Here is a 57,671-nt window from a genome sequence, read left to right as displayed (position 1 = left end):
GTGGTATGTTAGGCGTGGCTCCAAATCTTAACGGTCTCGCCGGCGCTCTGACGAGCTTAAAAACCAGATTATCCTAGCATCGCACTGGGGCTACGGCTGTCAGCAAAAGGATGATTTGCCTGTCAGTGTTTGTCCTACATGTGGGTGCGAGTGGCAAGCGTCCCCAAGAATAGACATCGGGATACGTCATTGCGAGCGTCGCGAAGCAATCCACCCGTTCTTTGCCACTATTTCTCCAAGCTCACGAGGACAGGACAGTGAGATTGCCGCGCACCCTTTGGGTGCTCTCAATGACGGACAAACGAATGGGTTGCATGATCGATCTCCGTTCTCGGGCTTCATTTGCCCTTGACAGGATGGGTAAAAGCTTTCTATGGTGATGCCTTGTTCTCTCTCGGAACCGTCGATGTGGACCGGATGGGAACCGACTGAAGGAGGAGGGCATGCGGATTTTAAATTATGAGCTGTTGGAAAAAATCTCCGAGGCTCCTCAGTCTGCCGTCTTTAAGGCCTGCCACAAGAAAAATCCCGACCGGCTGCTGGTGCTCAAGATCCTCAAGGCCATCAGCCTGTCCGATTACAAACAGGCCCAAGTCACCCAGAAGATCGCCCACCTCAAGGTCCTGGACGATCCGTTGGTAATTACGCCTATCGGCTTCGGTGTCACGGAAGGGATCTGCTTCATCACCCAGAGCTATTTTGACGGGGTGACCCTCAGCCGGCTGATGGAGGCGAAGTCCCCGATTTCTCTGATGGATTTTTTTACGCTGGCAAGCAAGCTCACCCGGGTACTGGAGATCGTCCACGAAGCCGGGATCATCCATGGCGGCGTCAAGCCCAACAATATCCTCGTCAACTTCAGCACGCTGGACGTGCGGCTGATGGACTTCATCAGTGCCGTGGATGTGCGGGATGTCAGCCACTTCATCTATGATCGTTCCTTCATCAGGGGTACGCTCGCCTATACCTCCCCGGAGCAGACCGGACGGATCAACCACCGGGTGGGCTTCTCTTCAGATCTGTATGCGCTCGGGATCATCTTCTATGAACTGTTGACCGGTCAGCTTCCGTTTGTTTCCGATGATCCTCTTGAACTGATCCACTCCCATCTGGCCGAAGAAGCGCTCAAAATCCACGAAGGCCATCCGCACATCCCACTTGTCTTGAGTAAGATCGTGGCCAAACTGATGCACAAGCAACCGGAAAAACGTTACCAAAGCGCCACCGGGCTGCTGGCCGATCTGGTGCGCTGCCGGGATGAATTTTCCGCCATCGGCACTATCCGCGACTTCCCGCTCGAAAAAACGGTATGCACCCAGCGGGTCACATTCATCTCGAAGATGGTAGGCCGCGACCGAGAGGCCGAGCTGATCCTGCGGGAGTATGAGCGAGTGGCCCGGGGGGGATTCCGGTCGCTCTTTATCTCGGGCCTGTCCGGCATCGGCAAGACTCGCCTGATTCAGGAGCTGCAGCGGCCGATCGTGGAGCACCGAGGGTATTTCACCTCGGGAAAGTTCGATGTCTACCAGAAAAATATCCCGTACAGCTCGCTGATCCAGGCGCTCAAGAATCTGGTGCGGACCTTCCTGACCGAAAGCGACGAGCGGGCTGGGCTCTGGGAGACCAAGATAATGCAAGCCGTCGACAGGAACGGCAAGGTCCTGACCGACGTGATCCCGGAACTGGAGCGCTTGATCGGACCGCAACCGGGGGTCAAACCGCTGCCGCCTGTGGAATCCCTCAACCGGTTCCATGATGTCTTCGACCGGTTCTTGACCTGTCTGGCCAGCGAGGAAAACCCGTTGACCCTCTTCATCGACGACCTGCAGTGGTGCGATGTCGCCTCTTTCGACTTTCTGACCAACATCCTGGCCAACCACAAAGACCATCCGTATCTGTTCCTGCTGGGCGCCTATCGCCATAACGAAGTCGATCCGAGTCATCCCCTGTCCAAGTTGATCGGGGCCGCCAGCGAGGGAGGGTGGCCGCTGAAGGAGATCAGGCTCGAGCCGCTGAAGCCGCAGCACTGCCACGAGATGGTCTCCTACATCCTCGACTTCCCCCGCTCGCAGACCAAGGCGCTCGCGGACTTTATCACCACGCTCAGCGAAGGTAACCCCCTGTTTGTGAGCGAAAGCCTGTCATACCTGCATAACGAGAATCTCCTCTTCCTCGACTCCGACGGGCAGTGGCGATGGGACCTCAATAAGATCAGGCAGTCCCGCATGCCCACCACCGTAGTCGCCCTGTTCAGCGCCAAGATCCAGAAGCTGCCGCCGGACCTGATCGAGCTGCTGAAATACTGCGCCTGCATGGGCAACACCTTTTCCTCCACCGAGATCTCCGCGATCAGGGGGACGACGCTGGTGGAGACCTTCGAGTGCTTGAAGCCGGCCCTCAGGCAGGGACTGCTGACCGAGAGCAAGAACAACCTGCAGTTCATCCACGATCGGGTTCAAGAGGCGGTGCTCGCCGCCGTCCCGGCCGAGGTGCGCCGGTCGATCCACCGACAGGTTGGGTACTATCTTCTCGCCACGGTCCCAGAGGGTGCGGAGCTCGAAGCTCTCGAAAACCTCTTTACCATCGTCTCCCATCTCAATCTGGGACGGGAAGAAAATCCGGGCGCCGAGGCGGCTTATTTCCTGTCGGATGTCAACTACCATGCCGGCAACAAGGCGCTCAGTTCGCTGGCCACCAAAGCGGCCAATGAGTACTTCAATCTCGGCAAAGAGCTCTTGCCGGACGACTGCTGGGAGGCGGACCACTATGAGCGCACGTTCCGGATCTACCAGAAGGCGGCCAAGACCGAGCTGATGTGTGGCAACTACGAAAACTCCGAGCGACTGCTTGCCCGCCTCCTTGACCATGCCCAGGCCGATCTGGACAAGGCGGAGTGTCTGGCCGAGCAGACCACCTCGCTCTCATCCGTAGGCAATTTCATCAAGGCGATCGAGACGGCCAACCGGGGCCTGGCCTATTTCGGCAAGGCGATTCCCGATCACGCTGAGGAAGCCGACCGGCGAAGAAGGGCATTGATGACCGAGATCGCCTCACAGGGGATCGATATCTGGAACACCATCCTGAATATGCCCTTTACCACCGACCGGAAGCGCAAGATCGAGCTGGCCTTCTACAGCGAGTTGATCCCCGATCTGTACATGTCCGGCCTGGTGCCGCAACTATACCTTTCGGCCGCCCAGTCGACCCAGCATTGTCTGTCGGGGGGGATGGACGAATCGACCATCTATTCGTTCAGCATTATGGGGCTGCAGCTTGGCGAACAGGAGGAGTTCGAGCAGGCCTTCAAATATGAAGACCTGGCCCGCGACCTCTCGGCACAATACCCCAACACCTTCGGCGCCACGCGGGGGATGAACGGGATCGTCTGGTGCAATATGCACTCGCGAAGCCACCCGCGACAGATCGTGGACTACTGCCTCAAGTCGATCCAGTGCGGGAAAAACTGTGGCGATCTGTATAACGCCGGTCTGTCCTACGGCCCCCTGATGTGGAACCTCCAGGTCCAGGGGGCCGATCTCTCCATTATCGAGGATGCCGCCAAAGAGTGCCTGCAATTCTCCCATCGGTACCACCTCTCCTTCTCCGTTGGGCTGGCCGAGGCGATGCAGGCGGGGTGGATCGAGCCGATGAAGCGGAATGGGTCGCAGATCCCCATTGATGAGAAGCTGCGGCACTGGGAGCGGGAAAATCACGTCGCGTGCGCCGGAAGTTATTATGTTCACATGGGGCTGGCTCATTACTACCTGGGTGACTATGCCGAGGCCGACCGGTATCTGATCGGGGTCCGTCGCTATCTGTCCGGTCTGACGGACAACGTCCTGAAGCGACAATGGCACGTCTTCCTGGTGTTGAATGCGTTGAAACGGTATGAAAAGGGGCTGGGCCTGACCAATCGGGAGGCGCTGCTGGCGGAGATCCGGCCCATCATTAACAAGGTTGAGACGTGGGCGGCCTTGGGTCCGCTGTTGAAGCCGTATCTCGCCCTTCTGTATGCGGAGTTGGAACGGGTCACCGGCGAATTCAGGGAGGCCCGAAGCCGATACCTGGAGGCGATCGAGGTCGCCCATGAACAGCACTATACATTTCTGGAAGGGCATCTCAACGAATGTTTGGGCGAGCTGCTGCTGCAGCAGGGCAAAGGGACCGAGCGGGTCTACTTTATCGAGGCGGTACGCCTATATCGGAAATGCCGGACGGAGCGTAAGGAGACCCAGCTTATCGAAAAATATCCGGAGTATTGTGAGGAAGAGCAATCTTTGTATCCCCACGCGCAAACTGAAGCCGCAGCATCCGCGACGCTACGCGAGCTCGAGATCGACTACATCCTGAAGTCGTCGCTCGCCATTGCGGCCGAAACCGAGCAGGATGCTCTGCTCAGAAGGATCATGAACGCGCTGATCGAAATCTCCGGGGCCCAGCACGGCTATCTGTTGATGGACGAGGAAGGCAAACTGCTGGTCCGCGGAGAGGGCCACGTCAGCCACGGTGGAGCGATCGGCGCACTGAACCAGGAGCTTGGGGAGACCACCGCCATCTGTAAAGCGATCGTCCGCTATGTCTACCGGACCGGGGAGAAGATCAGCCTGCAGAACGCCGCGCAAGACAGCGGGTTCCGGGACGATCCTGAGGCGCAGCGCTTGCAATTGCGCTCTGTCCTGTGTCTGCCGGTGGTCAGGCAATCGAAGATAGTAGGTGCGGTGTACCTGGAAAACCGTCTGGCGGATGCGATGTTTACCCCTGAAAAGACCCAGGCGATAGAACTGGTGACCTCGCAGGCGGTGATTTCGCTGGAGAACGCGCGACTTCAGGCAAGGCTCGTGGCGCTGGGTGCGTAGCCGTCCGAGCCTCCTATTTTTTTCTTGACACTTCTGGCTCTAGCGACTATTGTCTAGCGGTTGTGGGGTGGTACACTAAGAGGAGTCGTGTGCGTTATGTCAAAGACCATACATTGCAATGAGAACGAGATCGATAAGCGTTGGCATCTGATCGATGCGTCGGGACAGGTGCTGGGACGGCTCGCCACAGAGGTGGCGGTACTTTTGCGAGGCAAACACAAGCCGATCTTCAGCCCCCACCTGGACACCGGAGACTTTGTGGTTATTGTGAATGCCGAGCGGGTGGTATTGACGGGCAAGAAGATAAAGGATAAGCAGTATCACCGCCATTCCGGCTATCCGGGTGGGCTAAAGACCACAACGGCTGAACAGATGTTGAAGAGCCACCCCACGCGAGTGTTGGAGGCGGCTATTCGCGGAATGTTGCCGAGAACGAAGCTGGGTGATGCGCTGTTCCGTAAGCTCAAGGTCTACGCCGGGCCCACGCACCCGCACGCGTCGCAGCAGCCGACACCGTTTGTCAAGCAGCCTGCCCTGAGCGGGGTCGAAGGGACAGTGAAGGAGGGATAAATCTCAGCTATGCCAGCAGAGGGTGCGTTGTACGGGACGGGCCGACGAAAGTCGTCGGTAGCAAGGGTATGGTTGGCGCCGGGTGACGGGAAGATGACAGTGAACCGGCGGTCTCTGCAGGACTATTTCAACCGACCGACCCATCAGATCATAGCGGTTCAGCCTCTGAAGGCGGCCGGGATAGAGGGGAAGTTCGATCTGCGCGCCAACGTGGCCGGTGGAGGATTGACCGGTCAGGCCGGCGCCGTTCGACTGGGCATCGCCCGAGCCCTCCTGGTTGTCGATGCCTCCTTGCGGCCGGCGCTTCGCAAGGCGGGATTCCTGACGCGGGATCCCCGCGTGAAAGAGCGGAAAAAGTACGGTCAAAAGGGAGCACGCGCACGCTTCCAATTCTCAAAGCGCTAATTCTATCTGAAGCGATCGGCGGTCAGCTTTCAGCAGGCAGCTCTTGCTGATGGCTGGCCGTTTCTGTTTTGAGGGATCGGTGTAGGGGCAAGGCTTGCCCTGCCCAACAGGGGCGCAGCAAGCAGCGCCCCTACGTCGCTGAAAAACCTGACGGCGATTGTTATGAACAAAAAGATGAACGATACAGGACACAAGATCCGGGTGGCGGTTGTCGGAGCGAGCGGATATACGGGCGTAGAGCTTCTCCGGCTTCTCATCAACCATCCCGCCGTGGAGATTACCGCCCTGACCTCAGAGAGTTATGCGGACACGCCGATCGATACGATATTCCCGAGCCTCTATGGCATGGTCACGTTGACCTGCAATAAATTGGACGCACGGGAGGTGGCGCGGCATACCGACCTGATCTTTCTGGCGGTTCCTCACAAGACGGCCATGGCTGCAGCCGTCGAGTTGCGTCCTTTCGGCAAAAAGATTGTCGATCTGAGCGCCGATTTCCGTCTCCGCGATGCGGCCCTCTATCGCCAGTGGTATGGCACGGAGCACGTCGCGCCGGAACTGCTGAAAGAGGCGGTCTATGCCCTTCCGGAACTTTATCGTCAGCAGCTTGCCACGACGCGATTGGCGGCGGCGCCGGGCTGTTATCCTACTGCGGTCCTGCTGGGACTGCTCCCCCTGGTCACACGGGAGATCATTGATCCGGACTCCCTGGTGATCGACGCCATCTCCGGCGCCTCCGGCGCCGGGCGGAAGCCGGACCTGCCGCTCCATTTCAGCGAGTTGGACGGGAATTGCAAAGCATATGGGATCGCGTGCCATCGACATACGCCGGAGATTGAGCAGGAGCTGGGTCGCTGCATCGGCCGGGAGGTCTCGGTGACGTTTACCCCGCACCTGGTCGGAACCGTCCGAGGGATCCTGGCGACGATGACCGCCACGCTCGTGACCTCCAAGGATGCAGACCAGCTCCGCGCACTCTACCGGGACTGGTATCGCAACGAGCCGTTCGTGCGGATCCTGCCCGAGGGTCGGCTGCCCGAAACGAAACAGGTGCGCGGTTCCAACTTCTGCGACATCGGCCTCGCCGTCGATGGCAGGACACGGCGGGTGATCGTCGTGACGGCGATCGACAATCTGGTAAAGGGCGCCTCGGGACAGGCGATCCAGGCCATGAATGTGATGATGGGGTTCGACGAGCGGACGGGGCTGCAACTCGCTCCGCTCTATCCTTAACCTCTGACGAGCGATCCGCTTTCAGCGCGATGCTGGTACGGACATCTGACCGCTGCACTTGAGTGAAACAGTCAACGATACGGGATATCTCGGGTGGGATTACGGCGGCCAAGGGGATCAGGGCTGCCGGCATCTTCTGCGGGATCAAAAAGAGCGCGCTTGACCTTGCGCTGATTGTGTCGGATCGACCGGCTACTGTCGCCGGGGTCACGACACGCAATCGGTCCAAGGCCGCGCCGGTGCTGCTGTGTGAGCGTCAACTGAAGGGTAGCCGCTTGACCGCCATTGTGGCGAACAGCGGCAACGCCAACGCCTGCACCGGACCCCAAGGTGAACGCGACGCACTGCGGATGCGGGATCGGCTCGCCCGACTCCTCGACTGTCCTGCAGGCGAGGTATTCGTCGCCTCTACCGGGGTGATCGGCAAACGCCTGCCGATGGCCAAGATTCTATCCGGCATTCGGAATGGCATCGACCGCTTGTCGGTGGACGGCGGCGAGACGGCCGCCCGGGCGATCATGACGACCGATACCCGTCCCAAGGAGGCGGCGGTCAGGGTGGAGCTGGACGGCCAACCCGTCGTTATCGGCGGCATAGCCAAGGGATCCGGGATGATCGCGCCGGATCTTGCGACGATGCTGTGCTTCGTTGGGACCGACGCCAGGATCTCCGCCCCGCTGTTGCGCCGGGTGCTGAGGCGGACGGTCGACCGTTCGTTTAATGCCATTACGGTAGACGGCTGTATGAGCACGAACGACACCGTCTTACTGTTTGCCAATGGGGTGAGTGATGCGCCGCCCCTGAAGGCCGGCACCCCCCAGTTGGTCCTGTTTGAAGAGGCGATGCTTCAGGTCCTCTCTCGCCTGGCCAGGATGATCGTACAGGATGGCGAGGGGGCGACCAAACTGATTCGGATAGCGGTCATCGGCGCGCAGACGGTCGATGATGCCAAGGCGGCGGCCAAGGCGGTCGCCAACTCCCCGCTTGTGAAGACGGCCTTCTTCGGGGAGGATTGTAACTGGGGGCGGATCGTGTCGGCCATCGGCGCGTCCGGGATCCGATTTGATCCCGATCGTGTGGAGATCAGTGTGGACCGGATTCCAGTGGTCCGTCATGGGCTTGGTCTGGGGGCGGCGGCAGAGCGACGGGCGGCCGTACGGATGCGCCGACCGGAATTCGGCGTAACCATTAACCTGCACGGCGGGGCCGCAGAAGCCGTGGTCCTGACCACCGATCTGACCGAGGCGTATGTCAGGATCAATGCCGGCTATCGGAGCTGACCCCCCTCACCCCCGCCCTCTCCCCCAAAGGGGGCGAGGGGAACATAACAAGAAACTGCCCTCTGGCTTGAAGAGTGAGGGGAACCAAAAAAGACCTCCTCTCCCACAAGTGGGGGAGAGGATTGAGGTGAGGAGGGTTTCGATATACGTCCGGTTTTCGCTTGTTTCGATCTATTCGCACGTGGTATAAATGCAACCGTTGACGAATAAAGAACGCGTATCAATTTCACACGCCCGCTGATTTCTGCACGGGTGCCCCAACCGATCATGGTGGGGCCGTGCAGAAAGGTGACGAGGGCGGAGGACACAACCCAGGTGGCCGTACAACACGGTCAGCCGAACGGAGGAACGATGTGGCAACGGTAACAATCAAGGAGCTACTGGAGGCCGGGGTTCACTTTGGTCATCAGACCAAGCGGTGGAACCCGAAGATGAAGAAATATCTCTTTGGGGAGCAGAACGGGATCTACATCATCGACCTGCAAAAAACCCTGAAGAAATTTCACGAGGCGGTCGGGTTTGTGCAGGATGTGGCCGCCGAAGGTCTGCCGGTCGTGTTTGTCGGCACAAAGAAGCAGGCTGCCGACGTGATGGAGCAGGAGGCCAATCGCTGTGAGCAGTTCTTTGTGAACCATCGCTGGTTGGGCGGGACCCTCACCAACTTTCAGACGATCAGGAAGAGCGTGAGCCGGCTGCGCCACATTGACGAGATGGAGGCCAAGGGCGACTGGGAGCGTTTGACGAAGAAGGAGGTCGCCAAGCTGCAGCGTGAGCGGGAGAAGCTTGAGTACGCCCTGGGCGGGATCAAGGGGATGGAACGCCTGCCCGGCGCAATCTTTGTCATTGACACCAAGAAGGAGCGGATTGCCGTATCTGAGGCTCGGCGTCTTGGAATCCCGATTGTCGCCGTTGTGGACACCAACTGCGACCCTGACGAGGTCGATTACCCGATTCCTGGAAATGACGACGCGATTCGGGCCATTCGACTGATGGCCTCGCGGATGGCCGATGTCATCCAGGAGGGCCGAGCAATACGGCTGAAGACGGCCGAGGATGCCGCCACCCAGGAGGTGGCTGCAGCACAGGTCGAGTCGGCCCCCGCAACAGCAGAGGTAGAACCAGCAGCAGCAGAAGAGGTGAGCGCTTCTGAAGAGGCACTGGAGGCCCTTCAGGAGATCTGAGACGCGACGACTTCATGAAATAAGGAACGAGGATAGAGGATAAGGATGTCAGCGACAATTCCGGCGACATTGGTAAGAGAGTTACGGGAAAAGACAGGTGTCGGCTTTATGGAGTGTAAGACCGCGTTAGCCGAAGCGGCAGGAGACCTGGAGAAGGCGACGACCCTCCTTCGCGAAAAGGGGCTGGCGTCGGCGTCGAAGAAGATGGGGCGAACGGCCTCCGACGGCCTGGTGATCTCGTACATTCATGGCGGTGGGAAGATCGGCGTCCTGTTGGAGCTGAATTGTGAAACCGATTTTGTCGCCCGGACCGAGGAGTTCGGGACACTTGCCAGAGACCTGGCGATGCAGGTGGCGGCGGCGAACCCGCAGTATGTGCGGCGGGAAGAGGTGTCTGGCGATCTGCTTGAAAAGGAGCGGGCGATCCTCCTGGCCCAGGTGAAGGGATCCGGCAAGCCCGAAAAGGTGATCGAGCAGATCGTCCAGGGTCGGCTGGCCAAGTTCTTCGGCGAGGTCTGCCTCCTGGAGCAGCCCTTTATCAAGACGCCCGAGGTAAAGGTTGAGGACCGGATCAAGGAAGTGATCGCCAAGGTCGGCGAGAACGTGGTCGTTCGACGCTTTTGCAGATACCAACTGGGCGAGAAGGTGGAGTGCGGCGCATAAGTTATAAGTCTAGCATCAGGTGGTTACGTTAATTCCGAAGCCGTCATTCCCGCGAAAGCGGGAATCCAGGACAGAACGACTGGATTCCGGGTCAAGCCCGGAATGACGTCCAAGTAGATATACTTCTGGGACAGACACCAGCCATGGCGACGCTGAAGTACAAGCGGATCATGTTGAAGATCAGCGGAGAGGCGCTGGCCGGCGACGAGCGGTTCGGCATCAGCCCCACGGTGTTGGGGTTTCTGGCCGATGAGATTCGGGCGGTTCACGACCTTGGGGTGCAGGTGGCGGTCGTCGTCGGCGGGGGTAACATTTTTCGAGGGGTGGCCGCCAGCGCCGAAGGGATGGATCGTTCCTCCGGTGACTACATCGGGATGCTGGCCACTGTGATCAACGGTCTCGCCTTGCAGGATGTGCTGGAGCGCAAGGGGGTTGCGACCAGGGTGCAGACCGCCATTGAGATGCGGCAGTTGGCGGAGCCGTTTATCCGCAGACGGGCCGTCCGGCATCTGGAAAAGGGTCGGATCGTGATTTTTGTCGGCGGGACCGGCAATCCGTATTTCAGCACCGATACGGCGGCGGCGTTGCGCGCGATGGAGGTGGGGGCCGAGGTGGTCTTCAAGGCGACACGGGTCGACGGCGTCTATACGGCGGATCCCCTGCTGGACCCCAGCGCCAAGAAGTTCGATGAGCTTTCCTATATCGAGGTGCTGAACCGCCGGCTGCAGGTGATGGACTCGACGGCGATCTCATTGTGTATGGACAATCTCTTTCCAATCGTGGTCTTCAACCTTCGTCAGCCGGGGATCCTCAGGCAGTTGGTCTTCGGCGAAAAGGTCGGGACGATTGTTCGCGGGGGTCAGACGTGCTGAAGGAGATCCAGGCCAAGGCCGAAAAGGAGATGCGAAAGGCGATCGAGGCGACGCTGAAGGGCTTTAACGGCGTTCGAACCGGACGGGCCTCGCTCACGCTGCTGGACGGGCTGATGGTCGAGGCCTACGGATCGGCCGTTCCGGTCAATCAGGTAGCGACCATGGCGGTGCCTGAGACCAGGCTGATCACGGTGCAGCCGTGGGATCCTTCACTGTTGCCGGCTATCGAGCGGGCGATACGGAAGTCGGACCTCGGGATTACCCCGACCAACGATGGCAAGATTGTCAGGATTGCGATTCCGCCGTTGACCGAGGAGCGTCGCAAAGAGCTGGTGAAGGTGGTCCGAAAGATGGCCGAGGAGGGTCGGGTTGCGGTTCGCAACGCTCGTCGTGAGGCCAACGACGCGCTCAAACGGGAAGAGCGAGAAAAGGAGGCATCAGAGGATGATGCCAAGCATGGCGTCGACGCGATCCAGGAGCTGACCAACCGATTGATCCACGAGATCGACGGGTTGCTGGCCAAGAAGGAAAAGGAAATCATGGAGTTTTAGGGCCGGATCAGCGAACCCGGCCCACTGAATTGAGTGATGAGCGGCTAGTGGCCAGTGATCGTACGTTCGGTCATAGCTGCCGATCACTATCCACTATCTACTATCCACTAACCACTCATCACTATACCGATATGCCCGCCAGGGCGGCGCGACGATCCAGAGAGCGAACACAGGCGTTCAAGGTCGGTGGATGCATCTGAAAAGGATCCTCAGCGCTGCCGTCCTCCTTCCGGCTTTTCTTCTGCTGGTCCAGTTCGGAACCGCCCTGCACTTCTTTGTCCTGGTGGTGTGTGCGATCCTGGTTGGACTGTATGAGTTCTACGGGATGGCCAGGGCCGGCGGTTGGCAGCCGTTCACGGTCCTCGGGATGGGATGCGGTGTTGCGCTGAGTTGCCTGCAGTTTTTCGGAGCGCCGGCGCCCTGGTTGATCGCGGCCTTCGCGGGGATGATTGTTCTGCTGCTCATCGGACTCCTGGGCGGGGCGGACCAGAAGCAGGCCGTGTCGCGGGGGGCCATCACGCTGTTCGGCCTGATGTATGTCGCGGGGCTCCTGAGCTTTCCGGCGCTCCTGCGGAGCATGGAACTGGGACGAATCTATATCTTCTATCTCGTGTTCGTCACCTGGGCGGGGGACACGGGGGCGTTCTATGTCGGTTCAATGATGGGCAAGCGGCTGCTTTGCCCCTCGATCAGCCCGCGCAAGACCGTAGAGGGGGGCGTAGGCGGACTGCTCTGTTCGGTATTGGCCTCCGGTCTGGTCGCGTTCTGGTTCTGGGAGGGGTTGGGAATTGTTGAGGTGGTGGGAATGGGCGTAGGGCTGGGGGTTATGGGTCAGCTCGGTGATCTGTGCGAATCGATGCTGAAGCGAAGTTTCGGGGTGAAGGATACCGGCGCGCTGATCCCTGGTCATGGCGGTCTGTTGGATCGAATCGACAGCCTCCTCTTTACCGCGCCGATCCTCTATGTGGCGGCCCTTGCAGGGTGGGTATGATATCGATCTTGCTGGCCGCACTGTCCGGAGGATTCCTCATCCTTGCGTTTCCCACGCCGGATCTCGGATGGCTGGCGTTCGTCGCCCTGGTCCCATTACTGTGGGCTGTTCGAGGCCGGCCGCCGGCTCGAGCCTTCTATCTGGGGACGCTAACGGGGTTACTCTTTTATCTGATCAGCATTTCCTGGGTAACGAATTCGATGATGGCATATGGTGGTGTGCCGTTTGCGATCAGTATGCTCGCGCTGGTTCTACTGGCGGCCTACCTTGCCCTGTACCTTGGCGTATTCGCGATGGGTGCCGCCTGGTTGTCGAGGGCACCGTGGCCCCTGTACCTGCTGGTTCTGCCGGCCTTCTGGGTCGGTTTGGAATACCTGCGGACCTACGCGCTGACGGGTGTTCCCTGGATCCTTCTTGGCTACACGCAATACCGGCACGGTGTACTCTTGCCGATTGCCACGGTTGCAGGCGTATACGGCCTGTCGTTTATTGTCGCGCTTATCAACACCCTGTTGACCCAGACGGTTGGAGGCGCATCACACCGTCTGCAAGCCATCGGCGTGGCCGGTATCGTTGTCCTGGCCCTGTGGGGATCCCCCAGACTCCTTTCGCCGGCTTCGACGGCGCTCGGCACAGGACGTTCCGCGCCGGACAATGTCGAGCCGACACTTGATGTTGCCGTCGTTCAAGGGAATATCGACCAGGCGCTGAAATGGGATCCGGCGATGCAGGCCGCCACCATCGAGCAGTATCGTCGTCTCAGTCAGGAGGCGGCAAAGGCCGCCCCAACCCTCATTGTATGGCCCGAAACCGCCGTTCCATTCTTTCTTCGATACGAACCGGTATTGCTGAACCGCGTCATGGATATCGCGGCTGAAACCGGAAGTTATCTCCTGGTGGGCAGCCCGGACGCAGAGCCCTCTACGGCCGCCGACGGAGGGACACGATATCGCAACAGCGCGTTTCTGATCTCGCCACGTCGGGAACTCCTCGGTAGATACGATAAGATACATATGGTACCCTTTGGGGAGTATGTCCCCCTCAAATCGCTTCTGTTTTTTGTCAACAAACTGGCGTATGGAATCGGTGACTTCGAAGGGGGTCGGTCCTACACCGTGTTTGACATTCCGGGCGGCCGGTTCGGAACGACGATCTGTTATGAGGTGATCTTTCCGGATCAGGTTCGACGATACGTCGTTGAGGGGGCGGAGTTTCTCGTCAACATTACCAACGATGCGTGGTTCGGTCGATCGGCTGCCCCGGTCCAGCACCTGGCGATGGCCGTCCTTCGAGCCGTCGAGAACCGTCGCTATCTGGTTCGAGCGGCCAATACGGGCATTTCCGCTATTGTGGATCCGAACGGTCGGATCGTGCGCGCCTCGGATATCTTTGCGCCTGCCGTCATTGCAGAGCAGATTCGCGCAGAGCGGGCGCAAACGTTTTACACTCGCTATGGCGATCTCTTTGCGTGGATCTGTATCATCTTTGTTGCGGCCGTATTCCTGGTCGCGTGGACCAGAAACACCGTCGGGATCGCTTCGATCTCGGCTGTCACTTCACAGAGGAGGATACGATGATTGCGGAGTTCGCGCGTACGCTTGATGGTCTGAAGGACAAGTTGCACAATCTTCGAGACTATCTTTGACGTGACGGGAAAACAGTCGCGCCTGGCCGCGATCGAAGAGATGCTCCATTCGCAGGAATTCTGGGCCGATGCCTCACGGGCCCGGGAGATCATGAAGGAGCAACGCGCGCTCAAGGATACGGTCGACCAACTGGAGACGATAGGGGGCGAACTCGACGAGCTGACGGTCTTGCTAGGACTGCTGCGGGAGGAAGAAGACCCGGAGGCGATGAAGGAGCTCGGAAGTTCGCTCGAGAATCTTGAACGCCGGATTGCCGGGCTCGAACTCACGACCTTTATGGCCGGAGAATACGACGCCGGCAATGCGATCCTCTCGATCAATCCCGGCGCCGGCGGGACCGAGTCGCAGGATTGGGCGCAGATGCTGCTGCGGATGTACCTGCGCTGGGCGGAGGCCGGCGGCTACAAGACCGAGATCATCGACCTGCTCCCTGCAGAAGAGGCGGGGATCAAGAGCGCCACGGTGACGGTGACGGGCCGGTATGCTTACGGCCGTCTGAAAGCGGAGATCGGGGTTCACCGTCTGGTGCGGATCTCGCCGTTCGATGCCAGCCATCGGCGTCACACTTCCTTTGCGTCGGTGTTCGTGTTTCCCGAGATTGATGACACCATCGAGGTGGCGATCGACGACAAGGACTTGCGCATCGACACCTACCGCTCCAGCGGGGCCGGCGGGCAGCATGTGAATGTCACCGACTCGGCGGTGCGGATCACGCACCTGCCGACGGGGATCGTCGTCTCCTGTCAGAATGAGCGGTCGCAGCACAAGAACAAGGCGATGGCGATGAAGGTCCTCCGCGCGCGGCTGTACGACCATTATCGACGGGAGCAGGAAAAGGACCTGGCCAAGCTTGAAGGCGAAAAGAAAGAGATTGCCTGGGGTAGTCAGATCCGATCCTACGTCCTCGCGCCGTACCAACTCATTAAGGACCATCGGACAGGGCTGGAGACCTCCAATGTCGATAAGGTCCTGGACGGCGAGATCGAGCCGTTCATCGATGCCTTTCTCATGAAAGGCCGAACCTCGACCGGCGCCGCGAAGTGAGCGTTGATCGGAGGCGGCGCTGTGTACTATCTGACGAAACTGATCGTGACCTGCGCGTTGGTCGTCGCCATCTCCGAAGTGGCCAAGCGAAGTTCCTTGGCTGCGGCGGTGTTGGCCTCGGTCCCGCTGGTGTCGGTCTTGGCCATGGTCTGGCTGTACCTGGATACCCGAGATGTCGACAAGGTGGCAGGGCTTGTGCACAGCATCTTCTGGCTGGTTATCCCCTCGATGTTGCTGTTTGTCACTCTCCCGATTCTGCTGCGAAGCGGCATCAACTTCTTTGTCGGCCTGTCTGTTTCCATCGGTTTGACGGTGGCCGGCTATCTCCTGATGGTGCTGGCGTTGCAAAAACTGGGGGTCCAGCTTTAGGGCGGCTTGCGTGGTATAATTCCGAGACTGTGAGCTGCCATCAACCGAGGAAACCATGCGTAAGCTCAACCCTGTGACGCCCGGAGAGTTGCTGCGCGAGGAGTTCCTATGACACGGAGGTCGCCGAAGAAGCCGACGCTCACCGATGACCAGTCGGCTCGCGCTTTTATTAGGCATGAGATGGCCCAATAACAATATGATTAAATTGGAGCAGAGGTAGGGATGAGAACTTTTACGGCAATTGTGGAAAGGTGTCCCGACACGGGCTTGTATGTCGGCTACGTGCCAGGTTTCCCTGGCGCTCATACACAGGCAGAAACCCTCGATGAGTTGCGTCGCGATCTGCGCGAAGTTATCACAATGCTGCTCGAAGACGGCGAGCCGAGGTTGGAGGCGGAGTTTGTCGGCACGCAAGAGGTCGTGATTGCCTGACAAGGGGAAGTCCCCGGTTCTGAAATCCAGAGAAGTGGCCGCAATCTTGGAGCGGCTGGGGTTTGTGGAGGTACGCCAAAGGGGATCGCATAAGCAGTATCGGCACCCGGATGGACGATGTACGACCGTATAATTCCATGCAGGTCGAGACATCTCTCCCATCCTGTTACGGCAAATAGCAAAGGACATCGGTCTCACCGTTGAAGAACTACTTAAACACAGATAGTTCGTCCAGCCACCCCATATACTGGCACCGTACCCATGGTCATAATAGCCTCCCGACTCTATCATTGCGAGTGACCACTGGGAGCGCGGCGATCTCACCGTTGTTGTCCTGAAAGATCATGAGATTGCTTCGACTTCTCCTCGCAATATCCAGGCGTCCGGGATGTGGGGATGAGCATGCCCCCCCTTTTCCCCTCGCCCCCACTTGCGGGAGAGGGTGTGGGTGAGGGGGGCTTTCGGCGCAGTGATACCTGTGCGATGCCTGGCATCCTCACGGACAGCCCGAAGGTGTGAGTAGTAATAGTGCCCTCCTCCCGGAATTCATTACATACCTTTGCCGTCATTCCGGCCAAGCCCGCAAAGCGGGCGCGAGCCGGAATCCAGGAAATATGCCGATAAGCCTCGAAGTGTTTATTTGAGTACGCGTAGTCCATAAATCGCTTGCTAACTGCTGAATACGATTATAGAATCCGCCCATACATGCAAAACTCATTAGCGGGAAGAGGCTAACTAATCTACTCCATAGCTATGCGTAGCTCTCGGAGCCGCGAATCGCTATGAAGCTCGAGTGGGATCCGCATAACGCCGTGATTAATTTTCGCAAGCACGGCGTATCCTTTGACGAAGCTGGCTCGGTATTCCTAGATCGGCTTGCGCTGTCAGGCCCGGACCCTGAACACTCGGTCGGGGAATCGCGGTACATTACGTTTGGAACGTCGAGTCTGGGCCGCCTGCTTGCGGTGTCTCATACGTATCGGCCCGGGGCGATTCGAATCATCACCGCACGCCGCGTAACACGCGGTGAAAGGACACTCTATGAAGAAGGTTAAAGACGAAATGCGTTCCGAGTACAAGCGTTCCGATTTCGCAAGACTGGAACGAGGAAAATTCTACGCGGAAGTTGCCGCAGGAACTTCTGTGGCACTCTTAGAACCGGCCATCGCTAAGGCATTTCCCACGTCGCAAGCAGTAAACGAAGCGCTTGCCGGTCTGCTCGCACTGGCCCAGAAGACATCACGCATAACGCGTCGCTCAACACGGCCGCGCGCAAAAACAGCGCGCGCTGATTAGCTTTGCATTAGCACGCTTGGCAACACAGGGAGGCGTTCGGCGAATCCCGCGCGGGTACGAGAGAGCGAGATCGACAGAGTGGCCTGCATCATGGCGCAGCCCACTCACTCCAACTTACGTGACTCTAGAATGGAACCCCTGACTTCATGTTCTGGATAGCTCCTTCCGAGAAAGACACCGCCGCCGCGACACTCAAAAAGCGCCTCTGGAATTCCGCCGAGCAGTTCCGCGCGAACTCGGGCCTCAAGGCGCAGGAATACTCAGGCCCGATTCTTGGCCTCATCTTCCTGCGCTTTGCCGAAGTCCGGTTCACCGCGCAGCACACCATGTTGGAGAAAGCTGGGACATCGGCCCGGCGCGGCAGCCGAGTGGATGAACCCGCCGCCTACCACGCCGAGGGCATCCTCTACCTGCCCGCCGATGGGGCGAAATTACAAGGCGTCCTTAAAGACTTCGAGTCCCGTCGCAGCTATCGGAAGGTTGGGTCGCTCGGCAGAACCTCAGCTTACCCACGTGTGTTGAGTCTGCGTGAGCTACTGAAGGCAATGCGCTGAGCGGCTTCACTGGCACGCCGCTCAGCGCGGGCGAGGAACATCGGCTGGGCGAAACTTGCCAAGAACCTTAAGGCCGAGATTGACGAAGAGCGGATCAAAACCTACCGGGGAACGGTCTCGCTGCCCTGCGAGGCGGGCGACCACAAGCGCGTGGCCGTCAAGATCGTGGACGACCGGGGCATCGAGAGCCTGAAGGTGCTGGAGCATCCCATGAAGACTCAAAGTGGATCAACACGCTGACGCGCTATACCTGACCCTCAGTGAAGCGCCCGCCAGCCGTTCCGATGAGGTCTCGCCCGGGATCATCGTGGATTACGACGAGCAGGATCGCGTTATCGGAATCGAGATGCTATACCTCTCAAAGCGGGCGCCGGAGATCGACATTTGCCGGCTGCTGTTCGAGTCGGTCCCACAGGCGGCCTGAGGCAGGAAACCGCAACCGCGATGCCTCGGACTATCATCGACACGCCTGATCATTCACTCCCCCTACGAAGGGCCCGCGCGCCACTGGCGCTACGACCGCGAGACAAAGGCTTTTGATCTGGCGGAAGGTCGCCGCTTGGCAGGCTATGTGCTGGCGTCTGGCGGTGGGCGCTGGCGCGTGGCGGTGGTCCAGCGGCCTGGGGACATTCGCGACATCCTTGTGAGTGGCTAGCAGATAATGGTTAGTAACCACCAGTCACTCGCCACTGGTTACTCGTCACTTGCAGGGGGCTCTCAGCTACGACGGCCTCGTGCAGAGCTGGCCCGAGATCGTCCGTCTCGCGCGCGAGGGCGGCAAGCCGAGACCCGAGCAGGCCGGCCTGTTCGGTGAGATGGAGGAGTAGCTCATGGCGACAGTCAAACGCATCGTGTGCCTTGCCAACTCACGCAAGCTCCAGGGCCGCTGCGTTGCTGGTACCGAGCTCGGTGAGTGTTTCTTGACGGTCAGCCTCGGCGAGCCGCACAACGACGCCTGCTACGAGCTCATTGCGGCCATCATCGAGCACGGCGGAGGAACTGCAGCGTGAGCGAAATGCAATATCCGGTGCTCACGATTGGGCACTCCACGCACTCTCTGGAGGCGTTTGTGGCACTGCTGAAGCTGCACGGCGTGACCGCGTTGGCCGACGTACGCTCAGCGCCCTTCAGTCGTTTCAATCCCCAGTACAACAAGGACGCCCTCCAACGCAGCTTGAAGGCGGAAGGTATCATGTACGTGTTCCTGGGTCGCGAACTTGGTGCACGATCGGACGATCCGTCGTGCTACGAGCACGGCCGCGTGCAGTATGAGCGGCTGGCGCGGACGGAGCTGTTTCGCTGCGGCATCGAACGCGTCATCCGCGGGGCGCAGGAGCACCGCATTGCGCTCATGTGCGCCGAGAAGGAACCGTTAGAGTGTCACCGCACACTGCTGGTGGCGCGTACTCTCGACGACCTCGGTGTCCCGGTAGCGCACATACTGGCCGATGGCCGACTGGAAGCGCACGGGGACGCGATGTCGAGGCTGCTGGACTTGGTTGGAGTGCCTCGTCAGGACCTCTTCCGATCAAGACAGCAACTGCTCGCCGAGGCTCTTGCACGCCAGGAAGCGCGGGTTGCGTACGTGGACGAGAAACTGGCTGCCGGAGCTGCGAGAGAAGGGCAATGAGGCTGTTCACCATCGGGTTCACCAAGAAGACGGCCCGGCGCTTCTTCGAGCTGCTGCGTGCGTCGGGAGCCAAGCGCATCGTGGATGTCCGCCTCAACAAGGTGTCGCAGCTTGCCGGCTTCGCGAAGAAGGATGACCTCGCCTATTTCCTGAAGGAGATCTGCGGGATGGACTATGTTCATCTGCCGGAGCTGGCGCCGACCCAGGAGATGCTGGACGCGTACAAGAAGCAGCGTGGCGACTGGAAAACCTATGAGGCGCGCTTCCTTGAGTTGATGACACAGCGGCGCATCGAAGACTCGGTGCCCAAGGACGTGGTTGCGGATGGCTGCCTGCTGTGCAGCGAGGACAAGCCACACCATTGTCATCGCCGGCTCGTGGCGGAGTACCTCAAACAACACTGGGGTGACGTCGATGTCGCCCATCTGGGATAAGGGAGTCGCCCAATGGCCATCACGAACCAGGAACGTGTCGGCAAGGCGATGGAGCTGGTCCGTCAGGGGCTAGCGCCGTTCGCCGAGCGCGAGTTCAAGAACCTGCACACGGCGCAGGCCGTCAACGCGCACGGCGGGTTTGGACGCTGGCGCTGGGCAATGGCCCGTCAGCCGGGGGAGATTCGAGATATTCTGATGCAGAGTACAGTAGAAGAGCTAAGAGAGAATACCTAATTGTGTTAATCATGACTTTGTGGAGGGACAGACTGTATGCCGGTGCTTCTTCGTACGGGGCTGTTACTGGCGCTTTCTAATGTCTTCATGACATTCGCGTGGTACGGCCATCTGAAAAACCTGCACGATCGTCAGTGGTATATCGCCGCGTTGGTGAGTTGGGGCATTGCGCTCTTTGAGTATATGCTCCAGGTCCCCGCGAATCGTATCGGCTATACGCAACTGAGCATATCGCAGCTCAAGATCATGCAGGAGGTGATTGCGTTATCGGTGTTTGCGCCGTTCGCCGTCCTGTACATGAACCAGCCGCTTAAACTCGATTACCTGTGGGCGGCGTTATGCCTGTGCGGCGCGGTCTATTTCATCTTTCGGTCGTAATTCCGAGGTCGAGACCCCGTCAAGGCATGTTCGCTGAGGAACGAAAAACGCTTGACACCTACCCGTTGTCCCTGATATAAAAAGGCGTTTCTCCCCTCCCTGTTCATCGTTTCTCTGCGGATCATCACTGGAATAACACAGGAAAGGATTCGGCACGATGGCAAAGAAGTGTTATACCGTCCTTGTCCTTCCCGACGCCGGTTCCCATATCCGAAGATTTCATATCGCGAAACCGCTTCTCGGTGCGCTGGCCGTCACCGCAGGCCTGTTCTTTGTGACCTTCTTGTTTCTGATTTATCAAACGGTCAGCCGTACCGGTCAGATACTGGAGCTCCGACAGCTCCGAACAATATCAAGCGAGCAGGTGGACCTCCTGCAGAGGTTTGAACGACTCCAGAATCAAATGGCGCAACTCCGGGAATTCGACGTCCGTTTACGAACGGCTGCCGGGTTGGAGGTGAAGAGCGTAGAGAACGCGGTGTTCAGCATGGGCGGGGCGGATACCGTGAGTTCGCGCGCCCTTATGACGGCGGCGCTTGTACAGCAGACCTCACCGGTCGGCTCGACAACAAAGGTCAGGGCCGACGATCTGGGTGGCGAGATTGACCGCCTCAGCCGTGAAATGCATGACCGCAACAAGAGCTTTCGGGGTCTCCTGGGGGCGCTCGAGGCGAAACGGAGTCTGTTGGCCTCTACCCCGACGATCTGGCCGGTCAAGGGGTGGCTGACGACCGGGTTCGGCGAGCGACGGTCGCCCTTTACCGGGCGGCGAGAGATCCATGAAGGCGTCGACATCGCAAACAGCCTTGGGACACCGATTATCGCCCCCGCCGACGGGGTCGTCACGTACACAGGGCCGCTTGGCGGTTTCGGCAACGCCGTCTCAATCAACCACGGCAACAAGATCTCTACCTTCTACGCTCACCTGCAACAGGAAAAGGTTACGCAGGGCCAGCGGGTGAGAAGAGGCGATGTGATCGGCCTGGTGGGGGCAACGGGCCGCGCGACCGGGCCTCACCTGCACTATGAGATTCAGGTCAACGAGGTGTCTGTTGATCCGACCAAGTATGTCATCGATTCGGAGACGGTGAAATCGCTCGGAAGCGGTGAGTCGGCCGGATAGCGCCCCGATTCTTTGGCGGCGGCCTACGCGTATATACCCCTGGAGATCGATTCTCCAGGGGTTTTCTATTGGCGATTTACACATCCCTCCCCCCGACATCGTCTACGTACCCCCCGGATGACGCGTCGCTTTCGGATTGAAGGCATGCCGCTTCTATGGTACCATCCGCGTGAAATTCCGATCATTCAGGAGGAGAGGACTCAACGATGTTTATGAAGTTGGTATCCAAGGTTGTCGGAACCAAGAACGAGCGAGAACTCAAGCGAATCAGGCCGATGGTCACGGCGATCAATGAGCTTGAGCCGGCGATGAAGGCGCTCTCTGACGACGACCTTCGCGGCAAGACGACCGAGTTCAGGGAGCGGATTGCGCACGGAGCGACCATCGACGAGCTGCTTGTCGAGGCCTTCGCCGTCGTACGGGAGGCCGGACATCGCGTACTGAACATGCGCCATTTCGACGTTCAAATGCTTGGCGGCATCGTCCTGCATGAGGGGAAGATCGCAGAGATGGCGACCGGAGAAGGGAAAACGCTTGTGGCCACACTGCCCGTCTACTTGAATGCGCTGGAAGGGAAGGGTGTCCACGTCGTGACGGTCAACGACTATCTGGCCAAGCGCGACAGTCAGTGGATGGGCGGGATCTACCGGTTCCTGGGACTCTCGGTGGGTCTGATTCAACACGACATGGACGACGCGGCCCGCAAGCGGTCCTATGGGGCCGATGTTACTTACGGGACCAATAATGAATATGGGTTTGACTATCTGCGGGACAACATGAAGTTTTCCGCGGCAGACTTCGCCCAGCGGGACCTGCATTATGCCATCGTAGACGAGGTGGACTCCATCCTGATCGATGAGGCCCGGACGCCGCTCATCATCTCCGGACCCGCGGAGGAATCGACCGAAAAGTACTATCAGATCGACCGGATCATTCCCCGATTGAAACAGGGCGCGACGATTGTCGGCGGCAAGATGTACGAGGCTGAGGCCCAGACGTCCGGGGATTATGTCGTCGATGAAAAAGCCAAGTCTGTCGCACTGACCGAAAACGGCGTCGCCAAGGTAGAGGGCCTGCTGGGGGTGAAGAACCTCTACGACCCGGCCCACATGGATCTCGTCCATCACGTCCAGCAGGCGTTGAGGGCCCATGTGCTGTTCAAGCGGGACGTGGACTATGTGGTCAAAGACGGTGAGGTGGTGATCGTCGATGAGTTTACCGGCCGCCTCATGTCCGGGCGACGGTGGAGCGACGGGCTCCATCAGGCGGTTGAGGCGAAGGAGCGGGTCAAGATCGAGCGGGAGAATCAGACCCTGGCGACCATCACGTTTCAGAACTATTTCCGTATGTACCAGAAGCTGGCGGGGATGACCGGAACGGCCGATACCGAGGCGGCGGAGTTCGCCCAGATCTACAACCTCGATGTCATGGTCATCCCGACGAACCGATCGATGGTCCGGACCAACCATCCGGACGTCATCTACAAGAGTACGGCGGAAAAGTACGATGCGGTCGTCGAGGAGATCGCCGAATCGTACAACACCGGCCGGCCGGTTCTGGTGGGGACGACCTCGATCGAGAAGAATGAAAGGCTGTCGGGCCTGCTGAAGCGAAAGGGGATCCCTCATCAGGTATTGAACGCCAAGCACCACGAGCGGGAGGCGGAGATCGTGGCCCAGGCCGGCCGCTTGAAGTCGGTGACCATCGCCACCAATATGGCCGGCCGAGGGACCGATATCCTCCTGGGCGGCAATCCGAAGTTCCTGGCGGCGGAATTACTGCGGCGCGGTGAGACCATCGATGATGCGGTCGATCCTCAGACACTGGCCGATACGCTCGAAGAGGTCCGTCAGATGCAGCACTACGGCCTGCTGGATCTGTCGGTCAACGTCGAGGAGTACGCCGGGGCGCTGGCCGCCGTTCGCAGGGAGACTGAGGCTGAACATCGGCAGGTCGTGGCCCTGGGGGGGCTCCACATTATCGGGACCGAGCGGCATGAGGCCCGTCGCATCGACAATCAGCTTCGCGGGCGCGCCGGCCGTCAGGGCGATCCCGGCTCATCCCGGTTCTATTTGGCGCTTGAGGATGATCTCCTCAGACTGTTCGGTTCCGACCGCATCAGCGGCATTATGGAGAAGCTGGGGATGGAGGAGGGGGAGCCGATCGAGCACAGCATGGTGACCCGCGCGATCGAGACGGCCCAGAAGCGGGTGGAGGCCCACAACTTCGAGATCCGCAAGCATCTCCTTGAATACGACGACGTCATGAACACGCAGCGAAAGATCATCTACGCCGAGCGCCGCAAGATCCTGGAGGGAGAGGGTCTCCAGGATACCCTGGCCGAGATGCGGGACGAGGTGATCGAGGGGCTGCTGTCGCTCCATGCCGATGCGGAGACCTATCCCGAACAGTGGGACCTGGCCGGCCTGACCGAGGCGATCAAGCGACAGTTCGATCTGGAGGTGTCGTGGCCGCCGGAGGAGATCGCGTCGATGACGGTCGCATCGCTGCGTGAGAGCCTGGAGGAGCGGGTCCTCAAGACCTATGAGGAGCGGGAGGCGAAGTTCGGCTCTGAATTGATGCGGTACCTCGAGCGGATGGTTATGTTGCAGGTCGTGGACGGACAGTGGAAAGACCACCTGTTGGCGATGGACCATCTGAAGGAGGGGATCGGACTTCGGGGATATGGTCAAAAAGACCCGCTCGTCGAATATAAACGCGAAGGGTTCCAGATGTTCGAGGTGATGGTCGATCGGATCAAGGAGCAGACGATCGAGTATCTCTACCGGGTTCAAGTAGCCCCGGCCGAAGCCCTTGCGTTTGCGGGCGCCCACGAGGCGCCTGCCGCCGCCGGCGGGGATGGTGATAGTGATCATCCTCTGCATCCTCAGCCGGCGCCGCAGCCCAAACCGGCAGAACGATCCCTGCGCCCCGCCGCCGCAACCGCGCCGATCAAGGTCGTCGGCAAAAAGATCGGACGGAATGACCCCTGCCCCTGCGGCAGCGGACAGAAATACAAGAAGTGCTGCGGCGCTTGACGGTGATAGTCTCAAGACTGTATAAGATCGTTTGTTTAGGACGTCCCCCCTACCGACGTCATTGCGAGGCGTAGCCGAAGCAATCTCACAGTCTTTCAAGACAACGACGGTGAGATTGTCGCGCTCCCGTTGGTCGCTCGCAATGACATTGGAATCGTGATGCGCAAGGTGTCGGTCATCGGCATCGGCTGTACGCCGTTTGGAAAGCAGAACAGCATCGGCATCATCGACCTCGCCTTGCAGGCCTGTGAGGGGGCTCTGAGCGACGCACAGGTTCCCGGTCGCCCGATCGACGCATTCTACCTCGGGAACTTTGTCTCTGAGGCCTTGGCCCATCAGGGATCGTTGGCCCCGATCGTTGCACATCGACTCGGTCTTGGGCCGATTCCATGCACGAAGGTCGAGGGGGCCTGCGCCTCATCCGGGATTGCATTCCGCCACGGCGTGCTGATGATCGCATCCGGTCTGTGTGACATTGTCCTGGTTGCGGGCGTTGAGAAGATGACGTCGGCGGAGACCGGGGCGGTGACCGAGGCGCTGGCATCGGCCGGCGACGCCGACAGCGAAATGCGGCTGGGTCTCACCTTCCCAGGCACCTTCGGGATCGTCATGCGGCGGCATATGTATCAGCATGGGACAACGCGCGAGCAGGTGGCGATGGTGTCGGTCAAGAATCGGTCCAACGGCGCCGTGAATCCGAAGGCCCACTTTCAGAAACCGGTGGCCATGGCGGAGGTGCTGGAATCGAGACTGATCTGCGATCCCCTTCGATTGTACGACTGTACCCCGATCAGCGATGGCGCAGCCGCCGCGGTTCTGTGCGCGGCCGATCTGGCGGCCGAGTTCACCGATCGATCGGTCGATGTCATCGGCTCAGGGCATGCCACAGGCCCCGCCACGCTGTTTGAGATGGCGGATCTGACGACCTTTGAGGCTTCAGTGGTCGCCGGACAGCAGGCCTACCGACAGGCCGGCGTTGCGCCCGGCGATATCGATGTGGCCGAGGTCCACGACTGCTTTACCATCGCCGAGATCACGGCCATCGAAGATCTCGGGTTCGTCGCAAAGGGAAAGGGAGGGGCGGCCGTCGCCGAAGGGTTGACAGCACTCGACGGCACACTTCCCACCAATCCGAGCGGCGGCCTGCTCAGCAAGGGGCATCCGGTAGGCGCGACCGGCCTTGCCCAGATCTATGAAATCGTTGCGCAACTGCGGGGCGATGCTGTCAATCAGGTCAAGGGTGCCGAGATCGGCCTGGCCCACAACCTTGGTGGAACCGGGGCGGTCAGTACGGTCCATATCCTGAAGCGGCGATGAGATGGCCTCATTCGAGGCGTTTGCGTGCGACGACTGCCACAGCCTGTCGACGCGACCGCAACGCCGCTGCTGGCGCTGTGGGTCGTCCGCGATCCGGTCGGTGAATCTGATCGGTCGAGGCACCCTCGTCTCCTTTACGATCATCCGGGTACCGCCGACGGTGTTTCAAGGACAGGAGCCGTACCATATCGCCGTCATCGACCTGGATGAGGGGCTGAGGATTACCGCCCGTCTCGTCGTTCCGGAGGGACGAGAGGCGGCGATCGATGATCCGGTGATCTTTGACGCGATGCGGCCGTATGGGCCGATTTTTCGGTTGGTCTAGTGCTTCATTGCGAAAGTTAGCGTACATAAGCCGTCATACCCGCGAAAGCGGGTATCCAGTACAATCAATGGATTCCCGCTTAAAGACTGCGGGAATGACGTCCGGGTATTAATCCAATCAAGCACTCGGAATGGGAATGAATGACAGCATACTGACGATGGCCGGCATCCAGATGGCCGGCGGGCCCGATCCTGGCACAAATCTGGAGCGAGCGGTCGGGTTAGGGAGGATCGCCGCCGAACGGGGGGCGCAGATCGTCTGTTTTCCGGAATGCTTTGCCTGGCCCTGGTTTCCTTACGAGGTCGATCCGTCGCACTTCGCGACGGCCGAGCCGGTTCCGGGATCGTTGAGTGAAAAGATCGCCGCATTCGCTCGCGAGCATCAGGTGGCGGTGGTTGCGCCGATCTTTGAGCGTGGGACCGACGGGGCCCACTATAATACCGCCCTCGTGTATGATGCCGACGGGACGCTGATCGGTCGATACCGGAAAAATCACCTCCCGCAGCTTTCGAACTATCAGGAACGGTTCTATTTCCAGCCTGGGAACCAGGGATTTCCCGTGTTCCATACCCGATATGCGACCATCGGTGTCCAGATCTCATGGGACAATTTCTTTCCCGAAGGGTCGCGGCTGCTGGCGCTTCAGGGCGCCGAGGTGATCTGTGCGCCGACCTCCGCCTCGATCGTTGCGTCACACGCCAAATGGGAGCGGGCGCTTGTCGGGAGCGCGGTCTACAACGGCGTCTTTGTCTTCCGGGTCAACCGCGTGGCCGGAGACGGCGAGTTACCGTTTTATGGCAAGAGCTTTTGCGTCGATCCGAACGGCGACTTTGTGGTGGAGCCGAGTGGCGCCGACGAGGGGATCGTCCTGGCAGAGATCGACCTGCAGTGGGTAAAGACCGTCAGGGGGATCTGGCCCTTCCTGCAAGAACGCCGACCGGAACTGTACACCGGGCTGGCCTCACCCGCCTGAGATGATCGGCAGCAGTTCGATCGTCTCACCGTCCATGGGTCGGTAGCTGAGCAGTTCACGGCTGCCGTTGACCACGGCAATTCCGAATTCGAACTCCGGAAGCCCCGCTTGCCTGATCAGATCTAAGACGGTGACGCCGGATAGCGCCTCAACGGCGACGCGCTCGTCTGTGAGCTGGTGGCAGCGGCCGACACCCCTGGGAATGCGCAGGGTAATCCGAATAGGTCGAACGTCCTCAGTCAATGAAGAGCCCCTCAGGTTCCAGCAGACCCAGGGCGGCCAGTCGTTGTGCCGTCGGACGGCCGTCCTGATCCCATCCTCGAAGGCTGTAATACTCTGTGCGCATCTGCTGAAATGCGTCCACGGGTACAGCCTGGTGCCTGCTGTTTCGATCTAATGTGGCGATCCGTTCCGGAAGCGTATCGTCGGCTCGGCTGATACCTGCCCTGACGTTGAAGAGGCGCTTCAGCGTAAAGATCCGGTCGCCGATCGTCATCAACTCCTGCCATGACAGCTCCCGGCCGGTCGCCATATTAAGCGCCTTCGCGAGCCAGACCGGCCCGCCGATCGCCCGGAGAAAGAATTTGCACATCCCTGTGGCATTGTACAGCGCCATCAGGTCGTGCATCTGAGAGACCAGCACGGCCTTGCCGTCAGGCGAGTAGGGGCTCAATCGACTGCTGTATCCGAACTCCGGGAGGGGGACGCCGCTTTCCACGGCGAAGGCGACCGCCTCCAGGTGGCAGGCGCCCCGACTGGCACAGGCATAGTTCAGCGCACTCGACCAGAAGGCCCTGGGGTCGTGCATCGGCACCTCCAACCCCTTGACCTCGACGGTCAGCGCGAGCGCGTCCGGGCCGAGTTGCCGCGCGGCGGCGCGCGATCCGTCTGCCAGGAGGCGGCCGATCCCTTCCCGTCGACCCGCCTGCTCGATGAGGACGAGGAGTGTCTTCGGATCCCCCCACTTCAGATCGAGACCGCCCGTCAGCGTTCGGTCGATCAGTCCGCGCTCGAACGCCTCGATGGCGAAGGCGATGGTGTTGCCGAGCGAGAGGGTATCAAGACCAAGCCGGTTGGCTGACTCGTTTGCCCTGATAATCGAATCGGGATCATCGTTCAGCAACATGGCGCCGAACGATCCGGCGGTCTCGTACTCGGGGCTGCGGCTGAACGTGGTCTCGGACGCGAGCGTCACCCAGCAGTGAATCGGACAGCCGATGCATGATGCCGGCTTATGCGCGTATGGTTGCCGAATGGCGGGGCTGCTGATGCGGGCTGCCTGCGCCTTGAAATCGCCGGAGGCAAAGTTCTTGATTCCGACGGCGCCACGCTCCTCATGGACCTCAATCGAGGCCGACGTCCCGTACCGGGTAAAGTGACCGAACTTGGCCGGAAGGTTGTGATGTTCCGACGCCGACCATTCGAGAAGCGCTCGTGGTTCGGCGACCGGCGCCCCGCGGGTGCCTTTGACCGCTATGGCCTTCAGACGTTTGCTGCCCATGACGGCGCCCATACCGGTCCGGCCTGCGGCGCGGGCCATCTCGCCTTCGAACAGAATGCTTGCCAACCAGGACAGGGCCTCACCGGCCGGCCCGATGCATCCGACCTTGGCCTCAGGGTCGGTTTCAGCGAGGACGGCCGCATTGGTCTCGAAGGTGTCCTTTCCCCACAGGTGTCCGGCCGGGCGAATCTGGATCTGATCATCGTTGATCCAGAGATAGACCGGCTCATGGGCGGCGCCGTTGATGACCAGGGCATCGAATCCGGTAAAGCGGTACTCGGCCCCCCACGATCCGCCGACCGAGGACTCGCCGAAGATCCCGGTCAGGGGCGATTTGGCAACGACCGAGGTCTTGGTCGCGCCAGGGATCAACGTCCCGGTCAACAGGCCCGGGACAAAGATCAGGGGATTGTGCGGATCGAAAGGATCGATCACCGGATCGCACAGCTCCATCAAAAGCCTGACCCCAAGCCCGCTTCCGCCCAGGTAGCGTGTGGGAATCTCAGGCCGGAGACGATGGGTTGTGATCCTGCCTGTGCTCAGATTTACGAACAGTACGGTCGCGTATCGCGCATGTTGCATCTGTTCTTGCCCACCCCCTTGGCGTTCTGGTCGCGTATCTTGAAGCCCATCCATCCGGTCGAGGGTAGCACGTCGGTTTTGACTTGACAACGACGGTGGCCATGCTAATAGAAGGGCGTTCGAAACCCACTCGCCTCACCTCGATGATGAAGATCGGGAGGAACCTATGGCCGTGATCGCGCCCTTCAGGGGATTACGATACAATCCTGAGCGTGTAGGAGAGCTGAGCCAGGTGATGGCTCCGCCGTACGATGTCATCTCACCGGAAGGACAACAAGCCTTTCACGCCCGCCATACGCACAATGTCATCCGCTTGATTCTTGGCGAGACGCTGCCGGACGACGACGCCGTACGGAACCAATACAGTCGCGCGGGCGACTACCTCCGCCGGTGGCAAGCCGAGCAGGCGCTGGTTCGTGACCCTGCCCCCGCCCTCTACCTCTATCAACAGAACTTTCGGCTTGCCGGCGTTGGAGAATTTGTGCGATCCGGGCTGATCACACTGGTTCGCCTGGAGGAGTTCGATAGTCGTACGGTCTTCCCGCATGAGCGAACCCTGGGGGCCGCCAAGGCGGATCGGCTGCGTCTGATGCAGGCCTGCCACGCGAACTTGAGCTCGGTCTTCGGCATCTATCCTGGTCGTTTCCACGAGTTGAATCGGCTGGCGGCTGTCGCCAAGGAGTCGAAACCGGCCATTGATCTGTGTGATTGGGACGGGATTCGGCATCGCGTCTGGATCTGCCAGGATCGCGCGGTGATCAACAGACTTCAGGCGGAGTGTGCGTCGACGCCCCTTTTCATCGCGGATGGTCATCATCGGTATGAGACGGCGCTGGCCTTCCGCGATCTCATGCGGGCGAAAGATCAGGGCGATCCTCTTCAGATTCAGCGACGGCCGTATAACTATGTCATGATGACGCTGGTCAGCGCCGAAGACCACGGGCTGGTCATCCTTCCGATCCATCGCGTGCTGAAACACCTGCCTGACGGTAGCCTGGACGGATACCTGGCCCAGCTATCCCCACAATTCACCGTCGAAAGGGTGGATGTGTCCCGTGATCCCGAGGCCGCCGCGTCGACACTGCTCAGCCGTCTTCGACAGGCGAAGGAGGGGAGCCACTGTTTCGGCCTGTACGGTGGAGAGGAGCGCGCCTACCTTCTCACGCTCACCGATGAACGGGCGTTGGATGTGGAAGACGATAAGCCCCCGGTCTACAGGCGATTGGATGTCACAATCGTTCAGCGACTGCTGATTGAGGGGCCGTGGACGCGGCATGGGCTGGGTGAGCTTTCGGAAGATGGACTCAGCTATCATCATGATGCCGCAGAGGCCGTTCGAATGGTTCAGAAAGATGAGTGGGCAGCGGCGATCCTGCTCAATCCCACGAAGATTGCTGAGGTTCAGACGGTGGCCGGGGCCGGCCTTCGAATGCCGCCTAAATCAACCTTTTTCTATCCCAAGCTCCTGACCGGCCTGGTGATTCACCCTATCAGGTCCGATGAGGTGGTCGAGGCGTAGTACACAGGGTGTCGAATTCGTAGACGATTAGACCTCGGTCACGCCGAGGTTAGGCGCACGCTCACCCGCCCGGCGCGCAGCCGCCGCCCCCGCCACTCGTCGTACCGGAACCGACGCTTCCCGGTTCCCCTTTGAAGCTGAAGGCGGAAAACTGCTTTTCGACGGCCGCCCCTGGGCAATGCGGACATTCGACGACGGCGTTGCGACTCAAAACAAGTTTTTCGAACACCCGGCCGCAGTTCGAACAAAGATATTCATAGATCGGCATACCGAGACTACCCTCCGGGTTTATTCGCCGCCCCGCTGGACGTAGCTCTTCACAAACTCTTCGGCGTTTTCCTCGAGGACCTCATCGACCTCATCCATCAGTTTGTCGAGATCCTCCTTGAGCTTCTTCCCCTTTTTCACCGTTTCGGGATTCGGCGCTGTCGCCTCCGGTGGGCTACCGCCGGTTTCGCGCTTTTGTTTCCGTTCCTGTTCTGCCATTTCCTACTCCTTCGTCCGTCTTACCGAGCTGCCTGCCAGACGAGGTGTCGTGCCTCCGGGACCAGGAGTTTCGTCAGGGCGAGCCGGACGGCATCCTCTGAACCGGGCAGGCATACGACCACCTTTCCTTTGATTGTCCCGCACAACGCGCGGCTCATCAGGGCTGCGCTCCCGACCTCTTGAAAGCTGAGGCTCCGGAACAGCTCGCCGAAACCGGGCAGCGTCTTGTCCAGCAGAGGGGTGACTGCTTCGATCGTCTGATCTTTTTTGCTGAGCCCGGTCCCTCCGGTCATGACGATCAGATCAACCTCCTCTTCGCACAACTTCTTGATAACCTCCCGCAGTCCCTTGGAATCGTTCTTCAGGATCATCGACGCGACCTGACTGTGCCCGGCCTCGTTCAGGAGCGATTCAATCAGTCGACCCGAATGATCGTCTTCCGACTTGCGGCTATCGGTAATACTGAGCCGTACGTACCGGACCGGTCCCACCTTCCTGGCCTCTGCATGATGATCGTGAACGCCCATACACCCCTCGATGTGTTGTAGGTCCTGTCCCACCAAGGTTCGTTATCTTATACGTATGATACTGGAATACGCGGTTCCGGTCAATCTGGACAGCCGCACCGTGCAGCGCTCCGTTATCGACCCCCTGCGAACTTCAACAAGGACTCAGGGCGTATTATGTCGCGTGCGACCGGATCAACTGCATGAACTCATTCCGGCTCTCGATCCGCTCTCGGAAGATTCCATGCATCGAGGAGGTCACGGCCCTGCTGTTCTGTTTCTCGACGCCGCGCATCATCATGCAGAGGTGATAGGCCTCCATGACGACGGCCACCCCTCGCGGCCGCAGCGCCGTGAGCAACGCATTGGCGATCTCCGAGGTCAGACGCTCCTGCACCTGGAGTCGGCGACTGTACATCTCCACGAGCCGAACCAGCTTGCTCAATCCTACGATCCTGCCGTTCGGCAGGTAGCCGACGTGGCACTTGCCGAAAAAGGGGAGCAGATGGTGTTCACACAGCGAGAAGAAATCGATATCTTTGACCAGGACGATCTCATCATAGTTATCCTGGAAGACCGCCTCATTCAGGACCTGGTCGACCTGTTTGCTGTAACCGGACGTCAAGAACTCGTACATCCGCTCCACCCGTTCGGGTGTTTTGATCAGTCCTTCTCGATCCGGATCTTCGCCGATCTCTTTCAGGAGATCTCTGACTAACTGCTGGATCATACGCCTTTTCCTTATTGCGACCGCAATGCGTGATGTTGACCTGTCACCACAATCAGACCCTCTGTGAAATTCTAAATGAGCCTACCGGGATGTGCAAGGAAAACCTCCGCCTTCAACAACAGCGATAGGAATGTGTCATTGCGAGCGACCGAAGGGAGCGCGGCAATCTCAGCGTTCTTGAGGTTGCGAAGAACGGTGGGATTGCTTCGATCGCTACGCTCCCTCACAATGACGGTCGTGAGAGGGACTTTCGAGGCATGACCAGGAGCATCGCATGATTGCGAAGTCTGTTGCTGTTCTAAGTCCCCAGATCAGCATTGACGGCAATCGATCTCCGATGCTATAAGGTCCGCGTTTGGTCTTCCCGCGCGCCTACGCCGCGTCGAACGTGGAGTTGCCTATGATGCCGTCCCAAGGGGTCCTGAGGCCGATGCACGCGTCACCGACCGTCAGGCCGACCCCCTTTCCGGAAAAAGATCAGGATCTGCGGGATCGCCCGTATCGGCAATTGTCGTCAGAAGGGGCCAGGTCGGCTATTCAGGCCTGCCTCGATGAGGCGTACGGCGGCCGGCCGCTTACCGGCGAGCAGGCTGTCTCCTTACTTCGCGCCGAAGGGGACCACCTGCGGCGACTCCTGGAGCTGGCCTCCGCCGTGCGCGACCACGGCAAAGGGCGGACACTCACCTTCTCGAAAAAGGTCTTCATCCCGCTCACCCGTCTGTGCCGCGATCGGTGCGGCTATTGCGCCTTTCGCCGGGATCCCGGCGAACTCGGCGACGGCTTTATGACGGCGGATGAGGTCCTGACCATTGCCGCTGCCGGCGCCGCCCTTGGATGCACCGAGGCGCTCTTCAGCCTCGGCGAGCGGCCGGAACTGGCCTTCACGGAGGCAAGGCGGGCGCTGGCCGAGCGCGGATATCGTACGACGATCGAGTACGTGGCGCGGATGTGTGATCGGGTGATGACGGAGACCGGTCTGCTGCCCCATGTCAATCCCGGGACGCTGGATACGGCGGAGATGGCCATCCTGAGGGACTCGACCGCCAGCATGGGTCTCATGCTGGAGTCGGTGAGTACGCGGCTTATGCAGGCTGGGGGCCCGCACCATGCCTCGCCAGACAAACACCCCTTGCATCGACTGAAGACCATCGAGGACGCAGGCCGCCTGCGGATCGCCTTTACCACCGGGATCCTGATCGGCATCGGCGAGCGCCTGGAGGAGCGGATCGATGCCCTGTGTGCTATCAGGGCGCTGCATGAGAGATTCGGTCATATCCAGGAGGTCATTATCCAGAACTTCCGCGCGAAACCCTCTACCCCGATGCGAGACCATCCTGAGCCGACGGTTTTTGACCTGCTCAGGACCGTCGCGGTCGCACGGTTGCTCTTCGGCCAGGATATGAACCTGCAGGCGCCGCCGAATCTGAGCCCCGGCGTCTATCCGTTGCTGTTGTCTGCGGGGATCAACGACTGGGGCGGCATTTCACCTGTGACGCCGGACCAGATTAACCCTGAGGCGCCGTGGCCCAGTATTGAGGCGCTGCGTCACGAGATGGCGATGCTCGGATACCGGCTGCGGGAGCGGCTTCCGATCTATCCGGAATATATCGTCCATAAAGATGGCTTCGTCCCTGCGCCGTTGGCATCCAGGATCATGGGGCTGGTAGATGAGGCGGGATACGCGAAAGGGCAGGGGTTAGGGGTTAGGGGTTAGGGGGGAGCGGGAGTGGAGATGCTGGCGAGCAGGGTGAATCCTGACGATCCTGGTACGGACGATCAAGATCTGACCAGGACGTTGGATCGGATTGAGCGGGATGTGGCGCGTCTGCTGGAGGGGGTCCTGGAGGGGCGAGAGCTCTCTGTTGATGGGGGAGTACGGCTCGCCCTGGCGCAAGGACCCGAGTTGCGCGCGCTGGTTATGACGGCCGATGCGATGCGGCAATGTCAGGTGGGGGATGTCGTCACTTATGTAGTCAACCGGAATATCAACTTCACCAACATCTGCATCAAGCGCTGCGCCTTCTGCGCCTTCAGCCGGAACCCCCACGACGCGAGCGCCTACTTCCTGCCCCACGCAGAGATTGCGCGAAGGACGCAGGAGGCCTGGGGGCTTGGCGCTACCGAGGTCTGCGTGCAAGGCGGCTTACCGCCGCAACCGGGCGGCCGGTTCTATATCGAGTTATGCCGTACCATCAGACAGGCGGTACCTCCGATCCACCTCCACGCCTTCTCGCCCGAGGAGATCCTGTACGGCTCCAGACAATCCGGCATCCCCATTGCGCCGTATCTTTCGGCCCTCAAGGAGGCGGGTCTGGATACGCTTCCCGGGACTGCGGCCGAAATTCTGGACGACGAGATCCGCGACATCATCTCTCACGGTCGCATCTCGACCCGCCAGTGGATCGATGTGGTAACGACGGCTCACGCCCTCGGGATCCGGACCAGCGCGACGATGATGTACGGCCACATCGAGCAACCGATCCACTGGATCCGACATATGGCGCTGCTGCGCGACATCCAGAAGGCGACCGGCGGGTTTACCGAATTTGTGCCGCTCTCGCTGGTCCATCATGAGGCGCCGATCTGGCGTTATCGGGTGGTGCAGGGAGTCCGCCAGGGCGCCACACGTACTGAGGTGGTGAAGGCGCATGCGCTGGCGCGTCTGATGCTGGGCGCCACCTTCAGGAATATCCAGGCATCCTGGGTCAAGGAGGGTCCGCGGTTTGCTCAATACCTGCTGACGGCAGGGGCCAATGATGTTGGCGGGACGCTGATGAACGAAAGTATCTCGATGTCGGCAGGCGCACGGTATGGAGAATTTATGTTGCCTGCCGCATTGCGCCGTCTGATTCGAGAGATCGGGCGCGCCCCGGCCCAGCGAAGCACGACATACCAGTGTCTTCGACGCTATGATGATGTGGATGAAGCGGTGGATCCACTCGATCGCCTTGCCGATCCGGAGGCGCGCTTCGGTTCCTACCGGACGCTGATCGCCTCTCATGCGTTCAGGTATGAACGTATGAGACGAGGGTGTCGGGTGTAGGGGGTAGGATAGGGGAAACGACGTGAAGATCGCCATCCTTGGAGGTACAGGGCGAGAGGGGTCCGGACTGGCGTTACGCTGGGGCGCATCCGGCGAAGAGGTCATCATCGGATCACGGGATGCGGAACGGGCGGCTGCCGCGGCGCAGCGTTTCAACTGCTTGCTTTCTGCAGCCACCATCCGTGGCACCTCGAATGAGCAGGCCGCGCATGAAGCGGAGGTTGCGGTCCTCACCGTCCCCTGCACCGCACACCAGACTGTGTTGGTACAGGTGAAGGAGGCGTTGCGCGGCAAACTCCTGATTGATACCACGGTGGCACGAGATCTCAGGAGCGGCGAACGACTGATTTCCCCGCACTACGATTCCGCTCTCCAGGAGGCGCAGGAGGTTCTTGGGCCGAATGTGAAGGTGGTGGCGGCCTTCCAGGATATCGGCTTTGACCTGTTGAAAGACGTGGGACGGGTGATTGACTGCGATGTCCTGATCTGTGGCAATGATGCAGAGGCGAGGCGGGCTGCCGCCCAACTGGTGGTGAAGGCCGGTCTGCGCGCCATCGATGCCGGTTCGTCGCGCCATGCCGGAACCGTTGAGGGGCTGACCGTGCTGCTGTTGGACCTGAAGCGCCGCTATCGAGCGAAGGAGATAGGGATCAGGATTACCGGCCTCCCGGAGCACATGTCATGATCCTGGCACTGACAGGCGGGATCGGCGGCTCGAAGCTGCTCCTTGGGCTGACGCAGGTGATGGATCCGACCGAGCTGACCGTCGTCGTCAATACGGCGGATGATCTGATCCTACACGATCTGACCCTCTGCCCGGATCTCGATACCGTCGCCTATACCCTGGGCGGTGTAGCCGATCAGGAGCGGGGATGGGGCATTACGGGCGACAGCTTCAATGCCCTGGAGTGGCTTGGCCGCTACGGTCGAGAGGGCTGGTTTCATCTCGGCGATCGCGACCTGGCCACCCACCTGCATCGAAGCGCCTTATTGAAAGAGGGGATGACACTCGCCCAGGTTACCGACCATATCCGACGGGCGCTCGCTGTCCGGTCAACGATCCTGCCGATGTCGAATGAGCGGGTCTCGACGATCGTCCTCACCGAATATGGACCGCAGCCCTTTCAGACCTACCTCGTCCGCGACGGGGCCCGGCACGCAGTGAGAGGGGTTACCTTCGACGGGATCGAGCGGTCCAGGCCGGCGCCCGGTGTGCTGGAGGCGATTGCAGGAGCGGACGGGATCATCATCTGCCCCAGTAACCCGATCATCAGCATCGGGCCAATTCTGGCCGTCCCGGGTATCCGCGAAGCGCTGAGGACCGCCACGGCGCCTCTTGTGGCGATCAGCCCGGTCGTGGGCGGCCGGTCTCTGAAGGGTCCCACGGACAAATTCCTGGCCGGTCTCGGTCATGAGGTGTCGGCCCTGTCGGTGGCCCGGCTCTATCATGATGTCCTGGACCTGCTCATCGTGGATCGCCTCGATGCCGACCTGTGTTCCGCTATCGAGGGACTGCCGCTGAGGGTCCGTACGATGGAGACGATTATGAACAATCTGGAGCAGAAGATCGCCTTGGCCACAGAGACCCTCGCCTGCCTGGCATCTTTGGCCGGGTAAACAGGCCGATGCTGGTCGCCGTCATCCCGGTCAAGGCGTTGAGGCGAGGCAAGGTGCGACTTGCGCCGCTCCTCTCCGCTGAGGAACGATACCTCCTCTGCAAGACGATGCTGGAGGACGTATTGACCGTTGTGGCCTCCGCTCCCCTGTTTGATCGCGTGCTGGTCATCACGTCGGATGCCGAGGCTGCGGCGTCGGCGCGGCAGCACGGGGTTGAGGTGATTGGTGAACGGCAGCAGATCAGGCACAGCCGGTCGGTGCAGACGGCCGCCGCCTACTGTCGCGAGGTCGGGGCCGGGGCGATGCTGACCGTCCCGCTCGATGTCCCACGGATGATGACCGACGACCTGTACCGGATCGTAGGGTGTGGGCCTGTGCCCAAGGGGGTGGTGCTCAGCCCGGCGCGGGATGCCCTCGGGACCAACGCCCTACTCGCCCGACCGCCCGAGGCGATCCCCTTTCGCTTTGGGCACGACAGCTTTCGCGCGCACCGCCGCGAGGCCGAGGCCAGAGATCTGCCGTGTGTGGTCTGCGACCTCCCCAACCTCGGGCTGGATATCGACGAGATCGACGATCTCCGATGCTTCTTGGCGCAACCGGGTCGGACTCGGACGGATGCGCTGCTGCATCGTCTTGGAATAGGCGAGCGACTCGGACGTGGAACAGGCGCCTGAACTGACGCTGATCGGCCTGACCGGTATTCCGGAGGTGCAGGCCGGCGATGACCTGGCCGCCATGATCGTCGATGCGGCGGCAAGGCGGTCGCTTGCTATTCAATCGAGCGATGTCCTGGTCGTAACGCAGAAGGTCGTGTCCAAGAGCGAGGGTCGGGTTGTACGCCTTCGGGACGTGATCCCCTCACCCGCCTCTGTGACCTGGGCCGCGTACCTCGACAAGGACCCGCGCCTGGTAGAGCTGATTCTCAGCGAGAGCCGACGGATCGTCAGGATGGACCAACGACTTCTCCTGGCCGAAACCAGGCACGGCTTCGTCTGCGCCAACGCTGGGGTTGACCGATCAAATCTGCCCGGCGAGGAGACCGCGTCGCTGTTGCCGCTCGATCCGGACGGCTCGGCCACGGCGATCCGCGACAGGATCCGGGTCTTCTGTGGCGCTGATCCGGCGATCCTGATCTCCGATACCTTCGGCCGCCCCTGGCGTGATGGGTTGACCAACATCGCTATCGGCGTAAGCGGTCTGATCCCGCTGGTCGATTACCGCGAGACGACCGATGACTTCGGCCGGCCTCTCAAGGCGACATGTACGGCCGTTGCCGATGAATTGGCCGCCGCCGCAGAGCTGGTAATGGGGAAGACCGAGCGGATCCCTGTGGTCCTGGTCCGTGGCTATCGATGCGTAAGAGGAGAGGGACGGGCGTCAATGCTGGTCCGCCCATCCGATCGTGATCTGTTCAGATAGTCCCCGTACCGTGTCTATTGGGGTGCAGGGGTCGTCTGCCCCTCCAGCGTGAGTCTGCGAAGCTCGGACTCGGCCTGCGCGCGCGCCTTCCTGGCCTCGCTCCTGACGGCTTCCTTTGTGCTCAGCTCGCCGAACAGTCGCTCTCGCGTCGGGGTAAAGCGCCGGTCGACAGTAGTATTGAAGGTGTCGGTAATCAGGGCCTTAATTGTCGTAATCTCATCCGTTGCTTTAACCTCTATTGCCTTGGTGCCGGCGACCTTCGCCTGATACTGAGCCTTCTCGGCAAGCAGGCTGACCGCTTCTCCTGAGGTCCTTGCGCTGAACAGGTGCCCGCCCTTCTCCTGCGTCGCAGCCCTGAACAGCTTCGCTTCGTCCTTCGCCTGTGCCAAATACTCCAGCGCCAGCGAGAACTCCTCAGGCGCATAGATTTCCGCCTCGTAATCCCTGGCCTCCCGGATCGCCTTCTCCGCATCCTCCAATGCCTTCATAAAGACCAACTCCTGCGCATCCGCCACGCCTGCCCTGAGCCAGGTCGAAGGACTGCGTCCGGACATCAACATAACCAACGCGATCATGACGGCCACGATCACACATCGAATACTTCGCCTGCCCTCGCTCATTCTGATGATCCTTTCCCGCGGCGGCCGAGATAGCCAAAACGGTCTACGAATGCCGTCGGTTCGAAGTGGCCGCTACGCGCCAGCGCCTCGATCTGTCCTGATGTTGCAAAGTCCTGGGGCTCCAGGCGGATCATATAGGCCCGAAGCGTCTGATACGCTTCCGAGCCCATATCGACGTAGCGGACGCGGATCTTCCCCGTCTGGGGATCCAGCATCTCGGCAAACGGGATCGGAACCATCTTTCCGCCCTGGATGGTCACCATGGCCTCTGTCCGACCGTCCAACAGGAAACGGGTTGCCCAGTAACCGAGGCTGCGACAATACTGGATGTCCAGCGCACCGGGTGGCGCGCAGCGTAGTTCATAGCCGACATCCTTGGCCGCAATCGTGACGTCGATCTCCCGCGCCTTGAGGCTCTCCGCGACCCGCTCTTTCAGGACTCGTCCCAATACCAGTTCCGAGAGGCGGACATTGCCGTAGCCGTCACGTTCAACCGATCCGAGCTCTGTCGGATCCAGCTTATCGGCCAGCCCTTCGCTCAGAATGGCGACCCCGTGCCCCTTTCCCTGGCCGCGCCGCTTGATCACCGCCCCTTCCAGGGTGTCGACCAACATCTGAAGGGGGATCGTCGGTTCCGGAAATTCTTCTCCAATGACGGTGAGCGTAGCACCGACAGCGCCTCCGATACCCAGCGCCAGATGACCGGCGCGCCGTCCCATCACGGTGACAAAAAACCATCGATCCGTCGTTTCTGCGTCCCCCATCAGGTTTTCGACGATCTCTTTCCCGAGGTTACAGGCCGTCGTGAAGCCGAACGTCGGCACCTCGTGCGGGAGCGGAAGGTCGTTGTCGATGGTCTTCGGCACATGCGCAAGGGCGATCCGCCCCTGTGCGGCCTCCGCCAGCCGATGCACGGCGAAGGCGGTATCATCGCCCCCGATCGTCAACAGGCATGAGATCCCGAGTTTATCCAGCGCCTCGACCGTATTGCGGAGCGTCTCGGGCGACCTGGTCGGATTCGTCCTGGACGTCCGCAGGATCGACCCCCCCTCAAAATGGATGCGGGAGATCCCAGCGATTTCAAGCTCCGTGACGTGGGCGGTGTCGCCTCGCGCAAGCCACTTGAATCCGTCATAGAGGCCGAGCACGCGCACCCCATGATTGCGCGCCTCGATGGTGGCCGCCGCGATGACGCCGTTGATGCCGGGGGCGGGACCTCCTCCAACCAACATGGCCAGCGTTTTCATGCGATCCCTCCGCGGTGAGAAACAAGCGGTTAGCCATGGGCAACGTGTGGATGCTGAACAGGATGGAGCGGGAGACGGGACTCGAACCCGCGACGTTCAGCTTGGGAAGCTGACATTCTGCCACTGAATTACTCCCGCGCCCTCTTCTGTCTAACAAAAGCGCTCGTTGTTGTCAATTGCTTTCGACGCGCAGGTGCAGTGAGTTGGTCGTCGCGTCGAAGAGTTGCTGCCACGACTCCAGATGCGCCCGGACGTAGGTGAGCGCCTCCTGGCGATCGGTCATAGCCCCCGTTGCCTGGGCCTCTTGCAGGTGCTCGATGATAAATCCCAGGAAAGGACCCGGCGTGACGCCGAAAAGATCGATCAGATCGTCTCCCCGCAAAAGAGGCGTGGCCTGACTGGCGAGAAACTCGGTACGATAGAAACGGAGGGCCTCGCGCAGGAACTGCTGATGTCGGGAAAATGCCTCCGCCTCCTCGCCGATCGTGGCCCGCAGGTCCGCCCACGAGTGCAGCAACACCAGGGGAGCCGCATCGCCCGCCTCCCTAAAGAAACGGTACCGCGCCCTGGCGGTCACGGTCGGGGCGCTCGACAGGTGGATCGGCCGTACATGATGCTGCTCGATGCCGGCTACCAGGTTCGTCGCCGTGCGACCCAGCCGAAGGCGGTCACACAGACGGGCGAGGATCGGCAGACCGGCCTGCTCGTGCCCGATGAACCGGACTCGACCGTTCGGTTCGACGCTCCGGGTCTCCGGTTTGCCGACGTCATGCAGAAACCCCAGCAGCTTCAGGATGGCCGTCTCGGTGACGCCTGCCTCGATCTCCCGGTCGAGCCGCTCGCGCAACCAGATTGCATCATCCGGGAAGAAGCGTCGAAGGTCGGTGAGCAGCCGTTCGACAGACGACAGGGTCTGCAGTGAGTGGTCCCAGAGGGGCAGGCGATGCGGCCTGCTCGCCGGGACCGACTTGAGCGCCTCGACCTTCGGGACCAGTACCCTCAGAAGCCCCAGGGTATCGAGCTGTTCGAGCCATGGCGCTGCGGGGACCGTATCGAGTATCCTGAACAGCTCCTCGCGCAGACGCTCACCGGCGATCGTTCCGAGACGCGCTGCACACTCGATGATCCATCCCCTGGTGGCCTCCTCGATAGTAAAATCAAGCTCTGCCGCCAGGCGAACCGCCCGAATGAGGCGAAGCGGATCACGATCGAATGCCGACGGGGCGATGGCCCGCAGGCGTTTGTCCCTGAGATCGATCAGCCCGCGGGTGGGATCAATCACGGAGAGGGTGTGGGGTGTGGGGTGTGGGGTGTGGGGAATGTCGAGGCGGAGGGCGAGTGCGTTCACGGTAAAGTCGCGGGCGGCCAGATCGGCCTCGATCGTCTCGCCCTTCGGTCGGCTGATGTCGATCTGGGTCATACCTTCTGCTGATCCGACAACGACGCGCATCGTCGCCGGATCGAGACGAACCAGACTCCCGTTGAGGGCGGCAGCCAGATCCCGACCGAATCGATCCGGATTCTCCCAGATCACCAGATCAAGATCGGCGCGTCCTGTCCTGCCGGAACCAAGCAAAAGGTCGCGCAGATATCCGCCAACCAGGTAGAGGGGACCGGTCCCGCCGGCCGTCGCGACCGCCTCTATAACCCGAACGCACGGGTTGCGCTGCAACTGATCCGGATGAATGTCCGATGCCTCACTCATCCGAAAAATTCCCTTGCCATTCCCGATTCCTGACCTTTATGATAGCGTTAATGCATAGGGCAGGCCTCGGTCGCCTGCCCTTCTTCCAGGTAACAATCGACAATCGATGAGGGTGACCAAGATGCAGCCCCCGTGTCAATACCATAATGACATGAATACGAGTGAGAAGGAAGCAGTATGATGAGGATTACCGCAGAGATGAAGATTGACAATGTGGTACGGCAATACCCGGAGACCGTCCAGGTCTTCAATCGCTATGGCGTCGCCTGCCTGGGGTGCTCTGCGGCCGAGTATGACAACATCGCCGTCAGCGCCCAGGTCCATGGTGTCAACCTCGATCAACTCCTGCGGGAGCTGAACGAGACCGTCGCCGTTCGAAACTGAATCGCACACATCGCGTGTTCACAACGCTCAAACGGGATATCCAAGCGGCCCTCGACCGAGATCCGGCGGCCCGCAACGCGCTGGAGGTGCTCGTCTGCTATCCCGGCCTGCATGCCCTGTATGTTCATCGCCTCGCCCACTGGTTCTGGAACCATAATCTGAAGACCCTCGGTCGTATCATGTCGCACGTAGGCCGATTCCTGACCGCGATTGAGATCCACCCCGGCGCGCGTCTCGGCCAGGGGCTGTTCATCGATCACGGCAACGGGGTCGTCATCGGCGAGACCACCGAAATCGGCGAAAATGTCACCATCTATCAGGGTGTCACGCTCGGCGGCACCAGCCTGGAGAAAAAGAAACGCCACCCGACGATCGGTAACGGCGTCGTGATCGGTGCGGGCGCCACTATCCTCGGACCGATCAAGATAGGCGACAACAGCCGCATCGGCTCAGGCTCCGTGGTCGTCAAGGAGGTCCCGCCGAACTCGCTGGTGGTGGGCGTCCCCGGTCAGGTTATCTATCGCGACGGCAAGCGGGTGCCCCCGTCCGTCGATCTGGAGATGACCGACCTGCCGAACCCGGCAGAGAAGGCGATTCGATGTGTTGTGGAGCGCCTGCAGGAACTGGAAAAGGAGGTCGAAACCCTCAAAAAGGAGTTACCGGCTGCCCATGCCCCCTATACGTCGTCCTCCCGGTACCACTCGACGCGCAACGAATAGCCCGCCACCTCTCGAGTAGTCCCACATTCTTTTCGGCATTGTCCAGAAGGTCCCCTCACCCGCACCCTCTCCCCAAAGGGGCGAGGGGCAACAAGAAAAACCTCCTCTCCCCTTCCAGGGGGAGAGGACTGAGGTGAGGGGGCTGTTTTTAATCGGGCGGGGTCATGGACCAGGCCTGATCCGGCTCTTCCCGGGCAATGACCACAATGCCGGACTCGGACACATGATAGCGTTCACGGTCCGCCTCTATATGGTAGCCGATCTCGGTTCCCGGTTTGATGAAGACATTCTTGTCGATAATCGCCCGCCGAATCCGACAGCCCCTGCCGATCTCCACCCGATTCATGATCACCGATTCCTCAATCTGGCAGTGACTGTGGATGCGGACATTCCGGCCGATGACTGAATTCCGGACTGTGCTTCCGCTGATGATGGTTCCCTCGGCGACGATTGAGTCCAATGCCATGCCGCGCCGCACGTCGTCGTCAAAGACGAATTTGGCGGGCGGGTCGCTGTAGCTGACGGTACGAATCGGCCAGCTCCGGTTATACAGATTAAAGGTCGGGTGGACCGCGCGCAGGTCCAGATTCGCTTCGTAATACGCCTCGATGGTCCCGACATCCCGCCAGTAGCTCGGCTCTTCCCCCCGTAACAGGGTCGGGATCCGGTTCCTTCTGAAGTCGTAGGCGTACACCTTTCGGCTCTCTGCGATCAGGCGTGGCAGGACGTCCCGCCCGAAGTCGTGGGCGCTGTGTGGGTTATGCGCATCCTCCTCTACCGCCCGAAGCAGCAGGTCGGTTTCGAACAGATAGTTGCCCATCGAGACGAGGGCGTGATCCGACTCGCCCGGGATCGATTTTGGCTGTGCGGGCTTTTCCTCGAAGCCGAGCAGCCGCCAGTTCTGGTCCGCCTCCATCACGCCGTAAAGCGACGCCTCCTGAATGGCGACCGGAAGGGCGGCGACGGTCACCTCCGCCTCACGTCGCAGGTGAAAATCTATCATCTGGCGGATATTCATTTTGTAGATGTGATCCGCACCGAAGACCGCGACCACGCGCGGGTGGACCCGCTTGATCAGGTGCAGGTTCTGATAGACGGCATCCGCCGTACCCTGGTACCACTCTTGGCCGGTCCGCATCTGGGCGGGGACCGGCACGACGAAGTGATTGCGGGAGACGCTGGTGACTTGCCAGCCTTCCTGCAGATGCTCCACCAGCGACTGGGCCTTGAACTGCGTCAGGACATAGATGGAGTAGATACCGGAGTTCACGAAGTTAGAGAGGACCACGTCGATGATCCGATACTTGCCGCCGAACGGAACCGCCGGCTTGGCGCGGTCCTTCGTCAACGGATACAGCCGTTCGCCCCTCCCCCCCGCCATAATCATCCCCAGAACGGTCACGTACGCTCCTCCTCAACAGACCATCGGGTACCTTGTGCCAACTCCTCATCGGCCAGCGGTGCGATTATCCACACTTAGGCGCCAGTTGGCAAGCAAATGAGCGAGCCCTACGCAAGATTGACATAATAGGGGCTTACGAATATTATGTTGTCCTATATTGGGACTATACGGCGTGCTATAGATCAGCGACAAGAATAGGAAGTTCATCATTGAACAAAAAAGAAACGAATAACACGGTCCTTGTGGCATGTATCCTGTCGTCCCTCGGCATATTTATCTTTGGTCTGTTTATGCCGCTGGGTGTGGCCGCCGCCGTCCCGTATATCGGCGTCGTACTGCTCTCCCTGTGGTTGCCGGATCGCAAACACACCCTGATCACCGGAATGACTGTGTCCATATTGACGGTCGTCGGTGTGGTGTTGGCACCTCCCCCCATAGAAAAGGTATGGATCGTTGTTGTCAACCGATCCCTCTCCCTCCTCGGGATCTGGGCGGCCGTCGTTGGCGTTTCGGCGTACAGGCGTTCTCTGAACACCATAACGGCGCAGAAGGAGCTGTTGGAAAAGGAGGAAGCGGCGCTGAGGCAGGCTAACATCAATTTAAAAAAATATACTGAGGAGTTGAAGCGTTCCAATGCGGAGCTGGAGCAGTTCGCCTATGTGGCCTCCCACGATCTTCAGGAGCCGTTGCGGATGGTGGCCAGTTTCACGCAACTCCTGCAACGACGCTACAAAGACCAACTCGATGCCGACGCGCATGAATTCATCTCTTATGCCGTAGAAGGCGCGAACCGCATGCAGCGATTGATCAATGACCTGCTGAGCTATTCCAGGATCCACACCAAGGGCAGGCCCTTCGAAGCGGTCGACTGCGAGGAGATCCTGGGTCAGGCACGCGCCAATCTTCAAGTGGCCATAGAGCAACGCGGCGCCATGGTCACCAACCGTTCCCTTCCGGCGGTCATGGGCGATGCGTCACAACTGATGCGGCTATTTCAGAACCTGATCGATAATGCCATCAAGTTTGCGGGGGAAGAGGCCCCCCGTGTTCACATTGCCGCGGAACAAAAGGATGGAGAATGGCTTTTCTCGGTGCGGGACAACGGGATCGGCGTTGAGCCGCAATACAAAGAGCGTATCTTCGTCATCTTTCAGAGACTGCACGGTCGAGATGAGTACCCGGGCACCGGCATCGGCCTGGCCATCTGCCGAAGGATTGTGGAACGGCATGGCGGTCGGATCTGGATGGAGTCAGAGCCTGGAAAGGGCTCCACCTTTTATTTTACAATCCCAAGCACAGGAGGCAATTCGACATGAAGAAGCGAGACAACGGTACACTGATCGAGATCCTGCTGGTGGAGGATAATCCGGCCGATGTGCGCCTCACCAAGGAGGCCCTCAAGGACGGAAAGCTCCTCAATCATCTCAGCGTGGTCGGGGATGGGGTGGAAGCGCTGGCCTTTCTGCGGGGCCAGGGGAAGTACAAGGACGCCCCGCGCCCCGACCTGATCCTCCTCGACCTGAATCTCCCCAAAAAGGATGGCCGGGAGGTGCTGGCGGAGCTCAAAACCGACGAGCGGTTAAAGAGCATCCCCGTCGTCGTCTTGACGGTCTCCAAGGCCGAAGAGGATATCCTGAAGACCTATAAGCTGCACGCCAACTGTTACATTACCAAGCCGGTGGACCTCGACCAGTTCATCAGGGTGACACAGTCGATCGAAGATTTCTGGTTCAGCATCGTGAAGCTGCCTCCAAAGGAGGAGGTCCATGAAAGGTGACGCCATTCGTGTCCTCATGATCGAGGACGATCTGCCCTATGTTCGGTTCATAGAGGAGGTCCTAAAGGAGCCCAGCCGGGCCAGATGTGCGTTGACCTATGTGAAAAGACTCAATGAGGCCACGGAGTTGCTGGGCAAAGAGGAATTTGACGTGGTGCTGCTGGACCTCAATCTACCGGATAGTTGGGGGTTCGACACATTCGAGCGCGTCCATTCGCAATTTCCCTCGGTTCCTGTTGTGGTCCTGACCGGTCTGGAGGATGAGGAGTTGGGCATGAGGGCCGCCAAGAAGGGCGGCTATTACCTAAGTAAAGCGGGTATACCGGGGGGTCTTCTTATCAATACGATCCAGCATGCTATCGAGCGTACGCGTCTCCTGGAAGATCTGGAAAAATCGTATCAGAAGTTTTATAGCCTCTCGGCACATCTGCAGCATCTGCGGGAGGAGGAAAGAAGGTGGCTCGCTAGAGAGCTTCACGATGAGCTTGGGGGGCTCTTTACGGCGATGAAAACGGAATTATCCTTTGCAGTCAAGCAACTCGCCGAACGCCCCAGTCTCCTTTCTGAGACGGAAAAGTCCCTGACGAAGCTCATCGATACGGGGATTGAAACCGTCCAGCGGATCTCCTCCGATCTGAGGCCGCCCCTATTAGACCACTTGGGCCTCATGCCTGCGATCCAGTGGCATATTCAGGAATTCCAAAAACGGACCGGGATTCAGTGTCAATGGACATTATGTACTGGGGAGATCCCTTTGGATAAAGACCGGGATCTTGCGGTCTTCCGCATTGTGCAGGAAGCCCTGACCAACGTGGCCCGCCATTCGAAGGCATCCCGGGTCACCGTGGAGGTGTCAAGGAACGAGGACTCGATGACGTTGAGGATCGAAGACAATGGGGTGGGATTCAATGAAGAAAAGCTCGACGACCCTCATTCCTTCGGTTTGATCGGCATACAGGAGCGTGTCCTCTTTTTGAAGGGTCAGGTGACGATCAAAGGCTTCCCGCAGCAGGGGACAACAGTTGCCGTCACCATCCCCCTGCTAGTGTAGTGCGTCTGACGCTTCTTCACATTCATTCTGGAGCCGTCATTCCCGCGAAAGCGGGAATCCAGCGCAGCAAGACTGGATTCCGGGTCAAGCCCGGAATGACGATCACTATAAAGAGACTTATGGGACACTACGCTAGGTCCGCCAGGGGTGGACCGGGAGGTCGGCGAGGCCGATGGCCTCAGCGCCGGCCTTGGCCACAAGATGATCGTTTTCCACAGTGCTGCCGCTCACGCCGATCGCCCCGATGAGAATTCCCTCCATATTGACGATCGGCAGCCCGCCCGGAAAGGTGATGAGCCCTTCGTTGCTGTGCTCAATCCCGTAGAGCGGACCGCCGGGCTGGGACAGCTTGCCGATCTGTCCCGTCGGCATCGCAAAGAAGCAGGCGGTTTTCGCCTTCTTAAAGGCGATGTCGATGCTTCCGACCCATGCATCGTCCATCCGGACGAACGCCTTCAGGTTGGCGCCTGAGTCCACGACGGCGATATCCATACACGTTCCCAGCTCCTTAGCCTTCTCAATGGCCACTTCGATTGCCTGCTCAGCCTGTTCAAGCGTTACGTGCATCGAACCTCTCCTCTCCCGGAATGGGGTCTTCGACCCTTGTCAAGCCGCGACTTACTTTTCGCGGAAGCAGTTTATCGCTATCTCTATGGGTTCGGCTTAAGCGACTTTACGCTTCTTCAGTTCATTCAGTAATTCAGGATGTCGATCCAGCAATCGAAAGAGATTTACCACCGCCGCCACCGGTTTGGCTTCACCTCTTTCGTAGCGAGAAAAGGCGTTGTGACCGCCACCAGCTATGGTCGCCGCTTCCTTTTGAGTTAATCCGAGCTTTTTTCTAATGCGAGCAAGTTCAAAGGCTTCTTGCCGGTCAACGCGGGCCATAAAATTATCAAGTAGCGATTCGGAGGCAGTCGCTTCTTTTCCGGTTAGGATGCCTTCACCGCATACAGCACACCAGGCCCCTTCCTGTTCGTATTCGAGGAGATGGCCACGGTATTCGAACCTTGTCTGTTTCGTCCGCTGTTCTAATGTTCCCTGAAAACAGGCGGGACATCTCTTTCCATCCCATTGCCGGCTCATTAGTTATCTCTCCTTGAACGACACGATAAAGTAATCCCCGTATTGTTGAAACTTGATATATAGGGCTCGCTTCTTCCATTCAGCATGGTACACATCCTGCCATACCCGGCTATCTGTATGGACCGTCATGGACTTATAAAGGTTTCCTGGAGACAGTCGTTGAATTACGGTCAGGGCATGTGCCAGAGATATCCCTGCCGCCTTAATGCCGTGTCGGGCTGTCACCGTCAGATTCATAGTCTCGACAGAGCGTATCTGAGCCTGAATCGCCTTCAGGCCATAATGAGGGCGGCGTTTTTCCATACATCACTATAACCCTCAGAGGGTAATGATTCAACAGCGATTTTGTTCGATACCTTGAACAGGGGGATCTCTCGTCTATCTTTGCGACGAGTGGGGAGACTCTAAAGCCGCGGGCAGGTGATCGGGTAGGGGGAGGATCGGGAAGAGCCGAATAAAGGCCAGGTAGGACAGGATGGCTGCGCTGGCGAATCCCAGACTGATCAACAGCTCGGGGATACCCAGGGGCGCGGCAGGGCCTGTCCAGAGCGCCGGGACGACGAGCACGTACCGCTCGACCCAGATGCCGCCGGCGATGGCCAAGCCCATCGGCAGCAGGGCAAAGGGGTCCTGCTTGGCGCGGCGACTGAAGAAGACGATCAACGGTCCCACGAATCCCGCCATCAGCGCGACCCAGGAGAAAAGCGCCCACGGGAGTACCTGCGTTCTCAGAATCACATATTGGGTCTCTTCGGTGATGTTGCCGTACCAGATGACAATGTACTGGGCCCAGACCAGGCCGATGACCAGCATATCGAAGCCGAACAGCAACTTGCCGAGGTCATGGAAATGCGTGGCGGTGATCCATCGCTCCAATCCGAGGGTCATTCGGAGTACGATGGTCACGACGGCGATGCCTGCCAGGCCGAGATACAGGCTGCTCATGAAGAAGTAGCCGCCGAACAGGCTGCTGTACCAGTGGGGGTCCAACGACATGATCAGGTCGAACCCCAGCAGGCTGAAGACGACCGCATAGGCGACCAGGATGGCCGGTCCGAGCACGCCGAGCACCCGGCGCGAACGTTGGTGTTCTGCCTCAAATCCCTGCCAGCCGCGCGTCAGCCGGGCGTAGAGCGGAGTGGCCGGGATCAGCGACCGTTGTAGCGCGCGTCCGAGCTGCGGGCGGAGATTGTAGTACAGATACAGCAGGCTGAGGACGACCATCATTGCCAGGCCGAGACCGTTTCGGGAGAAGAAGAAGGGAACGTTCAGCCACGCCGCCTTCTCGGGGATCGGATGGCGCACCCAGGGGTAGAGCCAGGAGCGACCAAAGAAGAGCGGGACGTAAAGGAGTAGAGTGATCGGGAGGAACGATCCCATCCCGATGGCAACCCGTTTGATGACGGGACCCCAACGGGCATTGCACAGATCGTAGATCGCTCCAAAGACCACGCCAGCCTGAGCCAGGCCGGTCCAGAAAAGAAAGTTGACCAGATAGATCTCCCACGCCCGGACCGGCTGTTCGGCGGAGATACCGAGCAAGAAGGTAAGTAAGCCTGCGATCAGTAGTCCCGTGAGAATCCCGGCGACGGCGCGAGGACTCCGACGCGGAATCCTGCGGATACTCTCCTCCAAGTCGGCGAGTTCGGTCGTAACGTTCATGGTTGCCGGAGGCTCCTGAGAAAGTTGACGATCTCCCACCGCTCCCTGGGGGCGATCAAGTCGCCATGGGCGGGCATAATCGGACCGCCGTTTCGGATCGTCCCATAGAGATAGCCATCGCTCTTCTGTTGAAAGAACGGAAGGGTCAGGTCTGGTGGAGGAATAAACTTGGCGGCTACCGGACCCATCCCTTTACCGTCGGCGCCGTGGCAGTGGACACAGTAGATCTCGAACAGCCGCCGCCCGTTCTCCACGGATTGTTCGGTGACCGGCACCGGATTGACGAGGCTCTTATCCATCTCCTCGCGTGTCATCGGGCGCTCCCACCCGTCTCGTGGGATGGTTCCTGCTGCAGGACGTCGTGGCGCTTCCTGCGGCTTGATGGAGGGCTGGTCCTTCATGTCTCGGCTCCACGGGAAACCATACGCCGAGCCGGCCCAGAACAACAGAGCGGTCACCGCCCATAGACCTGTACACCTACACTTCAACATCGCCTTCCACCTGACGGACCGCGGCCGCTCCCGCATGGCGGAGAATCTGTGCCGTAGCCTCGATATCGTTCGGCGCGCAGAAGACAAAGAGGCCGAACTGGTCCTGACAGAAGCGAGGGTGAAACGCGGGACCGATGTGGAGTCTTGGGAAACGCGCATTGATCAGCAACCCCAGCAGGGTTCCGATCGCCCCGAAGAGAATCGTCAGCTCGAAGGCGATCACGATAAAGGCCGGCATCGAGACGATCGGCTTGCCTCCGACGATGTGCGGATAGCCGATGGAGGTGTTGATGGTCAAGCCCAGTCCGAAGATTGCGCCGACAATCCCACCGACGAGGGTGAACACGCGGACGGGGCTCTCGCGGCGACCCAGCGCCTCATCGATCTCATGGCGGGGGACAGGCGACGCGACCCGGAGGTTGTCGAAACCGGAGACGCGCAGCTCTCGGATGGCGGCGAGAAATCGATCGAGCTGATCGAAATGCCCCACCACCCCGACCGCTCGCCCGTTCATCAACAGTCCTCCTCCCTTTCCGCCTTCCGCCTATCGCCTTCTGCTTCGTTCATCACGGGCGGCGGAAGCTGTTCCTTGACCTCTACGATCGAGACAACCGGCAGCAGTTTCGCAAAGAGGAGAAACCAGAGGAAGAACCATCCGAAGCTGCCGGCCGTGATGCTGAGATCGACCCACGTCGGTGTGTAGAGGCCCCAGGTGTACGGATCGTAGTCGCGCGCCAGCGAGGTGACGATAATGACGAATCGCTCGAACCACATCCCCACGTTGATGAGGAGACAGATGACGATCAGCCATGGCGTACTTGTCCTGATCCGCTTGATGAAGAAGAGGAGGGGGATCAGCGAGTTGAAGACGATCATGATCCAGAACCCCCAGGCGTAATCGCCCAGCGCCCGGTAGCGGAAGGTCTCCCATTCGAAGTTGTTGGCGCTGTACCAGGCGATGAAATACTCGGTCGCATAGGAGTAGCCGACGATCATGCCGGTGAGGACGATCAGCTTCGCCAGGTTTTCCAGATGTGTCTGCGTGAGGTACGCATCGAGGCGGAAGACCCGTCGGAGCGGGATCAGGAGCGTAATCACCATCGCGAGGCCCGAATGGATGGCCCCCGCCACGAAGTAGGGGGCGAAGATGGTCGAGTGCCAGCCGGGGACCATCGACATGGCAAAGTCCCACGAGACGACGCTGTGGACCGAGATGACCAGGGGTGTCGCCAAGGCGGCCAGGAACAGATAGGCGCTGGTGTAATGCCGCCACTGTCGGTCGGTCCCCTGCCAGCCCTGGGCTAAAAACCCGTAGACGCGACGCCGCCACCCGGTCGACTGGTTTCGAACGACGGCTAAGTCAGGAACCAGGCCGGTGAAGAAGAAGACCATGCTTACCAGCATGTAGGTCAAGACCGCGAAGACGTCCCAGATGAGCGGGGAGCGGAAGTTGGGCCACAGCCCGCCCACCTGCGGGTAGGGGAGAAGCCAGTAGACGTACCATGGACGCCCCAGGTGGATGATCGGAAAGAGGGCCGCGGTCATCAGGGCGAAGACGGTGACTGCCTCCGCCGCCCTGTAGATCGAGGCGCGCCAGCGGACGCGGAAGAGAAACAGGACGGCCGAGATGAGCGTCCCGGAGTGGGCGATCCCGACCCAGAAGACGAAGTTGGTGATGTCGATGGCCCACATGGTCGGGTGCGTGAGGCCCCAAACCCCCATCCCATACCGGATCTGACGGCTGAAGGCGAATACGCCCAGCGCCACAAGCGCAATCGCAATGGTTAGGAGGAGATACCAGGTGCGCCCGGGCGCCTGCATTGTCTTCAGCAGATCCCGGTCGACCCGGCTATAGCTGAGTTTGTAGTCGGCCATGTCGAGTGCTGAGTGGTCAGTGTTCAGTGCCGGCGATGACGATTTTTTTCAGATAGGTGATCGCCGGTTGCGTATTCAGATGTTCCAGAACCCGGTAGCGACGCGGGCTGCGGCTGAGTTGTGATACCTCACTGGCCGGGTCCTTCAGATCGCCGAATACGATCGCCCGTGTGGGACAGGTCTGGGCGCAGGCCGGTACGATCTCGCCGTCCCTGACCGGCCGCCCTTCCTCTTTTGCCTTGGCTTTTCCGGCGGTGATCCGCTGTACGCAAAAGGTGCATTTCTCCATCACGCCGCTCTCGCGGACCGTCACGTCGGGATTGAGTTGGAGGTGGAGCGGCTCCGGCCATGGATAGGTAAACCAGTTAAAACGGCGGACCTTGTACGGGCAGTTGTTGGAGCAATATCGAGTTCCGACACAGCGGTTATAGACCTGGATATTCAACCCTTCGGAGTTGTGCAGTGTGGCATACACGGGACAGACCGGCTCGCAGGGCGCATTATCGCACTGCTGGCAGAGCATTGGAATAAACCGGGTCCCTGGTTGATCTGCAGGTCCCTCTTCAAATCGCTCAATCCGGATCCACGACATCTCGCGGCCCTTCATTAATTGCGCCTTGCCGACCACCGGGATATTGTTCTCCGCATAGCAGGCCACGACGCAGGCGGCGCAGCCGGTGCACGCGTTGAGGTCGATGGCCATGCCCCACCGGTGGATGGGGTGCTCATGAGGCGGGTACATCTGCCGAGTGTTGGGTGTTGAGTGTTGAGTGTTGAGTGCAGGCTCACTCGGTTGTAACTCCCCCGGCGAGATCGCCTGGGCAATCCCTCGGTCGTATTGGCGGGTACTTCCCGAGACCGACGCCAGAGGATACCTGAGGCCGGTGTTGGTAAGGGTCACCACCGAGAAATCTGACCGGCCCTCGGAGCCCGACCCCGACTTCGAGTGCAGCAACATAAAAGGGTTGCCGCCCCGTCGCGTCTCGCCAAGCCCGATCGCGTTGGGATCTTGTGGATTGGCGTAACGACCAAAGGCGGTGTGACCCTGACCGATTGGGGCGGCCACTGTCCCTCGCCTGACCCCGGGAGAGAGGTGGGCGGGTAGCTCGATTTCTCCGTACGACGATGTGACGTTCAAAAGATCGCCTTCGCCGATGGCCTGGTGTTGTGCATCCTCCGGATGGATGTCGAGCCAACCGTCCCAGGCGAGCTGGGTCATCGGATCGGGGAGTTCCTGGAGCCATGGCCTGTTGGATCCGCGGCCATCAAAATGATTGATCGATGGGTAGGGGAGGAGGATCAGGGACTTGGGCTGATCGAGAACCTGAAGCGTTTGCAATACGTCTGACAGACCCTTGAAATTCAGACCAATAGGTCGAGGACGCACCTCTTGAAAGACGCCGCCGCGCTGCAGTGCGTCGCCCCAGAATAGCTCAAAGTCGGTCTTCGATCCGACCTGCCGATGCAGCGCTCGCCATCGATTGCGAAGCCGTTCGTAAAAGCTCGCTTCCGTGAAGGCCTGCGTCTGTGGGTCGCCCGATCGCTTCGCCAGCGACAGCAAGAGATCGCCGAGCGGTTTCGTGTCGAAGATCGGTTCCATAGCGGGCTGCATCAGGCCGTACATCCCTTCCCACGGTTCCTCGTCCCCCCAGCTTTCGAGAGGGGTATGGATCGGCAGGATGAGGGTAGCCCTCGCCGTCGTCTCATCCATGAAGCTGGAACAACCGACCACTAGCGGTACCTTTTCCAGCGCCTGATCGAGGCCCGCCGACTTGGGGAGTGTGAAGAGCGGGTTGACATCAGAGAAAAAGAGGGCGGAGATCTCGCCGTTGTTCATCCCCTCGATGAGCGAAATCAACTCGTGATAGGCGGACAGCCGGCCAAGACCGGACAGGGGACCGAAGCGGACAGTCCGGCCGATATTCCCGGTGACGTAGTTCAACAGGTTTACCGCAGCCACTGTTGCTGTTGCGTGTTGGTCGCTTCCAATGCTCCCGCCGCCCAAGGCGAGCCCGGGATCGGACTGGGCGAATAGGCGGGCAAGTGTCTCCAGATCCTCCGTCGTAACCCCTGTAGCCCGCGAGACCCGTTGGGGCGTGTAACGATCAACCAGATCCTTGATCCGTTCGATCTGATCCCCGGGGACTCCCCTGTAGAGCCCTTCTGCAATGATCACCCGGACCACCCCTAACGCCATGATGCCTTCGGTGCCGGGCGGGATCGAGACCCACCGGTCGGCGTTGGCCGCCGTCAGTGAGCGTCGTGGCCCGACGAAGATAAAACGCCCCATGCGGCCCTCCTGGTATGTGCGCATTGCGGCGAATTCGCGCGCATACATCACGGGCGAGATCCAGGTCTCCAGAAAGTCCGATCCGAACGACAGGATGAGTTGAGAGGATTGGAGGTCGTAGGTGGGGATCGCTTCGAGCCCGAACATGAGCCCCGCAGCACGCTTGATCGCCTCGTATGTAAACGGCTCATAGCGTAGCCGCCGGCTTGAGCCGAACGCCTGAAGCCATCGATCGATCAATTGGTCCAAGGTTCCTGTGAGATGCGGTGTCAGCCAGACGATCCCCCGCTTCCGCTCACGTAGCTCCTCCAGGCGATTCACCAGCCATCCTTCGGCTTCGTTCCAGCTCAGTGGCTTGAATTGACCTGACGCGTTCTTGAGCAGCGGTCGGCTGATCCGATCCGGATTGTACAGTCCCTGGAGAGAGGCCTGGCCGCGGGCACACAGACGACCCCGGTTGACCGGATGGTCGGGGTTACCCTCGACCGTGACGGCGCGTCCCTCCAGTGTCTTGACCAGCATCCCGCACCCGGCCGGGCATTCGCGGCAGACCGTGGCATACCACGTCGCTCGGCCAGGAATAATCTCCTCCGGCGGGATCAGATACGGGATCAGCTTCTCCGGGACCTGGTTGGAGCAGCCCGTGAGGGTCGCCGTTCCGCCGATTCCAAGCCACTTGAAGAACTCGCGCCTATTCACTCTTCTTTCCCGATTCCTTCACTCAACACTCAACACTGTCTCTTCACTTATGACAGGTCACGCAATCGATGCTCGCTTGTCGATTGCGATGGCAGTCAAGACATCGATTCATGGTCAGGTCTACCGCTCTGTAAACGCGATCCATCGTCTGAATCGAGCCATGACACTTCTCGCAGTTGATGTGAGCCCGGACATGGGCCACATGCGAGAACGCCACAAAATCCGGTTGACCGAAGATCTTGACCCACGGGATCGATTCCTGCCGGTCCCAATACCCTTTCAGTTTTTGGATCTCCGGGCGATTGGCGGCGGTGATCTTGTGGCATCCCATGCAGAGTTGGACGGATGGGATGCCGGCAACAGGGGATCGCCTGGCATTCGTATGGCAGTACAGGCAAGGGATCTGATGGACACTGGTGTGGACCTTATGGCTGAAGTCGACAGGTTGGACAGGCGGCGTGCTCTCGGAACGAAGAGCTGTGAATCCAAGAATGGTGACAAAAATCACAAGCCCAAGCAAAACCATCATGATCCGCTTCACCAGTGCTGGCCCCCTCCCCATCGTCGGGCTCGTTGCCGAGGCACTGTTCCGGCTGGTCGGCGTATCGGTTTCAGGGGTCTGTTGAGCTGAGAGGACGGGAACGCGCGACCAGTGGCCGAGGCGGGTCGCAATCGGGCTGTGAAAAGGGGGAGGCGACCGCAGGATCGCCTCCCTCATCACTGTTGCGAATAGCTATATCATTTTGCAGCATGTCGTGTCTCAATTGGCGAGAGATGCGACAATTGTTCCGTTAGAAATTGAGGCCGACATAGCCACCAGTTGTGAAATGTCGCAGATTTTCATCCGGGATATCGGGACCCCAATAGTAGCGGAAGTCGACGCCAAGGCTGACTCGATTATTCCAGAACAGCCGTTCAATGCCAAATCCGCTGACCCCGCCGACGCTGATGTTGGTAATGGCCTTGTTGACAGGAGTATTGACGTTGAAGGTTAACCCCACAGGGATAATCCATGGCCGATACGGGGCGAGCAGGGGGCTGTAAGAGCCGAGGTTGTCGAACCGGATCTTAGGGGCGATGCCTACGGTCAGAATGTTCTCCAATCCCCTTTTCTCCGCGAGTTTCTTGTTGGGAGCCGTTGGACCTTCAACCGTAGCGTCTGAATCACCTGCTGTCTTCTGTGTCTGGATGTACTCAACGTAGATCTCTCCAAGCAGTGTACTGTTGAAGATCGTCATGATCGGCAGGTCCACGCCGCCACCGACTTGCCAACCGTCTTTATCGTTGGAATCACTCTGAGTTGTTAATAGTGAGTTGGTCCTCGGATGATCCATGCGGACAAAGCCGCCCTTGAAAAAGACCTGCCCTCCCGACAGGGCGGAGCTTGCGGCCTTCGCAGCCATCTCGATCTTCATCTCCTGCTTCAACGCTGTCATCTTTTCTTCTACGGGGCGCGGAACCTCGGCCTGCATCTTGGTTTCGAGCGCATCCAGACGATCCTGCATTCGTTTGATCATGTTGTTCTTTGTCTGAACCTCGTCCCGTAACGCCTGCAGTTCCTGCTTGAGCTGGTTCAATTCACTGCGCATCTGTGCGTCGGCGTGACGTGTGAAGGGAAGAAACAATGGCATCGACAATAATAGTGCGAATACAGTCCAGTTCACCTTGCCCGAATACCTCCCCCAGATTTTCACCGTTCACCTCCCCTTGGTAGTTGGTAAGATGTGATCGTCCCCCCAATCATAAAATAAAACTCCATTTGTGGTTCAAAATCAGCCGATTTTACCATCGTCATAATTCTTCAAGCTCCAATTTACAAACTCTATTTGTTTATAGATAGTACATCTGTCCCACGACACCTGTCT

The 57,671-nt window shown here is 59.7% G+C and carries 57 protein-coding genes, 1 tRNA gene and 4 pseudogenes; 42 read left to right on the top strand and 20 right to left on the bottom strand.

Annotated features, from left to right (window positions below):
• Positions 1–443: 443 nt before the first annotated feature.
• The 30 genes and pseudogenes from C3F12_00885 to C3F12_00740 all read left to right on the top strand — a co-directional run bounded on the left by C3F12_00885 (position 444) and on the right by C3F12_00740 (position 27,395).
• Entirely contained in the window at positions 444–4,856 is a 4,413-nt protein-coding gene (locus C3F12_00885; GenBank protein PWB48830.1) for a phytochrome sensor protein, read from the top strand.
• A gap of 96 nt (positions 4,857–4,952) precedes the next feature.
• Complete coding sequence (locus C3F12_00880) at positions 4,953–5,426, top strand: 50S ribosomal protein L13 (protein PWB48829.1); 474 nt, start codon at positions 4,953–4,955, stop codon at positions 5,424–5,426.
• Positions 5,427–5,435: 9 nt separating this feature from the next.
• Positions 5,436–5,831, top strand: coding sequence for a 30S ribosomal protein S9 (locus tag C3F12_00875; protein PWB48828.1), 396 nt, complete (start codon positions 5,436–5,438; stop codon positions 5,829–5,831).
• A gap of 162 nt (positions 5,832–5,993) precedes the next feature.
• Positions 5,994–7,064 carry an N-acetyl-gamma-glutamyl-phosphate reductase gene (locus C3F12_00870; GenBank protein ID PWB48827.1) on the top strand — a complete coding sequence of 357 codons (1,071 nt, stop codon included), beginning with the start codon at positions 5,994–5,996 and terminating at the stop codon, positions 7,062–7,064.
• 77 nt (positions 7,065–7,141) lie between these two features.
• Positions 7,142–8,344, top strand: a complete 1,203-nt coding sequence (locus tag C3F12_00865; GenBank protein ID PWB48837.1) for an ornithine acetyltransferase — start codon at positions 7,142–7,144, stop codon at positions 8,342–8,344.
• Positions 8,345–8,697: 353 nt separating this feature from the next.
• Complete coding sequence (rpsB, locus tag C3F12_00860) at positions 8,698–9,525, top strand: 30S ribosomal protein S2 (GenBank protein PWB48826.1); 828 nt, start codon at positions 8,698–8,700, stop codon at positions 9,523–9,525.
• A gap of 45 nt (positions 9,526–9,570) precedes the next feature.
• Complete coding sequence (gene tsf, locus C3F12_00855; protein PWB48825.1) at positions 9,571–10,188, top strand: translation elongation factor Ts; 618 nt, start codon at positions 9,571–9,573, stop codon at positions 10,186–10,188.
• Between the two features lie 143 nt (positions 10,189–10,331).
• Complete coding sequence (locus C3F12_00850) at positions 10,332–11,060, top strand: UMP kinase (protein PWB48824.1); 729 nt, start codon at positions 10,332–10,334, stop codon at positions 11,058–11,060.
• Positions 11,054–11,611, top strand: a complete 558-nt coding sequence (locus tag C3F12_00845; GenBank protein ID PWB48823.1) for a ribosome recycling factor — start codon at positions 11,054–11,056, stop codon at positions 11,609–11,611. The genes C3F12_00850 and C3F12_00845 overlap by 7 nt, the downstream gene beginning before the upstream one ends.
• 190 nt (positions 11,612–11,801) lie before the next feature.
• On the top strand, positions 11,802–12,602 hold the full coding sequence (locus C3F12_00840; GenBank protein PWB48822.1) for a phosphatidate cytidylyltransferase: 801 nt from the start codon (positions 11,802–11,804) through the stop codon (positions 12,600–12,602).
• On the top strand, positions 12,599–14,179 hold the full coding sequence (lnt, locus tag C3F12_00835; protein PWB48821.1) for an apolipoprotein N-acyltransferase: 1,581 nt from the start codon (positions 12,599–12,601) through the stop codon (positions 14,177–14,179). The genes C3F12_00840 and lnt overlap by 4 nt, the downstream gene beginning before the upstream one ends.
• Before the next feature lie 48 nt (positions 14,180–14,227).
• Positions 14,228–15,292, top strand: coding sequence for a peptide chain release factor 2 (locus tag C3F12_00830; protein ID PWB48820.1), 1,065 nt, complete (start codon positions 14,228–14,230; stop codon positions 15,290–15,292).
• A 21-nt stretch (positions 15,293–15,313) separates the two neighbouring features.
• On the top strand, positions 15,314–15,661 hold the full coding sequence (locus tag C3F12_00825; GenBank protein PWB48819.1) for a hypothetical protein: 348 nt from the start codon (positions 15,314–15,316) through the stop codon (positions 15,659–15,661).
• A 222-nt stretch (positions 15,662–15,883) separates the two neighbouring features.
• Complete coding sequence (locus tag C3F12_00820; protein PWB48818.1) at positions 15,884–16,093, top strand: hypothetical protein; 210 nt, start codon at positions 15,884–15,886, stop codon at positions 16,091–16,093.
• 34 nt (positions 16,094–16,127) lie between these two features.
• A pseudogene (locus C3F12_00815) lies at positions 16,128–16,319 on the top strand (toxin-antitoxin system, toxin component, HicA family protein).
• 556 nt (positions 16,320–16,875) lie between these two features.
• Positions 16,876–17,148 carry a hypothetical protein gene (locus tag C3F12_00810; protein PWB48817.1) on the top strand — a complete coding sequence of 91 codons (273 nt, stop codon included), beginning with the start codon at positions 16,876–16,878 and terminating at the stop codon, positions 17,146–17,148.
• A complete protein-coding gene (locus tag C3F12_00805; protein PWB48816.1) occupies positions 17,135–17,389 on the top strand; it encodes a hypothetical protein in 255 nt (84 codons plus the stop codon). The genes C3F12_00810 and C3F12_00805 overlap by 14 nt, the downstream gene beginning before the upstream one ends.
• Before the next feature lie 146 nt (positions 17,390–17,535).
• A pseudogene (locus tag C3F12_00800) lies at positions 17,536–17,802 on the top strand (hypothetical protein).
• Positions 17,803–17,985: 183 nt separating this feature from the next.
• Positions 17,986–18,183 (top strand): annotated as a pseudogene (locus C3F12_00795) (hypothetical protein).
• On the top strand, positions 18,167–18,367 hold the full coding sequence (locus tag C3F12_00790) for a hypothetical protein (protein ID PWB48815.1): 201 nt from the start codon (positions 18,167–18,169) through the stop codon (positions 18,365–18,367). The pseudogene C3F12_00795 and the gene C3F12_00790 overlap by 17 nt, the downstream one beginning before the upstream one ends.
• A gap of 406 nt (positions 18,368–18,773) precedes the next feature.
• Positions 18,774–18,953, top strand: a complete 180-nt coding sequence (locus tag C3F12_00785) for a hypothetical protein (GenBank protein ID PWB48814.1) — start codon at positions 18,774–18,776, stop codon at positions 18,951–18,953.
• A gap of 5 nt (positions 18,954–18,958) precedes the next feature.
• The gene (locus tag C3F12_00780; GenBank protein PWB48836.1) at positions 18,959–19,573 is read left to right on the top strand and encodes a hypothetical protein; all 615 of its coding nucleotides are present in this window, start codon (positions 18,959–18,961) and stop codon (positions 19,571–19,573) included.
• Positions 19,570–20,007 (top strand): hypothetical protein, encoded by a 438-nt coding sequence (locus tag C3F12_00775; protein PWB48813.1) that lies wholly within the window; start codon positions 19,570–19,572, stop codon positions 20,005–20,007. Before C3F12_00780 ends, C3F12_00775 begins: the two co-directional genes overlap by 4 nt.
• A gap of 12 nt (positions 20,008–20,019) precedes the next feature.
• On the top strand, positions 20,020–20,241 hold the full coding sequence (locus C3F12_00770) for a hypothetical protein (GenBank protein PWB48812.1): 222 nt from the start codon (positions 20,020–20,022) through the stop codon (positions 20,239–20,241).
• Positions 20,242–20,277: 36 nt separating this feature from the next.
• Positions 20,278–20,619, top strand: coding sequence for a hypothetical protein (locus tag C3F12_00765; GenBank protein PWB48811.1), 342 nt, complete (start codon positions 20,278–20,280; stop codon positions 20,617–20,619).
• 157 nt (positions 20,620–20,776) lie between these two features.
• A complete protein-coding gene (locus tag C3F12_00760) occupies positions 20,777–21,742 on the top strand; it encodes a hypothetical protein (protein PWB48810.1) in 966 nt (321 codons plus the stop codon).
• Between the two features lie 206 nt (positions 21,743–21,948).
• A complete protein-coding gene (locus C3F12_00755; protein PWB48809.1) occupies positions 21,949–24,780 on the top strand; it encodes a preprotein translocase subunit SecA in 2,832 nt (943 codons plus the stop codon).
• A 159-nt stretch (positions 24,781–24,939) separates the two neighbouring features.
• Complete coding sequence (locus tag C3F12_00750) at positions 24,940–26,097, top strand: acetyl-CoA acetyltransferase (protein ID PWB48808.1); 1,158 nt, start codon at positions 24,940–24,942, stop codon at positions 26,095–26,097.
• Position 26,098: 1 nt separating this feature from the next.
• The gene (locus tag C3F12_00745; GenBank protein ID PWB48807.1) at positions 26,099–26,422 is read left to right on the top strand and encodes a hypothetical protein; all 324 of its coding nucleotides are present in this window, start codon (positions 26,099–26,101) and stop codon (positions 26,420–26,422) included.
• A 130-nt stretch (positions 26,423–26,552) separates the two neighbouring features.
• Complete coding sequence (locus tag C3F12_00740) at positions 26,553–27,395, top strand: acyltransferase (protein ID PWB48806.1); 843 nt, start codon at positions 26,553–26,555, stop codon at positions 27,393–27,395.
• On the opposite strand, the gene C3F12_00735 is transcribed toward C3F12_00740, so the two are convergent.
• Positions 27,384–27,638 (bottom strand): hypothetical protein, encoded by a 255-nt coding sequence (locus C3F12_00735; protein ID PWB48805.1) that lies wholly within the window; start codon positions 27,636–27,638, stop codon positions 27,384–27,386. The genes C3F12_00740 and C3F12_00735 overlap by 12 nt on opposite strands.
• A complete protein-coding gene (locus tag C3F12_00730; GenBank protein PWB48804.1) occupies positions 27,631–29,532 on the bottom strand; it encodes an aldehyde ferredoxin oxidoreductase in 1,902 nt (633 codons plus the stop codon). The genes C3F12_00735 and C3F12_00730 overlap by 8 nt, the downstream gene beginning before the upstream one ends.
• 112 nt (positions 29,533–29,644) lie before the next feature.
• On the opposite strand from C3F12_00730, the gene C3F12_00725 reads away from it, so the two are divergent.
• Positions 29,645–30,997: a DUF1015 domain-containing protein gene (locus tag C3F12_00725; GenBank protein ID PWB48803.1), complete on the top strand. Its 1,353-nt coding sequence runs from the start codon at positions 29,645–29,647 to the stop codon at positions 30,995–30,997.
• Between the two features lie 61 nt (positions 30,998–31,058).
• On the opposite strand, the gene C3F12_00720 is transcribed toward C3F12_00725, so the two are convergent.
• The 4 genes from C3F12_00720 to folE all read right to left on the bottom strand — a co-directional run bounded on the left by C3F12_00720 (position 31,059) and on the right by folE (position 32,719).
• Entirely contained in the window at positions 31,059–31,265 is a 207-nt protein-coding gene (locus C3F12_00720; protein ID PWB48802.1) for a zinc ribbon domain-containing protein, read from the bottom strand.
• Between the two features lie 20 nt (positions 31,266–31,285).
• Complete coding sequence (locus tag C3F12_00715; protein ID PWB48801.1) at positions 31,286–31,483, bottom strand: ubiquitin-like protein Pup; 198 nt, start codon at positions 31,481–31,483, stop codon at positions 31,286–31,288.
• A gap of 20 nt (positions 31,484–31,503) precedes the next feature.
• Positions 31,504–32,010: a molybdenum cofactor biosynthesis protein gene (locus tag C3F12_00710; protein PWB48800.1), complete on the bottom strand. Its 507-nt coding sequence runs from the start codon at positions 32,008–32,010 to the stop codon at positions 31,504–31,506.
• A gap of 154 nt (positions 32,011–32,164) precedes the next feature.
• Positions 32,165–32,719, bottom strand: coding sequence for a GTP cyclohydrolase I FolE (folE, locus tag C3F12_00705; GenBank protein PWB48799.1), 555 nt, complete (start codon positions 32,717–32,719; stop codon positions 32,165–32,167).
• A gap of 400 nt (positions 32,720–33,119) precedes the next feature.
• Between folE and cofG the strand changes: the two genes are divergently transcribed.
• Genes cofG through cofE form a run of 6 tightly spaced genes read left to right on the top strand, consistent with a single transcriptional unit; the run spans position 33,120 to position 38,798 of the window.
• A complete protein-coding gene (gene cofG, locus C3F12_00700; GenBank protein PWB48798.1) occupies positions 33,120–34,433 on the top strand; it encodes a 7,8-didemethyl-8-hydroxy-5-deazariboflavin synthase subunit CofG in 1,314 nt (437 codons plus the stop codon).
• 18 nt (positions 34,434–34,451) lie between these two features.
• Entirely contained in the window at positions 34,452–35,762 is a 1,311-nt protein-coding gene (gene cofH, locus C3F12_00695) for a 7,8-didemethyl-8-hydroxy-5-deazariboflavin synthase subunit CofH (GenBank protein PWB48797.1), read from the top strand.
• Positions 35,763–35,784: 22 nt separating this feature from the next.
• Positions 35,785–36,447, top strand: a complete 663-nt coding sequence (gene npdG / locus C3F12_00690; protein PWB48796.1) for an NADPH-dependent F420 reductase — start codon at positions 35,785–35,787, stop codon at positions 36,445–36,447.
• A complete protein-coding gene (locus tag C3F12_00685; protein ID PWB48795.1) occupies positions 36,444–37,379 on the top strand; it encodes a 2-phospho-L-lactate transferase in 936 nt (311 codons plus the stop codon). The genes npdG and C3F12_00685 overlap by 4 nt, the downstream gene beginning before the upstream one ends.
• A gap of 8 nt (positions 37,380–37,387) precedes the next feature.
• Entirely contained in the window at positions 37,388–38,053 is a 666-nt protein-coding gene (cofC, locus tag C3F12_00680; protein PWB48794.1) for a 2-phospho-L-lactate guanylyltransferase, read from the top strand.
• Position 38,054: 1 nt separating this feature from the next.
• The gene (gene cofE, locus C3F12_00675) at positions 38,055–38,798 is read left to right on the top strand and encodes a coenzyme F420-0:L-glutamate ligase (GenBank protein PWB48835.1); all 744 of its coding nucleotides are present in this window, start codon (positions 38,055–38,057) and stop codon (positions 38,796–38,798) included.
• Positions 38,799–38,812: 14 nt separating this feature from the next.
• Here cofE and C3F12_00670 read toward each other — a convergent pair whose 3' ends face one another.
• From C3F12_00670 to C3F12_00655, 4 genes are all read right to left on the bottom strand, one after another.
• Positions 38,813–39,418: a hypothetical protein gene (locus tag C3F12_00670; GenBank protein PWB48793.1), complete on the bottom strand. Its 606-nt coding sequence runs from the start codon at positions 39,416–39,418 to the stop codon at positions 38,813–38,815.
• Positions 39,415–40,665: a 6-phosphofructokinase gene (locus tag C3F12_00665; protein ID PWB48792.1), complete on the bottom strand. Its 1,251-nt coding sequence runs from the start codon at positions 40,663–40,665 to the stop codon at positions 39,415–39,417. Before C3F12_00665 ends, C3F12_00670 begins: the two co-directional genes overlap by 4 nt.
• 63 nt (positions 40,666–40,728) lie before the next feature.
• Positions 40,729–40,803: transfer RNA gene (locus C3F12_00660), tRNA-Gly, on the bottom strand.
• A gap of 34 nt (positions 40,804–40,837) precedes the next feature.
• Entirely contained in the window at positions 40,838–42,370 is a 1,533-nt protein-coding gene (locus C3F12_00655) for a hypothetical protein (protein ID PWB48791.1), read from the bottom strand.
• Between the two features lie 177 nt (positions 42,371–42,547).
• Between C3F12_00655 and C3F12_00650 the strand changes: the two genes are divergently transcribed.
• Both C3F12_00650 and cysE read left to right on the top strand, forming a co-directional pair.
• Complete coding sequence (locus C3F12_00650; GenBank protein ID PWB48790.1) at positions 42,548–42,754, top strand: disulfide oxidoreductase; 207 nt, start codon at positions 42,548–42,550, stop codon at positions 42,752–42,754.
• Positions 42,751–43,473, top strand: coding sequence for a serine O-acetyltransferase (gene cysE / locus C3F12_00645; GenBank protein PWB48789.1), 723 nt, complete (start codon positions 42,751–42,753; stop codon positions 43,471–43,473). Before C3F12_00650 ends, cysE begins: the two co-directional genes overlap by 4 nt.
• A 148-nt stretch (positions 43,474–43,621) precedes the next feature.
• On the opposite strand, the gene glgC is transcribed toward cysE, so the two are convergent.
• Positions 43,622–44,875 carry a glucose-1-phosphate adenylyltransferase gene (glgC, locus tag C3F12_00640; GenBank protein ID PWB48788.1) on the bottom strand — a complete coding sequence of 418 codons (1,254 nt, stop codon included), beginning with the start codon at positions 44,873–44,875 and terminating at the stop codon, positions 43,622–43,624.
• A gap of 290 nt (positions 44,876–45,165) precedes the next feature.
• On the opposite strand from glgC, the gene C3F12_00635 reads away from it, so the two are divergent.
• From C3F12_00635 to C3F12_00625, 3 genes are read left to right on the top strand one after another with little or no spacing between them, the layout of a single operon-like run.
• Positions 45,166–46,191, top strand: coding sequence for a hypothetical protein (locus tag C3F12_00635; GenBank protein ID PWB48834.1), 1,026 nt, complete (start codon positions 45,166–45,168; stop codon positions 46,189–46,191).
• Complete coding sequence (locus C3F12_00630; GenBank protein PWB48787.1) at positions 46,188–46,652, top strand: response regulator; 465 nt, start codon at positions 46,188–46,190, stop codon at positions 46,650–46,652. Before C3F12_00635 ends, C3F12_00630 begins: the two co-directional genes overlap by 4 nt.
• The gene (locus C3F12_00625) at positions 46,642–47,703 is read left to right on the top strand and encodes a hypothetical protein (GenBank protein ID PWB48786.1); all 1,062 of its coding nucleotides are present in this window, start codon (positions 46,642–46,644) and stop codon (positions 47,701–47,703) included. The genes C3F12_00630 and C3F12_00625 overlap by 11 nt, the downstream gene beginning before the upstream one ends.
• A 132-nt stretch (positions 47,704–47,835) precedes the next feature.
• Here C3F12_00625 and C3F12_00620 read toward each other — a convergent pair whose 3' ends face one another.
• The 9 genes and pseudogenes from C3F12_00620 to C3F12_00580 all read right to left on the bottom strand — a co-directional run bounded on the left by C3F12_00620 (position 47,836) and on the right by C3F12_00580 (position 57,500).
• Complete coding sequence (locus C3F12_00620) at positions 47,836–48,270, bottom strand: glycolate utilization protein (GenBank protein PWB48785.1); 435 nt, start codon at positions 48,268–48,270, stop codon at positions 47,836–47,838.
• Between the two features lie 96 nt (positions 48,271–48,366).
• Positions 48,367–48,789, bottom strand: coding sequence for an antitoxin (locus C3F12_00615; protein PWB48784.1), 423 nt, complete (start codon positions 48,787–48,789; stop codon positions 48,367–48,369).
• Between the two features lie 3 nt (positions 48,790–48,792).
• Positions 48,793–49,092 carry a motility quorum-sensing regulator MqsR gene (locus tag C3F12_00610; protein ID PWB48783.1) on the bottom strand — a complete coding sequence of 100 codons (300 nt, stop codon included), beginning with the start codon at positions 49,090–49,092 and terminating at the stop codon, positions 48,793–48,795.
• A gap of 75 nt (positions 49,093–49,167) precedes the next feature.
• Complete coding sequence (locus C3F12_00605; protein ID PWB48782.1) at positions 49,168–50,451, bottom strand: hypothetical protein; 1,284 nt, start codon at positions 50,449–50,451, stop codon at positions 49,168–49,170.
• Positions 50,448–50,978, bottom strand: coding sequence for a hypothetical protein (locus C3F12_00600; protein PWB48781.1), 531 nt, complete (start codon positions 50,976–50,978; stop codon positions 50,448–50,450). The genes C3F12_00605 and C3F12_00600 overlap by 4 nt, the downstream gene beginning before the upstream one ends.
• Positions 50,929–52,817, bottom strand: a pseudogene (locus C3F12_00595) (NrfD family oxidoreductase membrane subunit). Before C3F12_00595 ends, C3F12_00600 begins: the two are co-directional and overlap by 50 nt.
• 16 nt (positions 52,818–52,833) lie before the next feature.
• On the bottom strand, positions 52,834–55,806 hold the full coding sequence (locus tag C3F12_00590) for a hypothetical protein (GenBank protein PWB48780.1): 2,973 nt from the start codon (positions 55,804–55,806) through the stop codon (positions 52,834–52,836).
• Positions 55,807–55,849: 43 nt separating this feature from the next.
• Positions 55,850–56,524 carry a menaquinol oxidoreductase gene (locus C3F12_00585; protein ID PWB48779.1) on the bottom strand — a complete coding sequence of 225 codons (675 nt, stop codon included), beginning with the start codon at positions 56,522–56,524 and terminating at the stop codon, positions 55,850–55,852.
• Positions 56,525–56,597: 73 nt separating this feature from the next.
• A complete protein-coding gene (locus C3F12_00580; protein PWB48778.1) occupies positions 56,598–57,500 on the bottom strand; it encodes a hypothetical protein in 903 nt (300 codons plus the stop codon).
• Between the last annotated feature and the right edge of the window lie 171 nt (positions 57,501–57,671).

It is taken from the genome of Candidatus Methylomirabilota bacterium (assembly GCA_003104975.1).
Taxonomy (GTDB): domain Bacteria; phylum Methylomirabilota; class Methylomirabilia; order Methylomirabilales; family Methylomirabilaceae; genus Methylomirabilis.
The sequence above is the reverse complement of the archived record's forward strand: the minus strand, read 5'-3'. Positions and strand labels throughout refer to the sequence as shown.

Bases quoted from the DNA above. Each gene is read 5' to 3' on its own strand.
- C3F12_00885 (PWB48830.1), top strand. From the start codon at position 444: ATGCGGATTTTAAATTATGAGCTGTTGGAAAAAATCTCCGAGGCTCCT.
- C3F12_00880 (PWB48829.1), top strand. From the start codon at position 4,953: ATGTCAAAGACCATACATTGCAATGAGAACGAGATCGATAAGCGTTGG.
- C3F12_00875 (PWB48828.1), top strand. From the start codon at position 5,436: ATGCCAGCAGAGGGTGCGTTGTACGGGACGGGCCGACGAAAGTCGTCG.
- C3F12_00870 (PWB48827.1), top strand. From the start codon at position 5,994: ATGAACAAAAAGATGAACGATACAGGACACAAGATCCGGGTGGCGGTT.
- tsf (PWB48825.1), top strand. From the start codon at position 9,571: ATGTCAGCGACAATTCCGGCGACATTGGTAAGAGAGTTACGGGAAAAG.
- C3F12_00850 (PWB48824.1), top strand. From the start codon at position 10,332: ATGGCGACGCTGAAGTACAAGCGGATCATGTTGAAGATCAGCGGAGAG.
- C3F12_00840 (PWB48822.1), top strand. From the start codon at position 11,802: ATGCATCTGAAAAGGATCCTCAGCGCTGCCGTCCTCCTTCCGGCTTTT.
- lnt (PWB48821.1), top strand. From the start codon at position 12,599: ATGATATCGATCTTGCTGGCCGCACTGTCCGGAGGATTCCTCATCCTT.
- C3F12_00820 (PWB48818.1), top strand. From the start codon at position 15,884: ATGAGAACTTTTACGGCAATTGTGGAAAGGTGTCCCGACACGGGCTTG.
- C3F12_00810 (PWB48817.1), top strand. From the start codon at position 16,876: ATGAAGCTCGAGTGGGATCCGCATAACGCCGTGATTAATTTTCGCAAG.
- C3F12_00805 (PWB48816.1), top strand. From the start codon at position 17,135: ATGAAGAAGGTTAAAGACGAAATGCGTTCCGAGTACAAGCGTTCCGAT.
- C3F12_00785 (PWB48814.1), top strand. From the start codon at position 18,774: ATGGCGACAGTCAAACGCATCGTGTGCCTTGCCAACTCACGCAAGCTC.
- C3F12_00780 (PWB48836.1), top strand. From the start codon at position 18,959: ATGCAATATCCGGTGCTCACGATTGGGCACTCCACGCACTCTCTGGAG.
- C3F12_00775 (PWB48813.1), top strand. From the start codon at position 19,570: ATGAGGCTGTTCACCATCGGGTTCACCAAGAAGACGGCCCGGCGCTTC.
- C3F12_00770 (PWB48812.1), top strand. From the start codon at position 20,020: ATGGCCATCACGAACCAGGAACGTGTCGGCAAGGCGATGGAGCTGGTC.
- C3F12_00765 (PWB48811.1), top strand. From the start codon at position 20,278: ATGCCGGTGCTTCTTCGTACGGGGCTGTTACTGGCGCTTTCTAATGTC.
- C3F12_00760 (PWB48810.1), top strand. From the start codon at position 20,777: ATGGCAAAGAAGTGTTATACCGTCCTTGTCCTTCCCGACGCCGGTTCC.
- C3F12_00755 (PWB48809.1), top strand. From the start codon at position 21,949: ATGTTTATGAAGTTGGTATCCAAGGTTGTCGGAACCAAGAACGAGCGA.
- C3F12_00750 (PWB48808.1), top strand. From the start codon at position 24,940: ATGCGCAAGGTGTCGGTCATCGGCATCGGCTGTACGCCGTTTGGAAAG.
- C3F12_00745 (PWB48807.1), top strand. From the start codon at position 26,099: ATGGCCTCATTCGAGGCGTTTGCGTGCGACGACTGCCACAGCCTGTCG.
- C3F12_00740 (PWB48806.1), top strand. From the start codon at position 26,553: ATGGGAATGAATGACAGCATACTGACGATGGCCGGCATCCAGATGGCC.
- C3F12_00730 (PWB48804.1), bottom strand. From the start codon at position 29,532: ATGGATGGGCTTCAAGATACGCGACCAGAACGCCAAGGGGGTGGGCAA.
- C3F12_00725 (PWB48803.1), top strand. From the start codon at position 29,645: ATGGCCGTGATCGCGCCCTTCAGGGGATTACGATACAATCCTGAGCGT.
- C3F12_00720 (PWB48802.1), bottom strand. From the start codon at position 31,265: ATGCCGATCTATGAATATCTTTGTTCGAACTGCGGCCGGGTGTTCGAA.
- C3F12_00715 (PWB48801.1), bottom strand. From the start codon at position 31,483: ATGGCAGAACAGGAACGGAAACAAAAGCGCGAAACCGGCGGTAGCCCA.
- C3F12_00710 (PWB48800.1), bottom strand. From the start codon at position 32,010: ATGGGCGTTCACGATCATCATGCAGAGGCCAGGAAGGTGGGACCGGTC.
- folE (PWB48799.1), bottom strand. From the start codon at position 32,719: ATGATCCAGCAGTTAGTCAGAGATCTCCTGAAAGAGATCGGCGAAGAT.
- cofG (PWB48798.1), top strand. From the start codon at position 33,120: ATGATGCCGTCCCAAGGGGTCCTGAGGCCGATGCACGCGTCACCGACC.
- cofH (PWB48797.1), top strand. From the start codon at position 34,452: ATGCTGGCGAGCAGGGTGAATCCTGACGATCCTGGTACGGACGATCAA.
- C3F12_00685 (PWB48795.1), top strand. From the start codon at position 36,444: ATGATCCTGGCACTGACAGGCGGGATCGGCGGCTCGAAGCTGCTCCTT.
- cofC (PWB48794.1), top strand. From the start codon at position 37,388: ATGCTGGTCGCCGTCATCCCGGTCAAGGCGTTGAGGCGAGGCAAGGTG.
- C3F12_00670 (PWB48793.1), bottom strand. From the start codon at position 39,418: ATGAGCGAGGGCAGGCGAAGTATTCGATGTGTGATCGTGGCCGTCATG.
- C3F12_00665 (PWB48792.1), bottom strand. From the start codon at position 40,665: ATGAAAACGCTGGCCATGTTGGTTGGAGGAGGTCCCGCCCCCGGCATC.
- C3F12_00655 (PWB48791.1), bottom strand. From the start codon at position 42,370: ATGAGTGAGGCATCGGACATTCATCCGGATCAGTTGCAGCGCAACCCG.
- C3F12_00650 (PWB48790.1), top strand. From the start codon at position 42,548: ATGATGAGGATTACCGCAGAGATGAAGATTGACAATGTGGTACGGCAA.
- C3F12_00635 (PWB48834.1), top strand. From the start codon at position 45,166: ATGCCGCTGGGTGTGGCCGCCGCCGTCCCGTATATCGGCGTCGTACTG.
- C3F12_00630 (PWB48787.1), top strand. From the start codon at position 46,188: ATGAAGAAGCGAGACAACGGTACACTGATCGAGATCCTGCTGGTGGAG.
- C3F12_00625 (PWB48786.1), top strand. From the start codon at position 46,642: ATGAAAGGTGACGCCATTCGTGTCCTCATGATCGAGGACGATCTGCCC.
- C3F12_00620 (PWB48785.1), bottom strand. From the start codon at position 48,270: ATGCACGTAACGCTTGAACAGGCTGAGCAGGCAATCGAAGTGGCCATT.
- C3F12_00615 (PWB48784.1), bottom strand. From the start codon at position 48,789: ATGAGCCGGCAATGGGATGGAAAGAGATGTCCCGCCTGTTTTCAGGGA.
- C3F12_00610 (PWB48783.1), bottom strand. From the start codon at position 49,092: ATGGAAAAACGCCGCCCTCATTATGGCCTGAAGGCGATTCAGGCTCAG.
- C3F12_00605 (PWB48782.1), bottom strand. From the start codon at position 50,451: ATGAACGTTACGACCGAACTCGCCGACTTGGAGGAGAGTATCCGCAGG.
- C3F12_00600 (PWB48781.1), bottom strand. From the start codon at position 50,978: ATGCGGGAGCGGCCGCGGTCCGTCAGGTGGAAGGCGATGTTGAAGTGT.
- C3F12_00585 (PWB48779.1), bottom strand. From the start codon at position 56,524: ATGAGGGAGGCGATCCTGCGGTCGCCTCCCCCTTTTCACAGCCCGATT.